The organism is Vibrio cionasavignyae, assembly GCF_050337155.1.
GTDB lineage: Bacteria > Pseudomonadota > Gammaproteobacteria > Enterobacterales > Vibrionaceae > Vibrio > Vibrio nomapromontoriensis.
This window is the reverse complement of the sequence record NZ_JAKJSR010000009.1, coordinates 519,043-571,872: the sequence shown is the minus strand read 5'-3', so window position 1 is coordinate 571,872 and position 52,830 is coordinate 519,043. Positions and strand designations below refer to the sequence as shown.

The 52,830-nt window shown below is 43.6% G+C and carries 50 protein-coding genes (1 of these 50 only partly in view); 31 read left to right on the top strand and 19 right to left on the bottom strand.

The window, feature by feature from the left end; genetic code table 11:
• On the top strand, positions 1 to 211 hold a 211-nt coding region (locus tag L4D74_RS03175), incomplete at its 5' end, for an ATP-binding protein (protein ID WP_428750662.1).
• 19 nt (positions 212 to 230) lie between these two features.
• Here L4D74_RS03175 and L4D74_RS03170 read toward each other — a convergent pair.
• Positions 231 to 1,391: a site-specific integrase gene (locus L4D74_RS03170; protein ID WP_428750660.1), complete on the bottom strand. Its 1,161-nt coding sequence runs from the start codon at positions 1,389 to 1,391 to the stop codon at positions 231 to 233.
• 355 nt (positions 1,392 to 1,746) lie between these two features.
• Positions 1,747 to 2,895, bottom strand: coding sequence for a hypothetical protein (locus L4D74_RS03165; RefSeq protein WP_428750658.1), 1,149 nt, complete (start codon positions 2,893 to 2,895; stop codon positions 1,747 to 1,749).
• A 245-nt stretch (positions 2,896 to 3,140) separates the two neighbouring features.
• Between L4D74_RS03165 and L4D74_RS03160 the strand changes: the two genes are divergently transcribed.
• The gene (locus L4D74_RS03160; protein ID WP_428750657.1) at positions 3,141 to 3,506 is read left to right on the top strand and encodes a hypothetical protein; all 366 of its coding nucleotides are present in this window, start codon (positions 3,141 to 3,143) and stop codon (positions 3,504 to 3,506) included.
• Positions 3,507 to 4,157: 651 nt separating this feature from the next.
• Complete coding sequence (ygjK, locus tag L4D74_RS03155; RefSeq protein WP_428750656.1) at positions 4,158 to 6,959, top strand: alpha-glucosidase; 2,802 nt, start codon at positions 4,158 to 4,160, stop codon at positions 6,957 to 6,959.
• A 192-nt stretch (positions 6,960 to 7,151) separates the two neighbouring features.
• Here ygjK and L4D74_RS03150 read toward each other — a convergent pair whose 3' ends face one another.
• The gene (locus tag L4D74_RS03150; RefSeq protein ID WP_428750655.1) at positions 7,152 to 8,300 is read right to left on the bottom strand and encodes an alkene reductase; all 1,149 of its coding nucleotides are present in this window, start codon (positions 8,298 to 8,300) and stop codon (positions 7,152 to 7,154) included.
• Positions 8,301 to 8,397: 97 nt separating this feature from the next.
• On the bottom strand, positions 8,398 to 9,570 hold the full coding sequence (locus L4D74_RS03145; protein WP_428750654.1) for an Ldh family oxidoreductase: 1,173 nt from the start codon (positions 9,568 to 9,570) through the stop codon (positions 8,398 to 8,400).
• A gap of 131 nt (positions 9,571 to 9,701) precedes the next feature.
• Between L4D74_RS03145 and L4D74_RS03140 the strand changes: the two genes are divergently transcribed.
• The 5 genes from L4D74_RS03140 (at position 9,702) to L4D74_RS03120 (ending at position 13,929) form a co-directional block, all read left to right on the top strand.
• Positions 9,702 to 10,715, top strand: coding sequence for a helix-turn-helix domain-containing protein (locus L4D74_RS03140; protein ID WP_428750653.1), 1,014 nt, complete (start codon positions 9,702 to 9,704; stop codon positions 10,713 to 10,715).
• A 529-nt stretch (positions 10,716 to 11,244) separates the two neighbouring features.
• Positions 11,245 to 11,715 (top strand): hypothetical protein, encoded by a 471-nt coding sequence (locus tag L4D74_RS03135; protein ID WP_428750682.1) that lies wholly within the window; start codon positions 11,245 to 11,247, stop codon positions 11,713 to 11,715.
• A gap of 233 nt (positions 11,716 to 11,948) precedes the next feature.
• Positions 11,949 to 12,218 (top strand): PTS sugar transporter subunit IIB, encoded by a 270-nt coding sequence (locus tag L4D74_RS03130; protein WP_428750652.1) that lies wholly within the window; start codon positions 11,949 to 11,951, stop codon positions 12,216 to 12,218.
• Positions 12,219 to 12,229: 11 nt separating this feature from the next.
• Positions 12,230 to 13,486 carry a PTS ascorbate transporter subunit IIC gene (gene ulaA, locus L4D74_RS03125; RefSeq protein ID WP_428750651.1) on the top strand — a complete coding sequence of 419 codons (1,257 nt, stop codon included), beginning with the start codon at positions 12,230 to 12,232 and terminating at the stop codon, positions 13,484 to 13,486.
• Complete coding sequence (locus L4D74_RS03120; protein ID WP_428750650.1) at positions 13,483 to 13,929, top strand: PTS sugar transporter subunit IIA; 447 nt, start codon at positions 13,483 to 13,485, stop codon at positions 13,927 to 13,929. The genes ulaA and L4D74_RS03120 overlap by 4 nt, the downstream gene beginning before the upstream one ends.
• 125 nt (positions 13,930 to 14,054) lie before the next feature.
• Here L4D74_RS03120 and L4D74_RS03115 read toward each other — a convergent pair whose 3' ends face one another.
• Together L4D74_RS03115 and L4D74_RS03110 are read right to left on the bottom strand one after the other, a co-directional pair.
• A complete protein-coding gene (locus L4D74_RS03115; RefSeq protein WP_428750649.1) occupies positions 14,055 to 15,734 on the bottom strand; it encodes an RluA family pseudouridine synthase in 1,680 nt (559 codons plus the stop codon).
• A gap of 439 nt (positions 15,735 to 16,173) precedes the next feature.
• Positions 16,174 to 16,635, bottom strand: coding sequence for a hypothetical protein (locus tag L4D74_RS03110; RefSeq protein WP_428750648.1), 462 nt, complete (start codon positions 16,633 to 16,635; stop codon positions 16,174 to 16,176).
• A 771-nt stretch (positions 16,636 to 17,406) separates the two neighbouring features.
• Here L4D74_RS03110 and L4D74_RS03105 point away from each other — a divergent pair.
• The 3 genes from L4D74_RS03105 to L4D74_RS03095 are packed head-to-tail and all read left to right on the top strand — an operon-like array spanning position 17,407 to position 20,006.
• Positions 17,407 to 17,877, top strand: coding sequence for a hypothetical protein (locus tag L4D74_RS03105; protein ID WP_265677810.1), 471 nt, complete (start codon positions 17,407 to 17,409; stop codon positions 17,875 to 17,877).
• 25 nt (positions 17,878 to 17,902) lie between these two features.
• Positions 17,903 to 19,273, top strand: a complete 1,371-nt coding sequence (gene mgtE, locus L4D74_RS03100) for a magnesium transporter (protein WP_428750647.1) — start codon at positions 17,903 to 17,905, stop codon at positions 19,271 to 19,273.
• Between the two features lie 19 nt (positions 19,274 to 19,292).
• A complete protein-coding gene (locus L4D74_RS03095) occupies positions 19,293 to 20,006 on the top strand; it encodes an MgtC/SapB family protein (protein ID WP_265677808.1) in 714 nt (237 codons plus the stop codon).
• Positions 20,007 to 20,102: 96 nt separating this feature from the next.
• On the opposite strand, the gene L4D74_RS03090 is transcribed toward L4D74_RS03095, so the two are convergent.
• Positions 20,103 to 20,480 (bottom strand): SirB2 family protein, encoded by a 378-nt coding sequence (locus tag L4D74_RS03090; protein ID WP_428750646.1) that lies wholly within the window; start codon positions 20,478 to 20,480, stop codon positions 20,103 to 20,105.
• A 443-nt stretch (positions 20,481 to 20,923) separates the two neighbouring features.
• On the opposite strand from L4D74_RS03090, the gene L4D74_RS03085 reads away from it, so the two are divergent.
• From L4D74_RS03085 to L4D74_RS03015, 15 genes are all read left to right on the top strand, one after another.
• On the top strand, positions 20,924 to 22,294 hold the full coding sequence (locus tag L4D74_RS03085; RefSeq protein ID WP_428750645.1) for an NAD-dependent succinate-semialdehyde dehydrogenase: 1,371 nt from the start codon (positions 20,924 to 20,926) through the stop codon (positions 22,292 to 22,294).
• A 150-nt stretch (positions 22,295 to 22,444) separates the two neighbouring features.
• Positions 22,445 to 23,548, top strand: coding sequence for a membrane-bound lytic murein transglycosylase MltC (gene mltC, locus L4D74_RS03080; RefSeq protein ID WP_428750644.1), 1,104 nt, complete (start codon positions 22,445 to 22,447; stop codon positions 23,546 to 23,548).
• 231 nt (positions 23,549 to 23,779) lie between these two features.
• On the top strand, positions 23,780 to 25,012 hold the full coding sequence (locus tag L4D74_RS03075; RefSeq protein ID WP_428750643.1) for an NAD(P)/FAD-dependent oxidoreductase: 1,233 nt from the start codon (positions 23,780 to 23,782) through the stop codon (positions 25,010 to 25,012).
• Positions 25,013 to 25,084: 72 nt separating this feature from the next.
• Positions 25,085 to 26,365, top strand: a complete 1,281-nt coding sequence (locus L4D74_RS03070; RefSeq protein ID WP_428750642.1) for a dicarboxylate/amino acid:cation symporter — start codon at positions 25,085 to 25,087, stop codon at positions 26,363 to 26,365.
• Positions 26,366 to 26,760: 395 nt separating this feature from the next.
• Positions 26,761 to 27,159, top strand: a complete 399-nt coding sequence (locus L4D74_RS03065; RefSeq protein WP_428750641.1) for a YgiW/YdeI family stress tolerance OB fold protein — start codon at positions 26,761 to 26,763, stop codon at positions 27,157 to 27,159.
• A gap of 309 nt (positions 27,160 to 27,468) precedes the next feature.
• Positions 27,469 to 28,872, top strand: coding sequence for a methyl-accepting chemotaxis protein (locus L4D74_RS03060; RefSeq protein ID WP_428750640.1), 1,404 nt, complete (start codon positions 27,469 to 27,471; stop codon positions 28,870 to 28,872).
• Between the two features lie 321 nt (positions 28,873 to 29,193).
• The gene (locus L4D74_RS03055) at positions 29,194 to 30,681 is read left to right on the top strand and encodes a helix-turn-helix domain-containing protein (protein WP_428750639.1); all 1,488 of its coding nucleotides are present in this window, start codon (positions 29,194 to 29,196) and stop codon (positions 30,679 to 30,681) included.
• A gap of 122 nt (positions 30,682 to 30,803) precedes the next feature.
• Positions 30,804 to 31,070 carry a RebB family R body protein gene (locus L4D74_RS03050; protein WP_428750638.1) on the top strand — a complete coding sequence of 89 codons (267 nt, stop codon included), beginning with the start codon at positions 30,804 to 30,806 and terminating at the stop codon, positions 31,068 to 31,070.
• Positions 31,071 to 31,103: 33 nt separating this feature from the next.
• On the top strand, positions 31,104 to 31,370 hold the full coding sequence (locus L4D74_RS03045) for a RebB family R body protein (protein ID WP_428750637.1): 267 nt from the start codon (positions 31,104 to 31,106) through the stop codon (positions 31,368 to 31,370).
• Positions 31,371 to 31,467: 97 nt separating this feature from the next.
• On the top strand, positions 31,468 to 31,734 hold the full coding sequence (locus L4D74_RS03040) for a RebB family R body protein (RefSeq protein ID WP_428750636.1): 267 nt from the start codon (positions 31,468 to 31,470) through the stop codon (positions 31,732 to 31,734).
• A gap of 52 nt (positions 31,735 to 31,786) precedes the next feature.
• Complete coding sequence (locus L4D74_RS03035; RefSeq protein WP_428750634.1) at positions 31,787 to 32,056, top strand: RebB family R body protein; 270 nt, start codon at positions 31,787 to 31,789, stop codon at positions 32,054 to 32,056.
• A 191-nt stretch (positions 32,057 to 32,247) separates the two neighbouring features.
• On the top strand, positions 32,248 to 32,514 hold the full coding sequence (locus tag L4D74_RS03030) for a RebB family R body protein (protein ID WP_428750633.1): 267 nt from the start codon (positions 32,248 to 32,250) through the stop codon (positions 32,512 to 32,514).
• Positions 32,515 to 32,704: 190 nt separating this feature from the next.
• The gene (locus L4D74_RS03025; protein WP_428750632.1) at positions 32,705 to 32,989 is read left to right on the top strand and encodes a hypothetical protein; all 285 of its coding nucleotides are present in this window, start codon (positions 32,705 to 32,707) and stop codon (positions 32,987 to 32,989) included.
• Between the two features lie 18 nt (positions 32,990 to 33,007).
• Positions 33,008 to 33,598: a RebB family R body protein gene (locus L4D74_RS03020; RefSeq protein WP_428750630.1), complete on the top strand. Its 591-nt coding sequence runs from the start codon at positions 33,008 to 33,010 to the stop codon at positions 33,596 to 33,598.
• A gap of 27 nt (positions 33,599 to 33,625) precedes the next feature.
• Positions 33,626 to 33,967 (top strand): hypothetical protein, encoded by a 342-nt coding sequence (locus tag L4D74_RS03015; RefSeq protein ID WP_428750629.1) that lies wholly within the window; start codon positions 33,626 to 33,628, stop codon positions 33,965 to 33,967.
• Between the two features lie 194 nt (positions 33,968 to 34,161).
• Here the strand turns inward: L4D74_RS03015 and L4D74_RS03010 are convergent, their stop codons facing one another.
• From L4D74_RS03010 to L4D74_RS02985, 6 genes are all read right to left on the bottom strand, one after another.
• The gene (locus L4D74_RS03010) at positions 34,162 to 35,718 is read right to left on the bottom strand and encodes an ATP-binding protein (protein WP_428750628.1); all 1,557 of its coding nucleotides are present in this window, start codon (positions 35,716 to 35,718) and stop codon (positions 34,162 to 34,164) included.
• Between the two features lie 129 nt (positions 35,719 to 35,847).
• On the bottom strand, positions 35,848 to 36,573 hold the full coding sequence (locus L4D74_RS03005) for a glycoside hydrolase family 25 protein (RefSeq protein WP_428750626.1): 726 nt from the start codon (positions 36,571 to 36,573) through the stop codon (positions 35,848 to 35,850).
• A gap of 80 nt (positions 36,574 to 36,653) precedes the next feature.
• Positions 36,654 to 37,121, bottom strand: a complete 468-nt coding sequence (locus L4D74_RS03000) for a hypothetical protein (RefSeq protein ID WP_428750625.1) — start codon at positions 37,119 to 37,121, stop codon at positions 36,654 to 36,656.
• A 117-nt stretch (positions 37,122 to 37,238) separates the two neighbouring features.
• Positions 37,239 to 37,700 carry a hypothetical protein gene (locus tag L4D74_RS02995; protein ID WP_428750624.1) on the bottom strand — a complete coding sequence of 154 codons (462 nt, stop codon included), beginning with the start codon at positions 37,698 to 37,700 and terminating at the stop codon, positions 37,239 to 37,241.
• A gap of 228 nt (positions 37,701 to 37,928) precedes the next feature.
• Positions 37,929 to 38,357, bottom strand: coding sequence for a hypothetical protein (locus L4D74_RS02990; protein WP_428750623.1), 429 nt, complete (start codon positions 38,355 to 38,357; stop codon positions 37,929 to 37,931).
• A gap of 160 nt (positions 38,358 to 38,517) precedes the next feature.
• A complete protein-coding gene (locus L4D74_RS02985; protein WP_428750621.1) occupies positions 38,518 to 38,934 on the bottom strand; it encodes an eCIS core domain-containing protein in 417 nt (138 codons plus the stop codon).
• A gap of 268 nt (positions 38,935 to 39,202) precedes the next feature.
• Between L4D74_RS02985 and L4D74_RS02980 the strand changes: the two genes are divergently transcribed.
• Together L4D74_RS02980 and L4D74_RS02975 are read left to right on the top strand one after the other, a co-directional pair.
• Entirely contained in the window at positions 39,203 to 40,252 is a 1,050-nt protein-coding gene (locus tag L4D74_RS02980; RefSeq protein ID WP_428750620.1) for a cyanobactin maturation protease PatG family protein, read from the top strand.
• 12 nt (positions 40,253 to 40,264) lie between these two features.
• Positions 40,265 to 41,194: a cyanobactin maturation protease PatG family protein gene (locus L4D74_RS02975; protein WP_428750619.1), complete on the top strand. Its 930-nt coding sequence runs from the start codon at positions 40,265 to 40,267 to the stop codon at positions 41,192 to 41,194.
• 148 nt (positions 41,195 to 41,342) lie between these two features.
• Here the strand turns inward: L4D74_RS02975 and L4D74_RS02970 are convergent, their stop codons facing one another.
• Positions 41,343 to 42,050 (bottom strand): phage tail protein, encoded by a 708-nt coding sequence (locus L4D74_RS02970; RefSeq protein WP_428750618.1) that lies wholly within the window; start codon positions 42,048 to 42,050, stop codon positions 41,343 to 41,345.
• The gene (locus L4D74_RS02965) at positions 42,040 to 44,709 is read right to left on the bottom strand and encodes a hypothetical protein (protein WP_428750617.1); all 2,670 of its coding nucleotides are present in this window, start codon (positions 44,707 to 44,709) and stop codon (positions 42,040 to 42,042) included. Before L4D74_RS02965 ends, L4D74_RS02970 begins: the two co-directional genes overlap by 11 nt.
• A gap of 239 nt (positions 44,710 to 44,948) precedes the next feature.
• Here L4D74_RS02965 and L4D74_RS02960 point away from each other — a divergent pair, with 239 nt between their 5' ends.
• Positions 44,949 to 45,683, top strand: coding sequence for an RNA methyltransferase (locus L4D74_RS02960; RefSeq protein WP_428750616.1), 735 nt, complete (start codon positions 44,949 to 44,951; stop codon positions 45,681 to 45,683).
• Positions 45,684 to 45,830: 147 nt separating this feature from the next.
• Here L4D74_RS02960 and fdxA read toward each other — a convergent pair whose 3' ends face one another.
• Entirely contained in the window at positions 45,831 to 46,154 is a 324-nt protein-coding gene (gene fdxA / locus L4D74_RS02955) for a ferredoxin FdxA (RefSeq protein ID WP_265675774.1), read from the bottom strand.
• A 269-nt stretch (positions 46,155 to 46,423) separates the two neighbouring features.
• Between fdxA and L4D74_RS02950 the strand changes: the two genes are divergently transcribed.
• Complete coding sequence (locus tag L4D74_RS02950; protein ID WP_428750615.1) at positions 46,424 to 48,040, top strand: NAD(P)/FAD-dependent oxidoreductase; 1,617 nt, start codon at positions 46,424 to 46,426, stop codon at positions 48,038 to 48,040.
• Between the two features lie 138 nt (positions 48,041 to 48,178).
• Here L4D74_RS02950 and L4D74_RS02945 read toward each other — a convergent pair whose 3' ends face one another.
• Both L4D74_RS02945 and L4D74_RS02940 read right to left on the bottom strand, forming a co-directional pair.
• Positions 48,179 to 48,580: a hypothetical protein gene (locus L4D74_RS02945; RefSeq protein WP_428750614.1), complete on the bottom strand. Its 402-nt coding sequence runs from the start codon at positions 48,578 to 48,580 to the stop codon at positions 48,179 to 48,181.
• 263 nt (positions 48,581 to 48,843) lie between these two features.
• The gene (locus L4D74_RS02940; protein WP_428750613.1) at positions 48,844 to 49,344 is read right to left on the bottom strand and encodes a DUF3332 family protein; all 501 of its coding nucleotides are present in this window, start codon (positions 49,342 to 49,344) and stop codon (positions 48,844 to 48,846) included.
• Positions 49,345 to 49,907: 563 nt separating this feature from the next.
• Here L4D74_RS02940 and L4D74_RS02935 point away from each other — a divergent pair.
• Positions 49,908 to 51,500, top strand: coding sequence for a BCCT family transporter (locus L4D74_RS02935; protein WP_428750612.1), 1,593 nt, complete (start codon positions 49,908 to 49,910; stop codon positions 51,498 to 51,500).
• Positions 51,501 to 52,066: 566 nt separating this feature from the next.
• Here the strand turns inward: L4D74_RS02935 and L4D74_RS02930 are convergent.
• Positions 52,067 to 52,830, bottom strand: the 3' portion of a protein-coding gene (locus L4D74_RS02930) for a DEAD/DEAH box helicase (protein WP_428750611.1). Its footprint extends 493 nt past the window's final position; only the last 764 of its 1,257 coding nucleotides appear in the window; the start codon falls outside the window, past its right edge; it ends in the stop codon at positions 52,067 to 52,069.

The window sequence follows — 52,830 nt, the reverse complement described above, 5'->3', positions numbered from 1 at the left end:
AGGCAGCATTATCGTAACCAGTAACTTGCCGTTCTCTCAATGGTCGAATGCGTTCGCTGACGATACAACACTAACGGCGGCATTACTGGATAGGCTTCTTCATCACTCACACATCGTACAAATCAGCGGAGAAAGCTATCGATTACGAGGAAAAAAGGCGGCTGGAACCATACCAACTGTACTAGAAAATCTATCTGAAAGTAGAAGTTAATTACGTGGGTGGGTCAGTTTTACTTCGGCGATAACGTCGATAAGTGGGTCAATTTTAAACTGGCGTTGACACTAGCAAAATGATGACGTAAATCATGAAAGCGAAAGTTCTGAATTTTGGCCTCTGCGAGTAGCTTCTCCCATGGCTTTTTTATATCCGTAACAGCGGTATCTTCGTCGTATTTACTTGAAATAAATACGACTCGAGTTTTTGGTGTCTGCGATCGCCACTGCTTAAGCGCATTAAAAGCTGTATCGTTTAAAGGAACATTTCGAGTCTTCTTTGATTTAGCGTTAGACGCTCTAACGACTAAATAACGCTCATCAAAAAACACATCACCCCAAGTGAGAGAAAGTAACTCACCTTTACGCAATCCTGTATTCATTGCGGTGACAATCAATGGCTCGAAGTAGTCAACAAACCTAACACCGTCAAAAGTTGGGTAAAGAGGATAACTGCGCTCTTTTCGAAATTTGTTTGCAGAGGTTCGTTCGTCCCGAATACGCTGATCCCGCTGCTGGATTGCTTCAAGTAGAGCACTTTCTTCAGCTCTAGATAAATAACGAACAACTGTATTGTCAACGTTAGGCACTTTTACTTTTCCGAGATCATGCCCATCGAGTAAGTCCCACTCAACAGCTCGATTGAAAGCAGCCTTGAGCCTACCAATCGAATAACGGATTGTCGCGGGGGCACGCTTTGCTTTTCGTTTCTCAGAGACCCATTTTTGCAAGTCCCAAGCCGTGATATCGGCCAAATTGCGGTCAAGGAGGTCTGCAAAGCTAGATTTAAGCGCTTTAAATGCACGGTCAGCCGTTTTTGGATTCAAACTTTCTAAGTAAGGATAATAGATTCGATCAAGGTACGTTCGCAGTTTGAGGTTGTCTCGCTTACCTTGTCTCTGGTTCTCTTTTTTAATGCTTTGTATATCGTTGCCACCAGCCACTTGACCAGCGGCTTCTTTCGCGAGATCTCTCGCTTGTATGGGGGTCAGTGCATTAGAAGAACCTATTAGGTAGTTTCGCTGCTTCCCTTCTAACCGGTAGTAGAAGTAGTACTTGATTACACCTTTTTTGGAAATGCGTGCATGAAAACCAGCTATTTCGGTATCGTTGATTCGCTCGTCTTCAATCCGCAAATTTTTGATTGAGCTAACGGTGATTTTCTTCCTTATTGCCATCGACCTTCCCTCTGCCCTCATTCCTTGTGTAGCAAATATGTAGCATACTCATTGTAAACCCGTAGCTAAGGAACAACAAGAATGAACAAACCACATCAACCTAAGTCACTGTATTTAAATGATTTATTGTTCAATCTCGTTCATGGAAGTATTTTAAGCGAACAATTATAATTTTGACTCCTAAGGGGCAGGTCACAGGTTCGAATCCTGTCGGGAGCGCCATATAAATCAACGCCTTAGCTTAAAATTGAGCTAGGACATTTACCGCTTAATACTCAGTATCCGCCCCATGCACCCACGGGGCGGATACGTTATAGTCTTGAAAGACACCCAAATTGATAGCAAGTGGATAAACTCAGAACAATGACTTCTGTTCATCGTCTGGCATAAGGGTTTCTTGCACATAGACCCCATTGTCTCTCAATTTTTGCTGTGGAACGCTGTGAGTCTTAAATGTTTCTATCAGAGATTTATCATCCATGTTTAAAAAACTTTCACCAAGATCACCGTGGGATTTGGTTATTTTCACATTAGGATGAGATTCTTTATCTTCTCTTCTGTTTTTGATGTTGGCGACCACTATTTTATGTAGTCTCCAATCCGCATTATTCTCATTTAAAGTAGCATTAAAACTTTTCATAGCATTAGCTATCGCCCCTTCATCGATTACAGAGTACCCCACAAGTATTTGTTTCAATGCTTTAGCAGCTTTATTTCTTAATTCAGTATAGCCATTATATGCAGTAATTAGGGAATCTTCCAAAGCAGTATGATTTAACCGCATTTGCTCTATCTCTCCGTCTTTTTCTGTTAATTCTTCTGCTATCGTTCGATAGCTTAGGAGCTGTTCCTGTTGGTTAGTCAGGGTGGATTTGAACTGTTCTTTTTCTTGCAATAGTAAATCTCTGTGAGCCTCTAATTGATTATTCTTATTTTTAGAATCTTGGAAATCACTCAGCACAGAGTCTTTCTCCTCTCTAAGTTCCCCCAAAGAAGCAGTTGCCTTTTCCAATTCAGAGGTCATGTTCGCTAGACGAGCCTCATATTCAGACCTTTGAGTTTCCCAATCCCCCAAGTCTCTATTAAGCTTTTCTCGCCAATACTCTAAACTTGAACTTGCTTGAGCTTTTGCAACGTCACCTTGGCATGTATACAGAGTCTGCAGGCGACCATAATGCGCTTGAGCTCTTTTCTCATCGATAAACTTATGCTTTCTACAGTCGAGGTGATGCTGCACCCATGGAAGACAAAATGTATAGGCAATAGCTAAAAGGGATGGGTAAGCAAGCTGCATTATGACAGGGGAGAGGTACCAGACGGGATCAGTAGTCCAAAAAGGTGCAGAATCCGATAGTTGAGAAATTTTCCCCGCAGAATCTGAAAAGATGAAGGTCAGAATCGCTTTATGATTCACTACTAGCCAAGCAAGTATGAACGATCCAAGTATTGGAGACTTGAGTCTATTCACTGTAGCCTGTGTTAGCGCACTTAAAAGTTCCTTCATCTAATAAATCCATTAGCTAATCAAAGATGAATATATGCTACTACAGGCTTAAAGGTTAGGGAAAGCGTATGTGAACCTATTAAAAAAATGTGTAATAAAGGCACACACACCAAAAGCGTACTTCAAAAGAGTAAGTTTCATATTTCCGTCAATCACTGCTACGCTGAAATCAGTCAATATAACTTAGCAACAAAAACGAATCGTTGTTTCTGCCGTTGGCTGTCACTTGGGTTGAGGAGGTGTGTTTGCCGAGCATTATTCAAGATTGCAATCGCGAGCTCAAAAAAGTGCTGCACTTCTACCCCGAAGATCAGCGAGCGAGCGTTGATTGTATGCTTGCTCAGCTAGTGTGCTGTGAGATTTTCCTCATTCAATACCCTATCCTCAATCATTTTCGCGGGAAAAGTTCTCCTTGGTATCATGTGCAGAATCTCCGGCACCAATTATTGTCTCGTCAAAAAGAACACGATGTGATTTGCTATGAACTGCCGATTTTTCAAGGCTGGTCTATGGCAAAAATTGATGATGCGCGAGTCTATGAAACGCCAATTCCAACAAACGTTCGTCGAGCCTATTTAGACTACCAATATTTTATTGAAAGCCCGTACTAAAGAATACTAAAGGGACACAGATCGCTTTGGCTTTGAACAAATCGGGTATCAAGCAATACGTCACCGTGCCATCACAAGCCACCTCTCATTCGTTCTCCTCCCGAAACGTAGTGACTTTGTATAAGCCTAAATACTAAATCGCTGACCGTCAGTTTTACGTCGGTGGTATGTTTAGTGTTGGTGATGTCAGAGCATCTGACCCATTTATTTGGGCAAGATATTAGTTCTTACTTCGCCTTTATAGCGACCGGTTTAACATTACAATTTCGTCACTTTCTAATCAGCCCGCATAATCATTATTCTCAATTTACATTCTGTTACTTATTTAGCATTCCAGATATTAAATTAAATCATTATTTAAATTTGTCATTACGATTAGTTTTATTTGTTTATCGAAATTACCATCATAATATTTCGGAAATATTGACACTTCCCATCTAGTTTTTATTAAAAAGCAAACGATTGTTCGATTAATTGTCAAGCACTCTAATGCAACAAAAGTAATCTTTACCCATAACCACAAAAAAACCAACGACATTCATTGAGTGAATGCCTCCAAACAGTACTATCAACAAACACCCCCTACACAGGAGTTTGCTCTGCAAACCCCTATATTAAATAGTTATAATTACTACAAAAGTGAAATAAAAGATGAAAAAAACTATCTTAGCTATTCTTGTGGGAACAACTATCGCCCTTTCCGGTTGCAATAGTTCTAACTCTGAGTCGACTGAAACGCCCCCTTCTACAGACGTGAGTCATTTTGTTGATGTATTAAATCGTGTCGGTAACCCGGAGCTCATGAAAGACCGTGATGCCCAAAGTAATTTACAATATAACGCTTTTACTGATTTTGGGGCATGGCATGGTCATTTATTACCAAGCACTGATAATGCAGTAGGTTCAGCTGGTGGTATTATGATCGTGGATCAGGAGTACTCTAGTTATATTACCAATGAGAACTTTGATAAGCTGACTCTAATAGATATTAATACGGCTCAAGAAATTAATTTAACCTCCGCTGAAGTAAACTCATATTCTACGCCAGATGCGTTACATCAAGTTATCGAAAATAGTGATTACAAAATTACGATGACGACACGATTCGGTAGCGATCGCACGTCACTGATCGAGACCACTATCACCAACAAGACCAATCAACCACAAAACCTAAAGCTTGTTTGGACTGGTGAGTTTTTACGTGATTTTGATACGCTCGGTGATGATTTAGCTGCAACGACCGTCTACAAAAACCTCTCGAGCCAAAACGGTGGCGTCGCACTAACCTTTAACAAAGCAGCATCTTGGTCTGGGCTAAAGAGTGAAGAAGACGCACAGTTCAGCATTGCTCGTTCTGTTGATAATGCCGTCACAACCATTACCGACTTCACTTATCGCTCGGAAGGGCAAATTGCCATCAATGCTAATGCAAACGCTTCGTTCTACAACGCCTATTCTTATGTCCACAATCCAACAGAAGCAGCGGATGAAACGCCGGTCGTAACCAACCTGCTCAATCAAGGCGCAACGGCGATGAACGATGCCAAAGCACGTTGGAACGAATACCTTAAACACGGGCTGGCAAACCGCTCAGCAAGCAAAGTAGAAAGTAACGTTGCGGTTAAAGCGATGATGACATTAAACGGCAACTGGCGTTCACCCGCCGGTGTCGTGCAACATAGCACCGTGACTCCATCCGTCACAGCGGTTTGGTTCTCCGGCAACAACACCTGGCCATGGGATACATGGAAACACGCTTACGCCATGGCGCATTTCAATCCTGATGTCGCTATGGATAACATTCGAACGGTATTTCAATTCCAAGTTCAAGGTGATGATCCTGTAAGACCACAGGATAAAGGCTACTTGCTTGATGTTATTAACTACTCGTTACCTCAAGACCGTATAGATTCGGGCTATTACGATGCTATTTATGATATTCCGTCAGCCGCGCAAAATGATGCGTCGATGAACTGGAACGAACGTAATACTAAACCATCGCTTGCCGCTTGGGCGGTCATGGAAGTTTATCATTCCCTTGTTAATGAGTTTGATCGCGCTGATGATGCTCAAGCATGGATTGATGAGATGTATCCTAAGTTAGTGGCCTATCATGACTGGTGGCTATCAAATCGTGACCATAATGCCAATGGTGTCCCGGAGTATGGTGCGGCTGTCGATCCATCGCACAATACTGACGATGGTCATATGTATATTCGCGTATGGACTGAGTTAACGGATGAGTTAACGGCTCTAGTCGGCGCAGAAAATCTAGAGCAAATAGACTCGGACGGCGCATCCATTCGCTATAAAGTCATTGGCGTCGATTCCTACAATAAAGTACTCGATAATTATGAAGAGCTTGCTATAACGGGTTATAGCAACGGTTCTCAAACGGCAACGTCTTGGGAATCGGGTATGGATGATGCCGCACGTTTTGGCTTTATCTATGACTTGGCAAGAACCAACTCTCGCCCCGAAGTGACAACCGTAGACGAAGCCACTGTGTATGATCAACTAGGTCGCTATGCAGCGGATAAGTATGAGTTTAATAATGCCATTCAAGGCTCGGCGAAAAACTGGATCTATAGCGACCCTTCCGAAAGCAATATGGCAAAATTACGTGATGCACGTAGAGATTGGCAGGTGCGTTTTGGTGAGAACCACAATAGCAATTCCGCTCTAGTTGGCTTCTCAATGCTGCAAGAATCCGTTGACCAAGCTTCTTATATGTACAGCGATAATAAGTACTTATCTGAAATGGCTAATCTAGTGACAGAAGGAGTAGAAGGTAAAGCTCGAGGTCAGGAGTTTGTGGAGCACGCGAACTTTATTAAAGACTACATCAACACGTGTATGTTCGATGCAAGTACATCGTTCTACTATGACATTAGATTGGTAGATAAAGACGGCAACCGCTATCTAGACAGTACTGGCAATCCGATTGATGGGGTAAGTCTTGAGCGCGTAGACACACCTTATCAAGGTAAGAACGTTTACTGTGCTGGTGTAGTTCTTAAAGAGCGCGGACAAGCGCCAGACGGCTGGTCACCATTATTTAATGGTGCCGCAAGTCAAGAGAATGCCAATAAAGTCATGGACGTTATGCTCGACGCTGACAAATTTGACAACTCAACGGCCTTCCAAGGTCAAGGGGTGTCATTTGGTACGGCGAGCCGTGATAACCCAGCCTATGGCAAAGACATATACTGGCGTGGTCGTGTCTGGCTAGACCAATTCTACTTTGGCTTGCAAGCTCTAGAGAAATACGGACGCCACGACGATGCAGTGCGTATTGCCGAAGACTTATTTAAAAATGGCGAAGGCTTTGGCAGCGATGGCGCTATTCGCGAGAACTACAACCCAGAAACCGGAGAAGTACAAGGCGCAGCTAACTTTAGTTGGTCAGCCGCACACACCTACATGATGTATCGAAACTTCTATGGTAAATAGTCCTGTACCAAGTAAAGAGCAATATGGCACATAGAGTGCAGCAACTATCTATAACGACATAACTTGCTCTATCGATAATAAAACGCCTGATGATTACATCAGGCGTTTTATTGATGATGAATATAGCTAAAATAGTAACAGCTCAAACAAGATTTTTAACAATGACGTCGACTAAGCCATGTTAAATTAAGGCTATTGAGTACAAGTGTTTAGTATATGCTTGGCTTGTTCAAACTCAGGATAGTCCGTGTAGCCATCTTCCCCGCCACCAAATATCCGTGCGGCATTTAACTCATTCATTGGTTGATTATTTCTCAGTCGACTTGGCAGATCAGGAGTGGCAATAAACGGCTTACCAAAGCCAAAGATATCACCATAACCCTTTTCTAACATTCTCAATGCTTTATCACCTGTGTATTTTCCCGCATACATGATGACACCCTTAAACGTTTCGCGTAATGCTTGGCAAAAAGGCTCTGGCATTTCAGGTGCGCTATTCCAATCAGCTTCTGCGATTGATAGATATGCAATACCAATATCATTCAGCATTTTGGCAGCACTAATGTACGTTGTAAAAGGGTCACTTTCCAATAAACCAAGATACAAACGCTCCTCTTCCGTCGATTCAAATAAAGGAGAAAATCTGACGCCCACTTTCTCTGCCCCAATTTCCTCAGCAACTTCCGTTGTGATCTCTTTTAGAAACCTCAATCGATTTTCTAAACAGCCACCATATTCGTCTTCACGTAGGTTGGTCACCTCCGAGATAAATTGATTAACGAGATAGCCATTTGCGCCGTGAATCTCAACACCATCAAAACCAGCATCCATTGCATTGCGTGCCGCCTGTCGATAAAAGGCCACAATTTCTTTGATTTCGTTTATTTCTAGAGCTCTAGGTTGACTTGGTTCAACCTGAGCTCCACCTTCGGCGGTTTCAATAAAGACCTTTACTGAATCGGCTTTTACTGCCGAAGGGGCAACGGGTGGCTCACCATTAGGTTGAAAGCTTACATGAGAGACTCGACCAACATGCCAAAGTTGAAGAAAGATCTTTCCCCCTTGGTCGTGCGTTGCTTTTGTAATCAATTTCCATGCTTCAAGTTGATCTTGGTTATGAATACCCGGTGTCCATGCATAGCCTTGCCCTCGCTGCTCAACTTGAGCAGCTTCCGTTATAACAAGTCCTGCACTAGCCCGCTGAGCATAATATTTCGCCATCATTTCATTGGGTAAATTTCCAGGTTGGCTTGCTCGAGAGCGAGTCATTGGCGGCAAAACCACACGGTTAGCAAGGATAATATCACCTAATCTAACAGGCTCGAATAATGAGTCATACATAATGCATACCTACTTCAGTTTTGGTTAGTTTGCTGATTAAGACAAAAATACGAACAGTAGTGGCATTGTCACGCCACTACTGTTTAAACAAGAATCGTTATAGTTGAATAGTCTCTTGCGCGCGCTCAGTCCCTACTTGTTCTACCCAACGTGCGTTAATTTCTTCAATACTAGTTCCATGGCGAGTCAAAAAGTCTTTAAATCCGCCCCAATGAGTATCCATAACCTCATGATTAGTTCGGCCTTCCTTCATCGCTTTAAGGCCCCACTCATCAGGAATGAATACCTCCTCAAATCCAGCTCTTGGGCGGCTGTTTTTTATGTTTCGTACTAAGCGGTCACTCTTACGCTTCACTTCATCAATCGACCCGAAGTGACTAGGATCGATCACTAGAATGTATGACCCACCAACTGGGCAGGGCGCGCCGGGTTTCAAGCAATCCGAAGGAAGTGATGGTAAGTCACTGCAAATAACACCTTTCGGATTAATCACCGCTGTCATCACTTCATTCCAAAGATTAAGCGCATATAGCCTAGGGTTTGAAAAAGTCCATGGTGCATGACAATCTGCGATTCTGCCGTAGCCTGGGATAAGCTCTCCCCACTTCCTTGCATCGGCTGTAAGTTCTCCGGTGTCAGGGTCGACCAAAAGTGGCCCTTGGAGGTCTCTATCGTTGAAGATCGCATCCGAAATGTCTGCATCATAACCCTCACATAGCTTAACTGAGGTGACGATAGGTAATTCTTCACCACCGACACAAGCAGCATCAAATGGCGGTACCGATATACCAAAATCCATTCCTCCATAAGGTGCTGACAATGGAACTGAATTATTGGATGTCATGGCGAACATCCCTCTTTCCATAGCCATTTGAGAGTAACAAGAAAATGAACCAGCATCACAATGGTTGTAACCAAAGACGATAGCCATACCCTGCTCTTTCGCTTTCTCGATCGCGGTATTGGCCATCATAGTTAATACATAGTGACCGGATGACTTTTTGCCATCGTACAGCGCCCAATTGTGCCCTTCGGACTCAACTTCAGGTTCTGATTTCGGATCAAGTACGCCAGCTTCCAAAGGGATCGTTATCGCTTCAATCACACCAAGCCCTTGGTAAATCTTACCTTGCATCCCCGCCTTAAGGAGATTTCTAGCAACTGCGTCTGCATGAGCCTGAGAGGCCCCTATGTGTTTCCATCCCTCAGAAACCACAAATGCAAAATAATCGTTATCGAAATATGTTGTTGGACTGATACTTTTAGTCATTGCTACGACCCCTTCTAAGATTATTTGTTTACCCGTTTCTATCGTTTATATTATTAAACTCCCTTCAAACCGCATTGTCATTTAAGCTCAAAGTGCTATCATTTAAGCTCAATTGATTGTTTATGATAGCTATGAATTTTATCCCGCCTCGCACATACCATGATTTAGCAATCTCCTCTCCATATCATAAGCACGCGTTTGAGCGCCTGTATCAGGTTGCCGATGAACAAGGTATATACAGCGAAATCCGTGACAAATACGTCATTAACTCTGCGCAATCTCCCGTACAGACCTTTGAAAAATATCTGGTGGCGGCAGATGAATTAAGAGAGCAAGGATGTGGTGAGATTGGATGCTTACTGGGGGAGAAGTTAGACGCTAGCTGTTACGGATTATTCCTCGTTGCTCTTTATAGTAGTCGTAGCCTCTCTCAAAGTTTGGACTTAGTCTGTAAGTTTAGCCCTAAGTTAGACTTCGGCCTAAAATACGATCTAACACTGACAAGCGAAGAAGGTGTACTGCGGTTTTTGCCCAGTTTAAATGGCAGTCGTTTTCCTTGGCTTGTAGAAGAATGGGTATTTGGAAGCTTAGGGCTTATTAATACTATTGCGAAAGAACCTATTTTTCCCACCAAGATAACGTTAATGATACCCGAGCCTCGTCATCTTTGGTTTTACCAAGAAAGGCTCATATGCCCCATTGAGTTCGCTAGCAATGAAAATGCTATCTATCTAACAAAAGAGGATTTGGGTCGCCAGATAAGTAGTTCCGACAACTATATCAATAAGTTGCTATCCCAACTTATTCTAGCCTCTGCCGACCCTGCCCCCGACAATCTACTCATTAAACTATATCAATATCTATTGATAAACATTGGACGCGGCCTGCCCACGCAAGTAGAAGTTGCTCTATATCTAGGCATGAGCACTGCTTCACTAAAGAGAAGACTAGCTCAACAGCAAAAGACTTATAGACAGATAGTGTTAGAGGTGCGAATGACTCTGGCTTATGAGTATTTACTTATGTCTAAAATGTCGGTTCATGAAGCCGCATACCTTCTGCACTACGAAAATCCCGCTAATTTCACCCGGGCATTCAAAACATGGTTTGGGAAAACACCTTCGCAATTTAGGACAATGAATTGAGCCCTGGTCAGTTAAGCAATTTCAAGAAGCTGACTAGACGCCAAATATACGATCTCTAAAACTCCGCGGCCCATGCATCAAAGTCATTGATATTATCTATTTGTTGCTACGTTTTGGGGCAGGATTATAAGGCAGTGCAAGTTAATTTTTAGAGGAGAGTAACGGCTAATCTAGCGTGATCTTCAAGCGTTTTCATCTGTACTCGTTTCGTAGATAAACATAGTACTCGCCAATGTGTGAGTTGGCATAACGCGCTATTGTCGCGAGCTCACCATGATAAAGCATCACTCAACCCGTCATTATCCTATCTGTATCATGGCTTATTTTATCAATGATGAAGCGCTTGAACACGAATGCGATTAGGTTGTTAGTACTAAGCTATTGTTTAAAGGCTTAAAGGCTTAAAGGCTTAATCATCACGTAATGTTCATTGACAATTTATAATGCAATGTAACCTCAGTCATGTATATAATTATATAGCGATATAAAATTACGTTGTACTAGGTAAGATAGAATGTTAATAAAAAAAATGGATGCACCAAAAGATATGCAGATTGGTGCGTCATTTGAAACAAAAAGGCATGGTTCCGTGATGATTGTTGAGTATTACAACACTCATACCGTTATAGTTGCCTTTAAAAACACAGGAAATATTCGTTCTACCACCGCAGCAAAGCTTCGTAGTGGTCAAATAACGGACCGTTCCGTTCCACCACAATCCTCAATGGTTGGCCGAAAATATGAATCGCTCAAGCACGGTTTATTAACCATTAAACAAGTTGAATCCGAAAACATCGTAGTTTTAGAGAACAGCAACGGCGAAGAAGTAAGGATGTTACTTCCTGCAGTACAAAAGATGAAAGAACATATAGAAGAGAGTGATGAGCATGATGAGGAATTAGAATTTCCGACATCGCTTAGTGCTTTAACAAAAAGAAATAAGAAAACTAAAGATGTTAACTCACTATTGAAAAAGATGATTACCGACTATGGTAAATAATACTAAACTTAGGACATAAGCAACCACACACAACCCTTTTTCTCACCCTATATCTCACCCGGCAATCATTATCCAAATCTATGCAAACCTCCACTTACTGTGATCAGCATCACAAGATCATTTTGACTTTGTGAGCCAAGTCGATATCAATTAACCTTGTTTTCGGTAATATCCTCTCCATCAACGACGTGAAACACTTATTCTTAGATCAACAAACCCTACAGAGATATATTATGAAAAAGATTATGGTTGTATGCGGAAATGGCCTCGGCACTTCATTAATGATGGAAATGGCGGTTAAAGAAGTGGTAAAGAAAATTGGGTTTGAAGCTGAAGTCGATCATGAAGATCTATCATCAGCAACATCAAGTAAAGCCGATATTTGGGTCGCAGCAACGGATGTTGCCAATCAGCTAAAAGATGCAGGAAAAACAAACGTAATCAGCTTAGCTAATATATTTGACAAAGTGTCAATTGAAGAACAATTAAAAGCTATCATCTAGGGTAATATATCATGGCTAATTTCTTTGAATTCATGCTAGGCTTGTTAAAAGAGCCAGCAATAATGGTTGGATTAATTGCTTTCATTGGCTTAGTTGCTCAGAAAGCAGATGTATCAACCATTTTAAAAGGCACAATTAAAACCGTAATGGGTTTCCTAATTTTAGGATTTGGTGCTGGCGCTCTTGTTGGCGCTCTAAACAACTTTTCCGTAGTATTTACTGAAGCATTTGGTGTAAGTGGTGTTATTCCAAATAACGAAGCGATTGTTGCCTTAGCACAAGAAGCATTTGGCTATGAAATGGCTTTAATCATGTTCTTTGCCTTCGTGGTTAATATTCTATTAGCTCGATTCACACCGCTTAAGTATATATTCTTAACGGGCCACCATACGATGTTTATGTCGATGTTGGTTGCTGTAATTCTTTCTACAGCGGGCATTACTGGTACTCTATTAGTCGCTATCGGTGCGGCGATCGTCGGCTCGCTCATGGTCATCATGCCAGCGCTGGCTCAGAAGTACACAGAGAAAGTAATGGGTACTGATCAACTGGCAATGGGTCACTTCTCAACCCTGTCTTACTTGGTTTCTGGTTATATCGGCAGCAAGTTTGGTGACACATCTACCACTACTGAAGATATGAACGTACCAAAGAGCTTAATGTTCTTACGTGATACGCCAGTAGCCGTAGCAGTAACCATGGCAATCTTCTTCCTATTTGCCTCCATTTTTGCTGGTGGTGAGTTTGTTGAAACTGTCTCTGACGGCCAAAACTGGGTTGTCTTCACTCTCCTTCAATCACTAATCTTTGCTGGTGGTGTCTACATCGTACTGCAAGGTGTAAAAATGCTGATTGCAGAAATTGTCCCAGCGTTTAAAGGCATATCTGACAAACTTGTTCCGGGAGCAAAACCAGCGCTAGATTGCCCAATGGTATTCCCTGTTGCACCAAACGCAGTCCTTATTGGCTTCTTGTCTTCATTCTCGGCAGGTCTTGTTGCGATGGGCATTCAAGGCATGTTTGATTGGACGATTATTGTTGCTGGTGTGGTTCCCCACTTCTTCGTTGGTGGTGCATCTGGTGTATACGGTAATGCGACGGGTGGTCTACGTGGTGCGATTTTAGGCTCATTCACTCAAGGCCTATGTATCTCGTTCTTACCAATGCTTCTACTTCCTGTACTAGGTAATATTGGCCTTGAAGCGACAACATTTGCAGACTTTGACTTTGGTGTTGTTGGTCTTATTCTAGGGTGGATTGTGTCATGAGCATTATGACGTTGATTGGCGATAACATTGTTATCTCGACTGAAGAGAACTTAACTGTTGATGCGGCTCTAGAGATCACTTGTTCAAAACTTCTTGAACATGGAAAAGTGCAAGCAACATACTTGGAAGCGATTAAGCAAAAACATCAAGAGATTGGCGCGTACTATGTGCTGGCACCAAAAATTGCCATGCCACATGCTCGCCCAGAAGATGGGGTCAATGAAGCAGCCCTTCAAATCACGGTGTTTAAAAACGGCGTTGACCTTGAGTCAGAAGACAACGGTGATGTGTACTTCTCTGTGACATTAGCGGCCATGGATTCAGACAGCCACATCCAAACGATAATGGCACTATCAGAGCTGTTCCAAAATGACGACGATGTCGATGCCATCATCGCTTCGCAGACGAAAGAAGAGATAATTAGAATTTTAGAAAGATACTGATCATTCGCTTCTTTACCCCAAACCGATCCAACGCCCTTTGTTCATAAAGGGCGTTTATTTTTTCCCCATCATGTTCAAGACTTCGCGACCAGTGACGCACTCATTCAATAGGCAAGAAAGGTGATTTAGAATTCAGCGTCAACCTGAAATGTCATGCGCTCGTGCGTAATGGGATGATCAAGAACCAATAGTTCAGCATGTAAATGCAAACGGTTTGCCGTCGTGCCATAAAGATCATCGCCCACGATGGGCATTTGTAGCCCCAATGCGTGGGCACAATGTACCCTCAGTTGATGTGTACGCCCAGTTTTGGGCGAAAGGTAAAGCTTAGTTCGATTACCTTTACGCTCTATCACCTGCCACGTTGTTTCGGCAGGCTTGCCGTGCTCAAAGCAAATCAGCTGTCGTGGCCTATCATCAAGGTCACCACGCATTGGTAATGAAATACAACCTTCGTTTCGTTCAAGTAACCCCTCAATCAAAGCGACATAACGCTTTTCCACGGTACGCTGAATAAATTGTTTTTGTAGACTCTTGTTTGCCCGTTTACTAATAGCAATAACCATCAACCCCGATGTCGACATATCTAAACGATGCACGATCAATGGCCCAGTTGCCTCAGGAAAAGCCTTTTTCATTCGAAGGTAAACTGAATCTTCGATAGTTTTTCCTGGAACGGACAAAAAATCAGCGGGTTTATGCACGACAGCCATATCATCGTCTTGATAGAGGATATCCACTTCCTTACCTTCGGCTGGATTTCTTAGTAGTGGATTTTCGTCCACCTCAAGCCCTTCAAGCATATGAGTTAAAATTGGGTGGCACTTTCCCTGGCACGCTGGATAATAATTCTTATGTTGTCTAATCGACGACTTCGGTGGTACGCCCCACCAGAATTCAGCTAAAGCTAACGGCTTCATTCCCCATTTATACGCATACTGCAACAGCTTAGGGGCTGCGCACTCTCCAGCCGCCGCTGGCGGTACACCTTGAGTAGTCTTAGCAAAAAGTTCACCAAGGTTTTTCTCTTGGCCAAGTGCATTCAAAAATGTGTATTGCTCAAACAACTTTTTTTGTAGCTGTGACGAACGCTGCTTACGTTTGTTTCTTAACGGTATGATTTCAGCCATCATAGAGTCTAGTTCGCATTGAACTTCCGCAATACGGGCATCCCAATGTAGCTTTAAATCGCGAAGTTGCAGCTTTTCAATGACACTGGCTTGGCTTAGTTGCTGCTTAAGTAGGTGACGTTCATCTTCAGGTAATTCACTAGAAGCTGCACGTTTAGCCTTTCTGATCTTACGAGCTTCAACCATGTTGCTTCGATGCACTTTCAGTGCCTCATCCGCATATTGTTTTTCTTGTGCTAACAAAACTTGCAGACGCGTCAATCTTGGCGTTGATTCCAGCTCACCAATCTGAATAGACATCTGGTTAATTTCAGCTTGCCCTGACAAAAAGAAGCTGTCTTGAGCTAACATATCAAAAACAGGTGGCACAAAGTGTGGTATCAAATTTTGGTCGGCGATTTTTCCGGAAAACGCAGACAAATAACCGACTTCGCCTACACTGTTTTCAACCAATAACACCCCAAACATTTTGCCGATCGCATTTTCTAGCTCATCCTGCAAACCAAAATTATGTTGCCACTCGGTTTGCGTATTCAGATGCTGTTGAAGTTCTTCCGCCGCCAATAGACAAAGTGGATGAGGGGTATAATAGAACGGATAAGTAAACCGCTCAGGCAATGTGTACTCATCAATAGAGCTATTAAATGGAGTAAAACAATGTTCTGGTGTGTGCATATGTCAATCTATATAAAACGTTGAACCCTAAGAGCACAACGCTTCATAGGCATGAAAGGCTGGCAATTCTAACTGTTAACGGCCGTAAGATCACTACTCAAAAAGACGAAGTTAATAAGTCGCTGATTTGTCATTTCCACAAAGCGTAAGTGACCCGCTACATTGCAACACGTTTAACGACCCGAGATTACAGATAGAAAAGTAATCACGTACTCCTTCAAGCAGTGTGATGACCCAAAATGACCTAGACCAACCATTTAACGAAGTAGGCATAATTCTCATGCCTTATCTATCCCTATTATCACCACTTATTCTGGGTAATAAAACGCCAATAGATTTTTGAAATTTTACATGGCGATACGTGTATCAATAGGTTGATTTAGTGTACCCGGTGTCGACACATCTAAACCAACCTATACCCCATTCTGGATGGTGATAATTAAATAGTCTGTACTGGAATGTTTTCCATTTGAACCGGTGTGTGGTCTTCGGTGTAATAGGTATAGGTCGCGACAATACCATCGTACTTGCTATTCACGAGTAATCGAAGTTCAACATTTGGTAATAATACGGGGCCTGGGCCAAAGCGTGGATCCCAAGAACCCGGCATAACAGGATACCCTGTTGCTACAATGAGGTTATTGCATTCAGATTCACCCATCACACACAACGGTGTTGCATCACCGTTTAACTTGGTAAAGTGCGGCTTATCAAGGTGAACAGATGGATGACTCACCTCACCAAAACCGCTTACCGTTCCGGTTTTAGGATGAATAGAGAGAGTCAGATTAAACTCAACACCACCCAAAACCCCCGGTGTGGCAATACGGTACTCACGATGCTCAACTTTGTGACTTGTTGATGATTGACCTAGCTCATTAACTTCGCTTGTTTCTGACATGTTATGTTCCTTTTATTTTCTACGACTTCCTAAGTAAGCACGTAAATTTTAATTCAACGAACGATAGAAACCATTACACGACATTACACGTTTACGGGGTAGTTAATTGAGGTATCTATCATTAGATTACTCGCTTGGTCATTTGTAAGTGAATATTTCATTGACGGTAAGTTAGTTTGACAATCAATTAAATATTCCCTACGATGCACTCGATTTTACAGAACAGTAATTTCACTCTAATTTTTAAATACAGGAATAATAGGAACCTATGGACTCTTCGAGTAGTCGAATAATAAAGTTTGGTGTTTTCGGTGGAACGAATATGCCCATAGTTTCTTGTCTGACAATAGTCTAATGACTATGCCAAGGGAAACCCTTGGCATAGGTGAACGCTCACTCCCCTCCCTGTTAACTCCAAACATTTTAAAGTCATATCAATCACATACACGTTGATTTAAATAGTCAACATGATAACTATTGGTTGTGGCTATTATCAAAAAGATTATTAATTTATCATTATAATGAAGCATCCGATCATATTATGAATGTGATCGCGACTATTGAATTCGCCACAACCCTGCTGTGGATCTAATTATAATAACACTTCATCTTAATATTAAATTCCACTTATTTGGTATAGTCAAACTCATCAATTATTGTCAATGTCGACGCTTGGCTTACACTTATTTATTTGGCTGATATTTATATCATTTTGGTATGATATCACCTGTTTGGTTTCTTTGTTCTTATCCTATTTTAGGAGATACAAAGATGATAAAAACATTGCTTTCGATAGCAGGAATTAAGCAAGCTAAATCAGCGCGACTTGTTCCTGTGGAGCACTTCGTTAACACTGGTATTTTATGTGTTGGCGAAGACCTCTCACTCCAAGATGTGCGAGTAATAGCACGCTCAGCCTCAGACTTTCATGCCGTCGCGGCCATCTCTAAAAGCGGCTACTACCTTGGTCTATTGCCGCTAATTCATTTGCTCACCGCTAACCCAAAGCAATTGGTTTCCGAGTTTATTTTTGCACGCAATCATTACATATTTTCGTCTGAAAATACTGACCAAGCATCATGGCAATTAACCCATAGCCGATGGAATATCCTACCTGTACTGAATAGTGAACATCGAGTCATTGGCGTATTCGAACACAATAATGCTCGTGCATTAAACAATCACAACCAACACCTAAACACGCCAATCAAGCACTCACTACGTCTATCAACTTGCGCCTAAGCCCAATAGTTTCAAGGAAAATTCTATGACTTTTTACAACATATCCCAAGAGCTAATGTCGCTTCACATTAGTCAAAATCAATCAGCAGTGCAGCGTTTCCTTGCGTCACACCCATTAGCAGATTGCGCAGAGGCTTTTGTAGCACTTATCGATGACCAACAACTGAATGTACTGGAAGTACGAGATTTATTTCGCTTAATGACCCCTGAATCCCAAATTACATTATTGGAATACCTGCCACTTACTTTACAGACCAACCTTGCGGAATACCTAGACATCACTGAGCTCGTTCAATTAACACAAAACATGGCTCACGATGAACGAGCAGACCTCATCGCAACCTTGTCTATTCCATTACAACAACAAGTTCTCAGTACTATCGAGCACGAGCATCGCGTCGATATCGAGCAACTGACCTCTTACCCGCAAAGCAGTGTTGGCGCCATCATGACATCAGACTTTGCCACCTTAGCGATGAATAGTACCGTTGAAGATGCCATCAAGCAGCTTAAGCATATCGCACGTGACAGCGAAACCATTTATCAAGCGTACGTGGTTGATGCTCAAGAATGCCTACAAGGCACTGTTTCATTACGAGATTTGATTCTCGCCAAACCACTGCAAACCATTTCTGAGATCATGACCCGGGTATGTATTTTTGTGCGTGTCGAAGAAGCTCAACATATCGCATCTCAAGCGATACGAAAATACGACCTACTGGCACTTCCGGTACTAGACATTAACAACCGCTTAATTGGCATTGTCACTTATGACGACGCCATGGACGTTGCCGAAGAACATGTTGACCGTCATATCCACAAAACAGCCGCCGTCAATTACTCAGGAAACTTAAAGGACGCTTCCATTACCCTGATGTACCGAAAAAGAGTGTTTTGGTTGGTACTCTTAGTTTTTGGCAATATTTTTTCAGGAGCAGGTATCGCTCACTTTGAGGACATGATCGAAAGCTATATTGCCTTGGTTTTCTTTTTACCATTACTCATTGATAGCGGCGGTAACGCTGGCTCTCAGTCAGCGACATTAATGGTGCGCGCACTCGCCACTGGTGACATTATCGCTAAAGACTGGGCAAAAATGCTAGGCAAAGAACTGATGATTGCCGCCTTACTAGGGATCACGATGGCCTTAGCGGTTTCTTTTTTAGGGTTTTGGCGCGGTGGGTATGATATCGCGCTCGTCGTTGCGGTAACGATGCAAATCGTCGTACTTGTCGGCTCCGTCGTCGGGATGTCATTACCATTTTTGCTCAACAAAATGAAACTCGATCCCGCTTCCGCCAGTGCGCCTTTGGTCACATCCATTGCTGATGCGTTAGGGGTTCTTATTTACTTTTCCGTCGCATCGTTAATTCTTGATATGCCCGTCAGTATTTAGCCATAATGAAGAGAATATTATGATCATATCTGAATTAACCACTTTTCTTTTGCCGCTTATGGTTGCCTCAGTACTTGGCGCAACTGTTGGTGTCGAACGACAGTGGCATCAACGAATGGCTGGTTTGAGAACCAATGCGCTGGTGTCACTGGGTGCTGCCAGTTTCACTTTGATGTCAACGCTCGAAGTCAATGACGCCAGTCCTACACGTATCGCGGCTCAAGTCGTTTCAGGGATAGGTTTTCTTGGTGCAGGGGTCATCATGAAAGAAGGAGCCAATATCCGCGGGCTCAATACTGCCGCTACGTTATGGTGCTCGGCAGCCATTGGGGTAATGGCTGGTGTGGGGCAAAACACGGGTGCTTTCACAGTTGCACTCATGGTGCTTGCCACCAATACGCTGCTACGCCCACTTGTCTCTGCGATAAACCAACGCCCTAATCTTCATACGCAGCAAGATGAAAGCTGGTGGCGGTATCACGTGGAAGTCATGTGTCATCATCAAGAGGAGCCCTATGTTAGGGCGTTATTATTGCAAGGCGCGTCGGATGGTATTTTACAACTTCAAAAACTCGACAGCGAAAGCATTCAAGGTGAAGAAGTGTCTCAGGTACGTGTGTACTCATCCATTCTTGTTAATAAGAGAACGGATCACAACATCGAAAAGATCGTTGGGCGCTTGAGTTTAGAACCCTCGGTTTCATCGGCTTGTTGGCAGGTATCGGAAGCTTAATTTATTAATATTACACGCTAGGGCATCCCAACTAAAATAGGAGAGTAAACGCAGTGATTCGTTCACTCTCCTATTTACCTCAAATTAAGCCCATTATTAGCCAAGTACAACCGGAGCATGGAGCTTACCGATAACAAATATCAACGTAAAAATGATGCAAGTTAGTGACGTTAAGATAGCGCGAGATTGTCGACTTTGGTGAGGTCTGAAGACCAACATTGCACTGCCCACGTAAGCGATAAAAAGTATGAATTTTTCGGTCAACCAAGGATCAACAAATGGGTATTGTTTAATCGTCAGACACAATAACAAGGCACTGATAAGCATCATAAACGTTAATAGCTGATGCATCGCAAGTGCAAACTTGTTTTCAATGAGGGCCGACGCATTAAAGCCCCACATCGCCCTTAATAAAAAACTAATGAAGCTAAGTAAAACAAGTGCAACATGTGCCTTTAAGATCAGAGAGTACATAACTATCCTTAACACTATCTTTACATTCAAACGTGCGTTTAAGGTATGCAATAGGGGTAAAGAGTTCTTTGATGTAAATCAAATGTTTCTCTTTTGTTTCTCTTCCGGATATTGGTTGCTGTTTTTTTGTTTCACCCACGCACTCAGACAATCGCTATTCGCACTCCGTTCTCTTTTTCTATAACTATACATCGAGCAAATGGCATCACGTTGATACGTTATTTTGCGCAATATTATCCATTCGAATATCAGATATTAAAGTCGCTCACTCTCCCACATCACTCGCATAGGCGAACAGGAAAAGACGATTACTGGAGGCTTTGTCACATTTCTACCAATATAAACTATTCAAAAATCGGGCAAGAAAATAGCGTAGGCACATTGCCGAGAAGAGCAAGTATCCCCTTACCATAAGCATTAGTTTTGCCCCCCGGAGAAACGAAATGACAATTAGAACATTGAATCCCTACACCAACCAAATCGAAAAGTCTTTCCCAATTATCGATAACACACAGGTCGAGCAAACACTTGGTCATGCGCATCATGCTCACCTGCAGTGGCAAGGCACATCGTATGCCGAACGAGCGGCGCTACTCATGAAAGTCGCTGATATTCTGGAAGCGAAAAGTGACGAATATGCCAAGCTAATGACGACAGAAATGGGCAAGCTTCATCGTGAAGGCGTTGCGCTTGAGCTTCCTCTCTGCGCACAAATCTGTCGATACTACGCGACGAATGCGGAACGATTTCTTGCGCCTGAGCCTATCGAAGGTGTGAGCGCTGGCTCCGCGTTTATCGAAAGCCGCCCTTTAGGGGTGATCTATGGTGTGATGCCTTGGAACTTCCCTTTTTATCAGGTGATTCGTTTTATCGCCCCTAACATAATGGCGGGCAACAGTGTGGTGTTTAAACACGCCTCCAACGTTCCTCAGTGTGCGCTAGCAATCACGGAATTGTTTGAACGAGCAGGCTTTCCTAAACACTTAGTCAACCACCTATTCATAGCGTCTAGCCAATCAGAGCTAATCATTGCAGACAAACGGGTACAAGGTGTTTCCCTTACAGGCAGTGAAAAAGCCGGTGCTAATGTCGCAGCTCTAGCGGGTAAACACCTGAAAAAAGTCGTGATGGAGCTAGGCGGCAATGATCCATTTATTGTCCTAGCTGATGCCGATATAGATAAAGCGGTAGAACTGGCTGCCATTGCCAAAATGTTCAATTCAGGGCAAGTGTGCATTAGCGCCAAACGCTTTATCGTAGACGATAGTGTCTATGATATTTTCATCGACAAATTCGCTTCCGCACTGGCAAGCTTAAAAGCGGGCGATCCGATGTTGGATGAAACAGGGTATGCGCCATTGGTGAATATTTCTGAACGAGACCAGTTGCTTTTACAAATACAAACCGCCGTGTCGCAAGGCGCCCAACTCATCGTAGGCGGAGAAGCAGAAGCTTTAGAAGGTGCATGGCTAAAACCAACCATTTTGGCTGGTATCACACCAGAAATGGATGTCTTTGACCAAGAGCTCTTTGGTCCGATTGCCGTGGTGTACCGAGTCAACTCAGAGCAAGAAGCCATTGAACTGGCAAATAATAGCTCTTACGGGCTCAGCTCTGCCGTAATATCACAAGACGCTGCACGAGCGCATCACGTCGCTAATCAATTGCATTGCGGCGCATCATTCATTAATACCTTCTCTATGTCAGAGGCTTGTTTGCCATTTGGCGGGATTAAAAATTCTGGCTTCGGTCGAGAGCTAGGGCGTCTTGGCATAGACGAATTCGTCAATAAAAAGCTTGTTCGAACATTATAAGAGATTCATCATCGCCCCTTTCGATTACGGTATATAGCGGTGAAGGGGCGATTTTTCTTAAATACTCACTCATTGCGAAAAATAATTCCCTCAACAAGGAAACAATTAGATACTTGCTCATGTATCGTTTATCTCATTGAGTACCAACCCTTGAAGAAAGCACTTTGCCTATCTTTACTGCTGCTAATTACTGGTTGCACGCCTTCTGGCTCATCACAAACTAATCCGTCCCAGCCCACGACCAATCCGGTTATTTCTCCCACAGAGAAGCAGGTTATTACTCAGTTGCTCAGCTATGTCGTCAAGCAAGGAAAAGCAAAATGGGGTGAAGATGACTTTGTGCAAGCGGGAAAGCACCGCTACGTAAAGTATCTAGATGGTTACCAAACTCGGGCTCATATTGATTTCGATAAAGGCAAGATATACGTCTCGACCATCGCTCAGAGTGACTCGCACAGCAAACTCAAGAAAGCCATCGTACAAACCTTACTTATGCCTGCAGACCCAAAAGATGCCGAGCTATTTAGCGACAAAGCCGCCGCTTTAAAAGGTAAACCGTTTTTACTTAATCAAGTTCTCGATCAAGATGGCAAAGCGATTGAGTGGCAATGGCGAGCAAACCGCTACGCTGATCATTTAATGACGCATCAGCTTAAACGCAAAAGCATAAAACGTGGCACTGCCTATTATGTTGAAATTACCATGGTTAAGAATCATCTAGAGCAGAGGGAATACCAATACGCCTCACTCATTCAAGCTGCGGCAAAACGTTATGGGTTAACTGAAGATCTGATTTACTCCATCATCAAAACAGAGAGTAGTTTTAACCCTTATGCGGTCAGCCATGCTGGCGCGTATGGGTTGATGCAGGTCATCCCTAAAACCGCTGGTGCTGATGTATTTAATTTGGTGAAAAAGAAACCAGGTATTCCAACCAAAGCGTACCTCTTTGATCCTGCCAACAACATCGATACTGGCGCGGCGTATTTTTACATATTGAAAAACCGTTACCTGCGTGAGGTCAAGCACCCAACGTCTCTGCACTTTAGTATGATTTCGGCCTACAACAGCGGTACCGGAGGTGTGCTCGCAACTTTTCATCGCGATAGAAAACAAGCGATGAACAAACTAAATAACCTCGCGCCAAAACAAGTTTATACCGCTTTGACTACGCAACATCCAAAAGATGAAGCGCGGCGATACCTGCAAAAAGTGCTGTATTTTCAAAAAGAATTCAACGAAACCACCCTATAGAACGGTCTCCTCATGACCCAAAACAGGAAAAGATCCGTGTAATGATCCTTTTCCTTTCTCTTTCAACCACTATTACAACTGTGTAATAGTCATTTTTAAATTAGCGGGATTATCAATATAAACCGTTCCAATACAATAGCGCCATTCCGTTTGTACTGAAGACTTAACCTTTAACGCAAACCCTATTTTTAGCAACGTCTATCACGATTGCTTGGGCTATTGGAGCACATCATGTCAAAAATCGTAGTCGTCGGCGGCGGTGCAGCCGGCCTTGAATTAGTGACCCGCCTTGGAAGAAGTTTTGGCCGTCGTGGGCAGCATGACATCGTTCTGATCGAACCTGCAAGCCATCACTATTGGAAACCTCGTCTGCACGAAATTGCGGCTGGCACTTTTGATTCCGAGCTCGATGCGGTTAGCTATTTACAACATGGCTATTGTAATCAATATCAAACCATCCAAGCATCAATGAGCCGTCTTGATCGCCAACGAAAAGAAATTGAAGTTCGTGACGCTCAAGGGCAAACCTCAATGGTCAATTACGACTATTTAGTGATTGCGGTCGGTGCCGTCAGTAATGACTTTAAAACCGAAGGCGTGAGTGAGCACTGCTTATTTCTCGACTCTGCGCAGCAAGCACAACAAGCATGGGAACAAATTAATCCTCTGCTGCGTGCTCAGGGTGAACACCACATCTCTATTGTGGGTGCTGGCGCAACAGGCGTAGAGCTTGCTGCAGAGCTTGCTAAGGTCAATGAAAAGCTTAATCGCTACCGCAACGACGCCAACTTAAAGGTAACGCTTATTGAAGCCTCTGAGCGAATTCTCCCAGCGGGCCCGGCTTGCATGTCTGAGAAAGTTCATAACGCTCTGGTAAAAAACGGTGTAGAAATCAAAACCAACACCCGAGTAAAACGAGCGGAGAGTGGCAAGTTGATCACAGCGAACGGAGAAGTCATTAATGCAAACTTGCAGTTATGGGCAGCAGGTATTAAGTGCGCACCGTGGCTGGCTCAGCTTGATGGACTAGAAACCAATCGCCTCAATCAGTTAAAAGTGAATGCGACCTTAACGACAACAGTAGACGACAGCATTTTTGTCATTGGCGACAGTGCTGAATGTCCACAACCCGACGGTAGCGTTGTACCGCCAAGAGCGCAAGCAGCAAATCAAGCCGCTGGGCACTTAGCGACACAGATAAAACGCAGGCTAAAAGGAAAAGAGATGAAACCGTTTGTATTTAATGACGGTGGCATGGTGATTGCGGTTGGGCACAACTATGCCGTGGGTAGCTTGATGAATAACAAACTCATTTTGCGCGGTCGCTTAGTTCGCAACCTATACGACACCATCTTCCGACTTCATCAACGTATTCTCTTTGGTTGGGGTCGAGTCACCGCTCTGGTTGTGCTAAAGCGATTGAAAGGCACACTCAACCCTTTTTACAAAAATAATATTTCATAATTTATTACTCATGAACTAACGAAGAGAAGACACCCACTTCTCTTCTTTCCTTGCTATGTTGGAACAACCATTATGTGGATGACGCTTCGCCAATCTTTACCTCTGCAGCTACTACTCTCTGCTGCGGCCGCTTGGGCTCTCGCAAGCTTACTGCCCTTGCCTAATGAAATTGCTCAGCAAAGTTGGTATCAACTGATTATGCTCGGTAAAACCACCTACCTTGGATTATTAAAAATGGTCGTTGGTATCGTTGTTATGCTGTCCTTATTGCAAGGTATTACCAGCATTGGCTCAACCATGCGCCTAAAGAAAATTGGCCGTTCCACGCTACTGTTCTATAGCTTCACATCGTTCATTGCCGTTAGCTTAGGTCTTGGTGCATCACTCATGCTGCCTGCTTGGCAGCCATTAGCAACCCCCGTTCCACTTAATGACAGTGTGCAACTGATCAATTCAGAAGCCACGACTGGCGGCGCTATTGCAGCAAAGCTAGTAAGCATGGCATTAGTAAACCCTGTCGCGGCGCTTGCTCAAGGGAACTTGCTGGCTATTGTCGTTTTTTCATTTATGTTGGGCGTGGCGCTGCTGGCCTCTTTACCTGAAAAGCACTCACTATTTGAAACGCTTTCTGGATTGAACAAAGGCATTACTACCATTGTAAGTGCGATTATTCGTTTAGCGCCCGTCGCCGTATTTTCAATCGTGTTTGAATTCACGGTTAATGGCAATAATGCTCTATTTCATCAGCTGGCTTTGTTTGCTTTACTCGTTTTTACCTTAACTGTCGTTCATGGCGCGATCGTACTGCCAAGCATTGCCAAATTCATCACTGGTATTCGCTACCGTCGTTTGTTCCGTGCGATATCCGCACCTATGGCTATGGCGTTTGCCACATCATCAAGCTCAGCGACGCTGCCTCTATCCATGCAAACGGCAGAACAGGAGCTGGGTGTTTCTCAAAGTACCAGCAGCATGGTATTGCCTCTCGGTGCGGTAATGAATATGGATGGAACCGCTCTATTTGAAGGGGTGGCGGCTATTTTCTTAGCGCAACTGTTTGGCGTTGATTTAACCACGACGGGCCTAGTGATGATTTTCATTATGGCGATGGTTTCCTCCATTGGTGCGCCGGGTATGCCATCAGGGTCCATGTCTGGTATGCAGATGGTATTGCTTGCGGCAGGCATCCCGTTGGAGGCCATTGCGATACTGCTTATCATTGAACGTCCGCTTGACACCTTTAGAACCGCAGTAAACGTTGAGGGCGATTTGATTGCATCACTTGTCATCGACAAATGGCAGCAAGAGCAACCAGCCTCTATCAAAGTCGCAGGTAAACAGTGCCTAAATTAGTCACGTTAATACGTGCTATTTCTTATAAGTATATTGCTAATATCGGGTTGTAGGCTTCGGCCTACACCCGTGCTTTGATAACAGACAAGATGGATACCAATACTAAGGGAAGCCTTGTCCCTACTAGCATCACAACAGCATAAAGATAGATTGGAGGTTGACGAATAAGCCCAAAAACTTCTGTTTTTGCATGCTAGTTTCAATCTGCCTTTTTAGCAGCTTATTTTGCAAATATAGACGTTGTGTATGAAAGGAGATATTTGCAAAATGAGCCGATATGTTTCAACTATCAGTGCATGGCATTTTCAGTACACTGATCTATATTAGAATCTGTGATAGCTCACATTTAATTATGAAGTCGTGATTGACTCACTTTTAGTTCATGGGGAAAAACAATGAAAAAAACATCTCTCATTCTACTTTCATCAATACTTCTTTCTACTTCTGTCCTTGCTTCTGAAGGGGCTATCAACAAAGAAGCCATGCAAACAACCGCAGGCGGATTTCAAGGCCCATCTGAAAATGACACATTAAGTAGTGTCGAAGAAGTCATGAATGCCGGATGGTTAACTGATGGCAACAAAGTGACCCTAGTCGGCCATATCGTTAAATCGATGGGAAATGACGTCTATACCTTCCAAGACAGTACCGGTCAGATGCCGATTGAAATAGAAGCGGATGAATGGGGCGGCCAAACCGTTACACCAAAAGACAAGGTAAAAATCTATGGTGAAATCGAGAAAAATGACAGCGATGTGGCAGTTGAAGCAGATTCGGTGCACATCCTAAAATAACCAACCCATCATCCTAATACGCTCTACATGCCATGCTTAGTGTACTATCGCCAAAGCATGGCATCATTTCATGCTCACTGCTCACTGCTCACTGCTCACTGCTCACTGCTCACCACTGCTTAGTAATGCGATTCTCTACTCTCTACCAGCGTAACCGCCGACAAAACAAACAGACTTTGTGAACATCAATCATCCCATCACACACAACGTGACAACGATCACACAAAGACTCTAAAACCAATACGCTTTACATGGATAATGTGCCCCAAGCACCTCCTGCTATTCATACAAGACCTAAAGAGTAACGTCATGAAAGAAATCGCATTCCGCTGGATTGATAAGTATTTGATCAACGTAACGATCAGAGAGAACTTTCTCATTCTTTTTTTTGCACCAGTCCTTACCATTCTTATCATCAGTTCAACGCTAATCAGTGCATCAGACAGTCAGCTGCAACGCTTACAGCAGCAAAACATGAACACCGTCGCGAGCCTCATCGTAGAATCTGAACTGTCGGAAAATGACGTCCGTCGTATACTTTCAGGCAGTCACATACAAATTGGTCACTACAGTACTGAGAGTATCTCAGTACCCGGCGCTACATACAGCCTGACAAGTGCTGAACAACCAAGCTTGCTTTCATCACTCACCATCACACATATCAGCGTCATTTTAGTTTCGTGCCTCTTTATTGCGCTATGCCTCTACTACATCATGACCTTTATGGGTGGCGCGCTCTACAATATTTACGACGCTGTTTTGCGCCTTGCTGATGGCGATTTGTCCTATCGAATTGGTCATGCGCCTGCACGTAATGATTTCAACTTAATCGCAAGAACCGTGGATCGCGTCTCTACTCGTGAGCAGCAGCTAGTCAAAGCGACGCAAGAAGCCATTGCTCTAGTTCAACAGATTAGCTCCGACCTACGCCAGCGTAGCCAAGCGAACCAACAACTCACTCACGACCAACAAGAAAGAATTGACTCATTGGCCAGTGCTACCGAACAGATGGCCGGCTCCATTCGTGAAGTGGCTAGTCATGCACAAGGCACCTCCAGCCAAACGAACCAAGCAACCAAAGCGACCGCTCAGGGGCTGGATAACGTCAGCCAAACATTACATGCAATTAACCAATTAGGCTCAGAAATTAACAGCGCAGCTGAAGCCGTAGCCGAGTTAGACAGTAACACCACGCAAATTGATGATGTTGTCACCACCATCAATGCTATTTCTGAACAAACCAATTTACTGGCATTAAACGCGGCTATTGAAGCGGCACGCGCAGGCGAGCAAGGCCGAGGTTTTGCGGTAGTTGCCGATGAAGTCCGCACCCTAGCTGGCAGAACGCAAACCGCGACCGTCGAAATTAAGAAGATGATTGAGGCGCTGCAAACCAACAGCCAAGGTTTAATGACCGTCATGCACCAAACGGTGAACAACGCAGAGTCCAGCGAGCAACTCATGAACTCGGTTAACAATGATATCAACCACATCGCAGAGCAAAACCAATACATCTCCGATCGAAGCATTGAAATTGCCGCCGCTGCCGAAGAGCAAGGTGTTGTCGCTGACAATATTGCCTCAGATGTCGAGCAAGTTCGCGCCCAGTCACAACGAGTCGCCGACATGGTGACGTACTCAAACAACGAAATACAACGCTTAAATCAGCAAGCCGACGCGCTTGAAGCGCTTATGGTGGGGCTTAAAGTCTAGCGAGTCAACGGCATACCCACCCTAAACGAGGGTGTGCCGTTTTACTATTAACCGCTATCTTGATTATAACTTCCGTGCTCTTGCTATCAGTACTTCATGTGACATGATTTACAACCTCTTCATTCTTTCCTGAACACACCCCACTCCAATTTCGAGTCAGATCACAGCCCATCCCATTCCCGCCTAAACGGATCAGCCTATCTTCTGCAATATCGTGAGATCTAACCTAATAATCGTAAAATCCGCCAATATTCATCAGCAAAAGCAATGTTAAATTAAATGCATATATAAATCATAAAACGTCATTTATGAGGCAAACGGATGAACATGTATGAAAGGATTTCTAAGCGTAACAATTATAATAATTCTGTTCTCGCTGACATAATAAATAGCTCTGAGTTAGGTCGACACATCAAACATATTCAATTTGATTTTGATAATCGTAACATACCTAATCTACCTAAAAAATCAAAACACAATAACCACATAGAATATAATGACTCAAAAAACCCAAATAGCCACCAACCCAATGTTGGCAATTACACCATATACAGTTCAACACCACTATCAAGCGAAGAAAAAAACAAAGTAAATAAAAAAATAAAATCGTTGGCAGAGCAATATTTTGTACAATCAAAATATAACGATAACTTCAAGCACCCTCCTTCTTTGATCGGTGTTAGTCACATATCGCAAAACATACACGAATTAATTATAAAATCATCAACATCAGACGCACCGGTATTTATTCATGGCGCTACTGGTACGGAAAAGCTATCTGTCGCCAGCAATATCCACTTTTCCAGTAAGCGGCAACACCTTCCTTTTATCGAGGTCAACTGCTTAACGATAAAAGATAAATTTGATGATGAAATTTCCTATCTCGCTCGTACGGTTAAAGACGGAACGATATACCTTAGTGAAATAGACTACTTAACACCTTCTCAACAGAATAAACTCCTTTCTCTTTTGTTACAACAAACCAATGGCATTTGGAAGGACACGAGATTAAGTCATAACATTAGAATTATATCTTCCTCTTCCACAGCTTTAATCGACCTTATTCAAACCTCTGATTTCAACCCGTTTTTGGCAAAGAGGCTCGATTTTCTCACGATAGACTTGCCCCGCCTGAATGAAAGGCGTGAAGATATCCCAACGATCATTCAATCTATCCTCCTTAACGGCAGCTTAACCGACGGGAAAAACGTCACAATCACACCTTGCGGTATGAGCTATCTTCGTAGCTTTGATTGGGAGGGTGATAATGACCAACTTCACAAATCCATTATTAAAATTGTGACATTCAGGAAAAGTAATACCATCGATATTGAAGACATCAAAGCTGTCTTGAAACGAACTGAGACCTACCATTTTTCCAATCAAACCATCATAAATAAATGCTCGATAATACATTACATCTTCAATAAAGAGTTTGACCGTTTTAAACACCTACACCCAAGTGTACAGAATGCAATTCTATATTTATCCGATAATTTCAATAGCGATATCACTCTCCATGAGCTAGCCAGCCATTCATATGTTAGCGCATCTCACCTTTCGTATTTGTTACGAGACAGCCTAAATAGGACTTTCAAACAAATTCTAATCGAATTAAGAATAGAATCAGCCAAAAAGTTATTTAGTGATAATCCACAACTCAATGTAACGCAAGTATGCCTAGACTCCGGATTTAATGACTTAAGTAACTTCGAAAAAACATTCAAAAAATACACATTATTAACACCCAGGCAATACAGAAAAGAATGTAGAGAAAAAACCAATTACAAACTACGAATGGTTATTTAGTCCGAAAAACGAATACATTGCTCCAAGAATAAAATAAACGGAGAGACAACAATATCAGCATGAATGAACAAACCTATTTATTTAGTAACACAAGAAAACTTACAACAACGAAAGGGAAAACAATGCCAAATACTGTCAACTCTGCGATCACCGACTCAGTCACACAAGTTAATACGCTTGTTGTTGGGGAAGCTCCAGCCACTGCAACGGGAAACCTGATGATGGCAACAAGCCAAGCGATTGCAACGTCAGGTCAAAACTTAGTGACCGGGCAACAACAAGCGAACGTCATGTGGCAATCCGCCACCGTTCAAGGCGTTAACGCATTACTCAATACTGGCGAGGCCGTCACTGGCACCGTTAGTGGACAAATTATCAACCGAGGTTAACCCCTCATCAATCACACCTAAAAAGGAAACATCATGCCTCAATATGTTAACTCACAAATCACTGACTCGGTGACACAAGTCAACACTAAAGTCATAGGCGATGCGCCAGCAACTGCAATGGGAAATCTAATGTTGGCAACTAGTCAAGCCCTAGCAGTTAGTGGCCAAAACTTAACGACAGGTCAACAACAAGCCAATGTCATGTGGCAAGCCGCGACAGTGCAAGGGGTCAATGCTTTACTCAATACTGGCGAAGCAGTAACTGGTGCAGTAACAGGCCAAATTATTAGCCGCGGGTAAACGTTAAATACAATCGATATTCATCTAAATAACCAAAATGGTCGTAAACGACACATATTCGTCAACAAAAATCGACCCACTTAAAAAGGAAATAGCTATGCCAGATCAAGTTAACGGTGCCATCACGGATTCAGTCACTCAAGTGAACACAAAAGTACTAGGGGATACTCCTGCAACGGCAATGGGCAATTTAATGCTGTCAACAAGCCAAGCGCTTGCAGTTAGCGCTCAAAACCTAACCACAGGTCAACAACAAGCAAACGTTATGTGGCAAGCCGCCACGGTACAAGGTGTCAACGCATTACTAAATACAGGTGAAGCGGTTACGGGTACGGTCACTGGTCAGATCATTAGCCGCGGCTAGTTTCAGTACGTAACATTATTAACTCAACAACCATAAGTAAGAGGGAACTCATATGTCAATTGATACCGTAAATGGTGCAATCACGGATTCTGTTACACAGGTCAACACTAAAGTGTTAGGCGACACGCCAGCAACCGCTATGGGCAACTTGATGATGTCCACAAGCCAAGCCCTCGCAGTCAGTGGCCAAAACCTTACAACAGGCCAACAACAAGCGAATGTGATGTGGCAAGCGGCTACCGTTCAAGGGGTGAACGCCCTATTAAACACAGGTGAAGCTGTGACAGGCAAAGTGTCAGAGAACATCATCGCAACAAGATAGAACAAGAGCGATGGCATGGCTGTTTTCAGCACGCTTATCGCACACTAACCAATTGAAACAACCCATCAACGGCGCGCAAGTGCGGTGAAGCCGAGGTTCATTATAAACGCGAAACCACGTGATTATACCGACCAATGTTCAGCCCACTTCAGCGTGTCATTGAAAACATAAAACACAAAGAGGACACCACTATGGTAGCAACCGTCGATCCTGCAATTACGGACTCTGTAACACAAGTCAACACAAAAGTACTAGGCGACACTCCAGCAACGGCAATGGGCAACCTGATGATGGCCACAAGCCAAGCGTTGGCAGTCGGTGGACAAAATCTAGTCACAGGCCAACAACAAGCAAATGTGATGTGGCAAGCCGCCACGGTTCAAGGGGTAAATGCACTCCTCAATACGGGTGAAGCCGTGACGGGTGTGGTATCAGAGAACATTATTGCGCGCCGATAAGCACCGGCTATGAACAAAAATAACCTTAGCTAACCACTAGCTAAGCATTACAGCACGGAACGTTGAGCTCTGTGCTGTAACTTCTCAACTCACACATTGTCACCACAACGGTATGTTCAGCGCACATGGGTCACGAGAAGTAGGTTCACAAGACTGGAAATTTACGGCGAATTAGTTAAGGAGCGACAACATGAATTCACTCATTGCAAAAAAATCGAAGAATAAAACACAAGATATCGCAGACAAATCCATAGCCCAATCAGGGGCACTCGCAGTGCAAGATGCAGCCAATAACATGCGGGATATGAACACCTTACTGTCTACTGCCTCTGGGGTCGCATTGGCAAATTACATTGAAACGGGTGACCCAAGCTATCTCGATGCTCTCAAACAATTAAATGAGCAAGCAAAAGCGGCGAAAGGCAACTTTATCGACTTGTACAGCAGCGTAACTAAAACAGAGAAAAAACTGTAACGTATAGGAGTAATACCCATGTTTAATGAAGAAAAACTGGCAGCAAAGGCCATAGAAGGCGGCCTTCATGCGGTGACAGGCGGAGGTGAAAGCAGCAAAGAAAACACATCATCAAAGCTGGAAAACTCAGAAGAGTATTCCGAGGCCATGGTAGACACGATATTCGCCGATACGCTATCGCGAGGCATGCAGAATGCCATTACTTCCCAGCAAAATGCCCAAATGGCGTCTTCGACTTCCATCACAAGCGCTTGTGGTCGAATCTTAAATGCGCAAGCAGCATCTAAAAAAAAGCCCACACCAATCAAAAAATCAACAGCTGAAAATGTTGGTACTACCGCAAGCAACGCACCACGCAAAGAGTCAGGACCAATAAAAGCAAACGTCACCCCTATCAATTCAGCACCTTCTGAAAAACTAGCAACACAATTATCGAATACAGACGATACTGGTATTACCGCAAATCCAAACGATCGTCCAGTCTCTAAACATCATGCTGCGAATGGCAAAAATACAAAAATAGACAAAGCCAAACTCGCCACCGGTCTTATGTTTGCCACGTCCCTAGGGCTGATGACAGCCACTGGGGTACTTTATTTTTTCAGCTAACACACCTTCAACCATCAAGGATTTGTCATGACTCAAGCATCGAACCAGCCATCAAACCCAGAATCAAGCCAACCATTATCGATCCAACAACACGAAACGGGGCCCCTTCCCCCTTCCCAATCAGAAAGTGAACGCCACGCGCAACGAATTCATAGCGCCCAAGGTCTGCAGTCAACGCAGAACGACCATCCCCAAAGTGATGGCGGGTGGCTTCAGTTGCAAACCCAATTGTCACAAGTCACGGACGACATTCAAGAAGAGCTCGATAGCGTCACTCAAACGTTAAACCAACAGCTTCAATCTACTATGACTGAACTTAATAAAGTGCACGCCACGTTGTCTAAAGTGAATGCCAATCTTAAAGACTAATCATATCTTTGCCCTTTAAAAGCCCCCTGGTTGCCCACTTTGCAATCAGGTTTTTTTCCTCTCTAAGATTCGTTTCTACATATTTTGTTCGTTCCTCCGCACCGAAGCTAACACCTTACAGGGATAACAAAGACCCGAATAAGTTTCAGGCCGAGTTACAAACACGATATTTTATTAACTGGGTTAACAAGCTATTATTTAAACAAATCACTGTGTGGGTCGTCTGATACTACATGACCCGATGCGAACGCTTCTAGCTCGCGCGTTATTCCATATTCCAAGTCCTGCAGATGGATATCGTAACGCACCTTCGCGCCAACCACTCCAGAATCGGCTTGATGAACACGACGTATGGACTGCATGGAAGCATACCGAATCACATTCATAATATTTGCTCCTGACAACGTGTACTTATTTGCCAGTGTCGGCAAATCAATGCTCTCCTCTAATTGGGCGAAATCGGAGAATCCATTGCGCCACAATGCCAGTCGTTCCGGTTCGTCAGGAAGTGGGAAGTAAACCATAGATTCGAAACGGCGATAAAAGGCGTCATCTAAATTATCTTTTAAATTAGACGCTAAAATAGCGACACCATTAAACGCTTCGATACGTTGAAGTAAATAAGCGACATTTTGATTGGCAAATTGGTCATTCGCCGTATTGGCTTGGTTTCGCTTTCCAAACAAGGCATCGGCTTCATCAAACAACAAAATCCACTGCTTGTTTTCTGCCATGGAGAATACTTTTTCCAAGTTCTTCTCTGTCTCACCAATGTATTTTGACACCACCAGCGAGATATCAACACGATATACATCGCGCCCCGTTACGTGGCCAAGCAAACACGCCGTCAGTGTTTTGCCTGTACCGGGAGGGCCAAAAAATAATGCGCGATAACCTGGACGGATTTTTCCTTTAAAGCCCCATTGCGACGCAAGCCTGTCTCCATACGCAATATAGTCTTGAATTTCCTCAACCTGCTTCAATACTTTAGTCGGTAGGACGAGTTGGTCCCAATCGACATCAACATCGATATACCTTGCAGGAAACGAATCACTACACTCTGGGCGAAATGGCGTGGCAGTGGTAAATCGTTGCAGGGCTTCATCTGACAAACGTAAAGGAGCTTGCATCACACCAAGTGAGGATTCGACATTGAGTTCAATGACACCACGTAACGCTTGCAAATCAGGCGTGGTTGAGCGATTGTCATTTTGCAGCCCTTCCAAAAACAGCTGTATTTGAAAACGGCCAATGAGATCGCTACCCCCTAGCAAAAAGGCTAGTGTCTCTCCTGTTGGGTAGGCTCGTTCATGGTGCATGACCACACCAAATTCACTGAACGGCAAACCAGTATTATCATTTCTTAGCAACAACATCTCTAGCAAAGCAGGACGAATCTCACTCGCGACCGATAACGCCAATGCCATTCGAGCCAACGTGGATAGCCGGCTTTTCGCAATAAAGTCACTGTACGCACCCTTTTGCTGGGATTGATTAAATGCAGGCATGGCAGGTAAACAAACTGAATTGGCCGCACCATCGCGATACGCAGGATCGGCACTAAAAGACGTAGACCCTTGGCGGTTATCCACTGCCTCAAAATAAGCATGAAGGCGGGTATGAATGATCGATTCGCAACACGCCATTTCTTGCGTTAAATCCAACGCGTTTCCAAGTAATAACGGCGGTCCTAACACTTGTGTTTGGTCAAGAGAGTCGTTAGAAGAATAATCAAAAGAATAGTTTCGCATGTCAGTCCTTTTATTTCGTACTTACGATAGAGCAACATCGACGTAAATAGTCCACGCAATAAAAAAGGCCAGATGACAACGATCACCTAGCCTTTCGTATGCAAAATCACTATCGAAATCATGGGCTCATTAATGGGTTAGGTGGGTACTTTTAATGAAGGCTTTTAGCTCTTTTTTACTGCCCTTAAACTGGTCTAAATCCACATCACCGTCTATACCAGCCACCTCACCGGTTTGTGAGTATTGCCAAATCGTCCAACCTTGAGATTGCCACGGCTTGGGTAAAGTCTTGACTACGTCACTGTACTCTGCGATCCATAATGGGTAGTCCCTCAAGCGCGGGTCGGATAAATATTGCTGAGCAAAATCCAAGTCTGAGTAAATCATTGGGCGACGCTTCGTCGCCTTTTCAACGGTGGTTAACCATTGTAGTAACCCTGTTACTATCGCATCGGTGTCCTTTTCTCCAGTTACCTCCACATCCACAATAGGGGGCAAGTCTTTGGGTTGGAACGTCCCCACTACTTTTAAATAATTGTTAGCCTGTTTAACAGGATCATCTTGTGGGTAAAAAAAATGATACGCTCCTCTTATTAAGCTTTGCTCCTTCATTCCATTCCAATTAACGTTAAAGTCAGGGTCGATATAACTGACACCACCCGATGCTTTCGCTATCGAGAACTTGATGTCGTCTGTATCAACGGATTTCCAGATGATTTTCCCTTGATAATGGGAAACATCAATTCCCTTAATGATTCCAGAATGAGTGTTAACTCCGTGGGGAACAACCTTAAAAATCACCCCACTTATAATTAAAATAAAAACCGACAGTATTAATTTATAATCTATTTTCATTCGTAACTCTCTAATTAATGACGATACACTTGCATTAATTTACGAATAAAAACCAAGCTAAACTTGTTTAAACAAACGATTTATCCTGTCTTTTTTATGACTTTTAATTCGTCGATAGTTAAAACGATGACTAGTTCCTTCTCTCGAAGCTCAATAATTCTACGATCATATTCATCCATCATAATATTAACGACCCATAACGCTATCGCCCCTGCCCCTATATGCGCAAATTTTAGTTGTTTAATATCCGGAAACTGAGCTTGCAACCATTCAACGGCAATCGCGATAACCAAACCGGCTAATGTACCCAGTACACTGGCGTAGTTATTGTAAAAGGCTCGTGCCCGCTCCATGGTTTCACGGGCGTCTTGGGCGTTCACCAGTTCTACGTCATCAACGCCATTCTCAAGTAAGTCATAGGCGTCGATCACATCTTTTCTATTGGGTTGGGAGAAGCCGGGTAAATAAGAAAACACAATGGCTACCCACACGGGCAGTTTTAAGTGCGAGGTATTTTTATTTATCGATAACCCGTGTTTTCCATCCATATTATCTCCTTGACTTCTTAGGGGGTGTTAAAAAATTAAATTTCAGGATAACCGTATAAATAAACTCCCAAAAATCGGAAGATATATAGAAATTCATGCGTTGAAGCTGATATCATGTTATACAACAAACTCTTTTTTAAAATCTGACCAAGCAGCTTCTAACCAATCTTTCACAAACTCATTTCCGTCATCAAAAATATACTTATCTTGGTATGGAAATAAATATGATTTGCTTCCATTTCTATGCTCATACGTAACATGTGACGCTGACTCATCCGCTACGTTCCAACTCACATGAATATATGGATAATCTTCGTTGTCGTAGAAAGTCATATCTCGCGTTCTGCGGTTTTTCCACCACCCCCACTTCAGCTGAAGGACCCTATGCGAAGTTTGGTCCTGCTGTGTTTGTGTCGCTACTCTAGGCCCAGTATTGACCGAATCGTTCAACTTCCTTTGAGTAATAGCTATTGCGCTACTATCAATATAACTAAACCCATACGTTTTTTTGTTTTTTCTCATTGCAACTGAATTAACGATGCTTTTATTACCTTCGGTTCTCTCCATTTTCCAATACATATTTAAATATTCCTTATGCTATGCATTTTACTTATTGTTATATTTTTAGACTTATATAACAACAAGACTTAAAAGACGTATCAATGACTTTAGAGTTTATTATGGACTTAATAATCAATAATCTGAATATTTTCCATTACAACCATCATATTCACTCCATTAACAATATGAGTTTTATTGGCATTAATGAACTTGTAGCATTTTCTAGGGATTAAATCTCTCTACCTATCAATTAAATACAGTAGGTTCTTCCAAAATATTTGCCATGAGAGCCAATGTATATTCTGATTGAGGCCCCATATCTATACCCTGCCCAATTAATATTGCTCTTGCTCGGTCAAGTACATGTCCACGCGAAGCGTTATGTGAACGCCATGTTTCTCTATATGCCCTTCGCTGTGCATTCGGAGCCGCATCTATATATTCTCGTGCTGACTGAGCAATCGCACCATCAAGTATTCCATTATTCACGACACACTGAACGATATTATTCTTAGGATTACTGTTGATTGCTCTACTTTCTAATACTCCTGATACTTTATTTTTTGAACAGTCACTTTTAATTCCATTTCCTTGCGTTAAAGCTATCATTTTTACTTTTTGTGATTTGTCTGCCACTTTACTTCTGTCGTTTTTTCTCTCGATTTGTATATACATACCTATTTTCCTTTTAATTGACTTTTACTCATTGCCATAGGCTACTTCAATGCTTATGACAAAGTGTTAAAAATAATAGTCCTTAATCCAACTATCTCTTTACTTACAGTTGGTCTTTCATCTGCTCTATAGGTGTTATTGCGCGCCATGACCTTAAGCCTCAACCAACTCTGATGGCCGCATTACCCAACTCAGTCGCATGCCGCTCCAACTCTTCATCATCATTCACCGCCACGCCATTCACTTCCGTAGTCGGCTGCACCATGCCTAATCGCTGCTGTACCACATGGCCGAGCTCATGGGGTAAATGTTGCTCTTGCCCTTGGGCTAGGTAAATATCGTCTCCCTGCGCATAACCATGAGCATGCACTCTGGCGGGCATAGGTGAGTTGTAGTGCACTTTTACCTTACTCAAATCCAAGCCTGTTAAGCGCTCCATTCCTCTTCTTAGCCCAGTCGGTAGCCGTATTCCTAAGGAGCGGCCTGGGTACGCTTGTGGCCAGTTGTCACAGCTAGCGTAAGTTGGCCAAGGTGTGGAGTACTTATCCGTATTGAAACCTAAGTGTCTCACTGTCATGTTATGCCCTTTATACTTGTTGCCTTGTTAGTGATAGCAACGTGAACATGTTTATGTACTCATAATCTAGTCATGAACACAGATTAATACTGAGCATAAACGCGGCAGTTTACGGAGGAACTGATGACAGGGAAGAATCCATCATTTTCACTGTGCAATTAATAAGATTTACCGCTCAGGTTGGAGCGCAACTCATTACCCTCAAGGTTGTTGATTTATTCACGTGTGGATGAACTCGTGATGATCTAGGTATACCGGAGGAAACCCAATGAACCAGCAGTCAACCAATCATGATTTACCATCAAACAACAAGGTAGATGCTTTACTTACAACCCCACCGACACACACTCAAGAAACGAATGCAGAGCATGGGGCAGTAACACAATGTGAAAAAACGTCTTCTGCGACACCAACTTTATCCGATGCTGCGCCAGTGCAATGTGCAGAAGAGATCGTTGAAACCATCCACACTCCAGCAGCAGTTGCCATGGAACATGCCATACCGGCGCCAAGCTATGTGTATGTCGCTGGTAAGTTGCGTGTGCACTTTCCAACGCGAGGTCTAGAAAAAGAATACGAGGCTGCTACTCAGACACTTGGACTAAATCCGCGAAATTACAATCTGGTCTTTACCCACAAGGACAACAACGGCAACTTGACCTACCGCTATATTGCTGAGCAGGTAAGTTGGATACTGAGCGTAGAAGGGCAAGATGCCTATGTACTTCTGCCTAACAGCAGCGATGAACTGGATGAGTTTATTGACGCGCTGACGTTCGACTCAGCCAGTAACTTAGCGGATGAAACTTACTCGGTGGCGATTGGTGTTAAAGGCCCTATCGCTCCTGATAAAATGAGTGACGACAAACCCTTACCTATGGTGCGCTGCCATCATCTTTTCCATTTCACCACGGAACAATTGCAAAAAGAACTGAGCGGTGAAAATACCACGACTATTGCCATCAGCAATGTCCTCGATGCGCTAACAAAAAAGCCAAACATCGGTGTGTCTGAATTCGATCGTGCTAAAAACTTTATTGCCTACCGATATCCCACTATCTACGCGGCCAGTCACGAAGGTAACCACTTCGCTAGTCACGCTCCCAATCATTCAACCGCTAATGATGCTCAGTATTTAGAAAGCCTTGAGGTGCAATACTCTAACGTTGCTCCAGGACGAACCATTGTCGACATTATTCTGACCTATCAAAAAAACGTTAGCGGTCGTCAACTCAGTTATTTCGCCAGTGTCGATGTTACCGACCAATTCCCGTTTTTACACAGTAATTTAACCGATTACATTCCAACCAATCAGTAAGGGGAGCCTGAAATGAATTTAATCTCTACGTCACCTAGCTCCGTCATCAACGTGGCGCAACGCTCTGCTGCCTTACTCCCGTACAGCTCGTCATTCTCTGATGATGGCGCTATTGATTACGTCTATGTTAACGGGTTTATTAAAGCTGAGTTTGACAACCTAGGGCTAGAAAAAGAGTTTGAGCGCAATATCACATCATGCAATAGTGACGGTCAGCACACCTTGTACATGCCTGAAGATACCGAGAGCGTGCTCAAAGATACAAAATGGTATCAAGACCGCGAACGCTGTTTATTTACTTACCTTTCTCAGCCAAAGAATCGCTACATTGCTAGGCTAATGAAGTGGTCTATCATCAATAGCTACAGTGATGATATCTATCGACTAAAGCCGGCTCCGCAACATCTAGACTCTTTGATTGCCGCCCTGAAACTCAACGATAACGATGTTCCTAAAACGATTAATGTGATTGGCACTCATCAAGTAATAGGACAAGAACCATTACCATGCATTGATATAAAAAAAATCGAGTGCATCTCTCCTTCCAATTTGGTCCAGCAAGTTCAAGCTCAACATGCTGGATTCAATAGCGTTAAGCTTAAGAAAGTCATTGGTGATATTTTGTCTCTGGCAGAAAACCATGGTGATACCGACCACGACCGCGCACTCAATTACGCGCTCTACCATAATTTAGAACTGTATATGGGCTCGTATGAAATTATTTATAACCATGCTGGCGGCAATACCGAGCGAGAAGTCGCACAACTGAACAACGTCACGGTACTTAGCGAAATATGTGGCGAACGAAAAGTCGCAAAAGTGGTATTTGATTTTCAAAACGTTCAAAGCAGCGTCGGTCAACATTGGTATTGTGCAATTGATGTAACTGATGACTACCCGTTTTTATTAACTAAGTTCAAACGGTATCTACCTCGTTATTAACAGCGGTTGTCCCCCTTGTTGCTGACTCTCATTACGAGTCACTGTGCACAAAATAGTTACCACAAAAAATAGTTACCACGAACAAAAAAGCGCCTTCCGTTTTAGGGTTGGCGCTTTTTGTATCGGTACGTTACCCCCCAACTACACACTAACTTTGCACACCTCGGCATTTAATCAACCAATGAATAAACACATTCGGAGGGCGGCTTTCAAAGCGGCTCACGTTCTTTGCGTCAACATCAAGGATATCCACGGTGTCTTTGGTTTCACTTACTATTGCCAAGCCTTCACCTAAGGGGGGATCTGCGGGAACCAGTATACCCTGAGCGTGCTTTTGATAATGATGTTGATGTGTCCGCAGCGCTGTTTCTTGAAAAGACCCTACCGTGGCATTCTCCACTCCATCAACCGTTTTTCGATTCTCCTTACTTCCGCTGGCTTCCACACTGGTTCTCTCATCCACACCGCGAAGAAACTGACCTCGGAAATCCGGCAATGAAAAGTGAGCACTGGTAGCCTTACCGTACAAATCCCCTAGCGCATGGTACAGCTCGGGATAAGAAGCTATCGCTACTTTGCTGCCGTCACATATAAGCCAAGGAAACATAGCTAAGTTTAGCTGATGACCTTCGGTGGTATTCGTGGTTCTAATTTGACCAGCGTACGCAACAATGGAACCAACAGGCATACCCTGATACTGACTTCCCATGATATTGCCAGGATTCAAATTCGGCTGAGTCGGTCGCGTTTCTCCCCCTGTGCCAGAAACGCGAGTGCTGACACCTGTTTGTTTGTTACTGTTTATGCCATCGTTATAACTATTACCATTGCTACTGCTACTGCTACTATCGTTCATTTAAATAATCCTCAAGATCTGAAATATCTCGGTTGCTCGATAAAATCGACATTGTGGTGGGCATCACCACGCTCCATGAATTCTGTTGTTCATCGTCATCAGACGACGGAGGGGGAAGTTGCTTAAAGTCATTCACTATGGCTAGCGATCTAAAGTTCACGGGGGCGAGGCTCTCTTCACCATGCCAAATTCGTCCTGTTTCTAAATAGTAGAGAAAGGCAATCTCACAACCACGTGTAATTGGAACCAGCAACTTCGCCTTAGTTGCTCGTAAATACCGGCTCAAAAATAAAGTAGGATCGAGTTGCTCCAATATTGATGTCGTCGCGATGCTTTGACTTCTGCCCATTTGCTGGGCGGCGTTATTCTGATCCGGCACTATGTGTTGTTCCAGCTTGCAATAAAGATGTGCCCAATCTAATGAGCTGTCAGCATAACCATCAAAAGGCAATGGGTCTTGAGGTGAGTTAGTGTCGCTTCCCACTAACGCTTTCGCTTGCGCGAAGAGCACTGCTTTGCTCGCTTTCAATAAATTCTGATGGATCAGTGCTTGTATCACTGGGTTGCTTTCTTGTGCCAAAATTTGCTTGCGCGTTGCTACCTGCTGTTCGTACGCTTGCTCTTGTTTAATATAAGCATGCTTCAGTTGTGTATAGAGTTTGTATTGCCAAGCTAATTTTGCCTCCGGGGATAAGGATGTAACCACAATGATGTCCGCTAGGGCCCCTTTGGCGTGATCTTGTCGTACTTGTTTTTGAGCCCCGAAGGTATTTAGCTCTAAACTGGCTGGACCGCTGTCTTTAGAAGGCTCGGTTGGCTCGATGCCTTTCGGCTCTTGCAATGCGAGCGAAATGGGAAGTGTAAATAACTGGCTTATCGACTCATCCGAACTGCCGGATTGAGGCGTTTTATTTGCATATTGATATTGCCCGCCGTCATTGGGGGTTTTGATGACTTGGCCTGCAATCATGACCGATTCAACCGGCGTCATCGGCTCCGTTTGCACTGTGACAACGGCGCTGTCTACTCGATATCCCACTGGGATAGATATCTGAGTTTGACCTTGGGTTGATTCTAACTTTAACCCTCCTGTGATCACCTTCTTATCAATCGGTGGGCTTTCCGGTGCCTCAACAGCAAATTGCTCACATAGATCGAGATAATAGTGTGATGGCTGGGTATCAGCAGGTTGATGGTTAGACGACGGAGTTGCTGGCGAGGTGCTTGGCGATGTGGCTGGCGCCGTTTTCTTCTCTAACTCAATTTGACTAAAATGCGTGATCCCTAATTCAGTAAGAGATATCGGCTTTTGAACATCCAGCTCAGGCATCTGGCTGAGTAATTGCCGCACCGATAAATCAGGCAGATCTACGTCTATCGAGACCATGATTCTTTTAGCTGAATGGTGCTCTTGCACACTAAACACTTTATTCAACCAAAAATACACCCCATTAATGTTGTTGGTTTCACGGTTGGAAAAAATATGGCTTTGGGTATTTTCATGTTCAATGGTACCGATGACTTGACGCGCTTTGCTTACTTCATCAAAAGCACGATTCACGGCGTTATCAATGAGCGATTTAGCAAAACTTTGTTTGGTCGTTTCCTCATCACCTTGAGGTGACTCGACAATCGACCAACTGCCATTAGTCACAGCCATTGGTGATGTAGGGGCATAGTCTGTTTGATATTGGTCGACCGTATTTTCAATCAATCTTCCCTGCCGTGCCTTTTCAACCCATGAGCTAAGATCGTCTGTGGTCAAGTTGTGCGTGTTTGTTTGTTCGGTGTGGTCTTTGCTTTCCGTCACCTCCATTGTGGTATCAAGCCGACGAGTGCGAGACTGTGATTTTCGTGTTTCACCCGACAATATGGTTTCTATTTTCTGAATTTCACCAATTTTGTATCCCGTTAGCTTGTAGTTCATACGCTTCAAAGTGCCTACAGCGTATGGAACAGCGGGCAATAGGGCGGGCTTTACCACATTAGAAGGCAACGGAAATAAGGCCTCTGGTAGCGCTAAACTAGCGGCCTGCCAGACCTTAGTTTTATCCAGTATTTCCAGTGACCCGTTGGACGCATAAATTTGAGGGGAGTTTAGTGAACCCGTATTTGTGTTCGTCATTGGCATGGTGTCAGCAATTTTTGCCAATACAAAAATCGCCTTCAATATTTGTATTAATTTATTAAGCCAATAAGTGTCGTAATCTAGCTCTATAATCAGTGCGATCGTACTTAACCAGAGCCTTTTTATGAACGCGGCGCCAGAGGTAGTCACGTAATTTTTAAACGCTTCCACACTGCCGAACTGGTCGACGAGTAAATTCTGCCATTGATCGCCTCGAGGGTCTTGATTTTGTAATTTCGCCAATAAGCCCTGTAGTTTGTCATCAAATAAATTAGGCGAAGAAATGAAGTCTGAGCTTTTAATATACGTCACCGCCAACGTTTCTATTTTTGCTCTATCGTCACTTTTTGCCGCGTCGACATAACTGCTGAACTCAGGACTTTGCAATACGCTCTGAGGAGGCGAAATAAAACGATTATCAACATCGTAGCTAGAAATAATCGGTGTATCATCAAACAACAGATAGGGAAATAAATTCCGATAGTCGTTTTCTTGGGTGTACTGAAATTGGCTTGCGTAATCGTTCGACATTCTGAGTTTCCTTTGGGATCGTGAACCTCTGAGCCCTCCTAGAAAGTTTACTCTCGTAAAGAGTCTGCCCTCATAGAGAGTGGTTAGTTCAGCATATCCAAAGCGATGCTCGGCATGATTGGGGAATCTGTTGAAAAATAGAGTGTAAACAACGAAAGGGATAACAACACCGCGAAGTGACCTCGCATCTCAGCAGTACTTGAGGTTATAATGCCCGCGCTTTCATCTGGGACATAACTATGATTTCTAAAAACCAATTAAAACTACTTCGTGCATTAGGCCAAAAGAAACAGCGCAAGGCGCATGGCTTGTTTTTAGTCGAGGGCGAGAAAAACGTTCTTGAGTTGGTTGGCGCACCGCTTACCGTCAAGCAAGTCTTTGCCACCAGCGACTTTCTTAACGCTAATGAGCAAGCGCTCAGCCGTTTTGATTGTATTGAAGCGTCTTTGGATGAATTGACGAAAGCAAGCAGCTTAGTGAGTAACAATGCCGCTGTCGCAATTGTCGAAATACCGAGCCACGACATTCCTGAAGCAAAAGGATTGATGATTGCCTTAGATGGTGTCTCTGATCCGGGTAACCTTGGCACCATTATTCGCATTGCCGATTGGTATGGCATCAAGCACATTGTTGCCAGCACTGATTGCGCTGACCCATACAACCCGAAAACCATCCGCGCGACGATGGGCAGCTTTGGTCGTGTTCAGGTTAGCCTAACCGACTTGCCGAGTTACTTAGAACAAGCAAGTATCCCTGTTTATGGGGCGTTTCTTGAAGGTGAAAGTGTCCACAGTACCCAATTTTCTGCGCAAGGCATCTTACTGATGGGCAGTGAATCTCATGGGGTACGCTCGGAAGCTGAAAAACACGTAACAGACAAAATTACCATCCCGGCCTTTGGCGGAGCAGAGTCACTCAATGTCGCCATGGCAACAGGCATTATTTTGGATAACCTTCGCCGCCAGCACAGCTAAATAGACCTTATGTAGATGTCATTGAATGTAGATGTCATTAAATCAAAATATATAGGTGTCGCTTGAATACGAAAAAACGCAGCCACTGACTCAGTGGCTGCGTTTTTTCTGTCTAGTAATGTGTCCTAGAAGGTAAAAAGAGCGCGGTTATTTTTCTAACATACCTAATTTGTTTGGTACGCCATTCCACTTATCCGCTTCGTCCATCGCGGGCTTCACTTCGGTAATGTTTGGCCACACTTCCGCGAGTTCTTCATTCAATGCAATAAACACTTGCTGATCTTCAGATAGCTCATCTTCTTGAAAAATCGCCTGAGCATCACATTCTGGAACACAGAGACCACAGTCGATGCAGTCTATTGGGCTGATCACCATAAAGTTCGGGCCTTCATAAAATGCATCGGCCGGGCAAACCGCCACACAGTCTGTAAATTTACATTGAATACAATTATCAGTTACGACAAATGCCATGGTCATCAGCTCTTGGTTAGTCAGTCAATCAATAGACAATGCGTAGAAAAATCGCTCGAGCCTATTATGGAGGGGCGATGATACGGATTCACGGGTAAAATTCAATATCATGCCAAGCATAAATTTATCGCGTTGGGTATCCTCAGTCAGCTCCTGTAGCTTGAATTAAGTATGACAGACAAAGCAACTTCACGTAAAATGCGCGCCATTGTGAGCGTAGTATCGAATGAGGTACTACGCTAAGACACCTACTAACACGAGACATCACCATGATACGTTTAACCGAAATTAAACTTCCTCTTGATCACGAAGAAGACGCCCTTCTTGCTGCCATTGCGAAAAAACTCAACATTCCGGCTGAGCAAGTTCTGTCATTCAATATGTTTAAGCGTGGCTATGATGCTCGTAAAAAAAGTAAGATTCTGCTGATCTATACGCTCGATGTTGTCGTCGATAATGAAGCACAACTGCTTGAACAATTTGCCAATGATCCGCACGTTAAAGTGACCCCGGACATGGAATACAAGTTTGTTACTCAAGCGCCGGCAAACTTAACTGAGCGCCCTGTAGTGATTGGCTTTGGTCCTTGTGGCTTGTTTGCAGGCCTTGTACTTGCTCAAATGGGCTTTAACCCAATTATTGTTGAGCGCGGCAAAGAAGTACGCGAGCGCACCAAAGACACCTTTGGTTTTTGGCGTAAACGTACACTTAACCCTGAATCCAACGTGCAATTTGGTGAAGGTGGCGCAGGTACATTCTCTGACGGCAAACTGTATAGCCAAGTGAAAGATCCTAAGCACTATGGCCGCAAGGTGATCGAAGAGTTTGTTGCCTCTGGCGCACCAGAAGAAATCCGTTACGTCAGCAAGCCGCACATCGGGACCTTTAAACTGGTCACTATGATTGAAAAAATGCGCGCGAAAATCATTGAACTGGGCGGTGAAATTCGCTTCAGCACCCGCGTTGATGATATCCATATGGAAGATGGTCAAATCACAGGTTTGACGCTTTCTGACGGTGAAACACTTCACACCCGTCACGTTGTCTTAGCGGTGGGTCACAGCGCTCGTGACACCTTCGAAATGCTGCACGAACGTGGTGTTTACATGGAAGCAAAACCGTTCTCGGTAGGTTTCCGTATTGAGCACAAACAGTCCGTCATTGATGAAGCTCGTTTCGGCAAGAACGCTGGCAACCCAATTTTAGGGGCTGCTGACTACAAACTGGTTCACCACTGTAAAAATGGTCGTACTGTTTATAGCTTCTGTATGTGTCCAGGTGGAACCGTGGTTGCGGCGACATCTGAAGAAGGTCGCGTAGTAACAAACGGTATGAGCCAATACTCTCGTGCAGAGCGTAACGCAAACAGCGCGATTGTAGTGGGTATTTCACCAGAAGAGGACTTCCCTGGTAATCCATTGGCAGGTATTCAATTCCAGCGTGAACTAGAAACTGGCGCGTTCAAGCTAGGTGGCGAGAACTACGATGCTCCAGCACAAAAAATTGGCGACTTCTTGAAAGGTCGCGATCCAAGTGCTCTTGGTGATGTGACTCCATCGTTCACTCCTGGTATTAAGCTCACCGATATCTCTAAAGCACTACCTGCTTTTGCTATTGAAGCTATTCGTGAAGCCATCCCTGCCTTTGACAAAAAGATCAAAGGTTTTGCTGGCGCAGATGGCCTACTAACAGGTGTGGAAACACGTACGTCTTCTCCAGTTTGCATTAAACGCGGCAAAGACTACCAAAGTGTTAATCTAAAAGGCTTCTACCCAGCGGGTGAAGGCGCGGGTTACGCGGGCGGTATTCTATCCGCTGGCATCGATGGTATTAAGGCAGCTGAAGCGCTAGCACTATCGATGGTTGAGCAAGCAAATAACGCGTAAATTCAAATACGCGCAGTAACTCACTTCGACGACCTTGTAAAACCCAAAAGCGATGGTTCAATACCATCGCTTTTGTTCGTTTACACGGCTATATTTTTTACTCGTTGCTTGACGAGACTGCCAGGATTCAACTTTACGTTAAAACTTCCAAGACACACCAAGGTCAACGCCAACGCCCAAGTCGGCACCGTTATTAAACTTCACTTCTGGAGTAGCAAATAGATCCACATCTAGGTTTTTCACTGGCTCCCAGCGAAGACCAACAGGTGCGTGAACATCAATCGCTTCACTATGCCAGTTGTAACCTACGCCACCTTCCACAAACCAGCTAATGTTGTGCTCTTGGGAAATGGGTTTTTGCAACAGTGCCATACCGCCATTCACATAATTGTCTTTGACACCAATAATAAGATTATTGAACTGAAATGTGACGCCTCGTTTGCTGTCGGCACCTAACTCAAAAGCATGAGCGGTGGTTGCTGTCATTGCAATAAAACCAGTAGCGGCAAGTAAAAGTGATTTCGTCAGTGTGTTTTTCAATGTGTTTTCCTCAATTGAAACATCCTGTTTGTTTTTATCCTGCAATAATGAATGCACTTGCCCGCTTAGGCGTTCGTTTTCGTGTGTGCATTTGATGAAGCAGAGTCTAGAGGAATAGACAAATAGAACTTACCACTTTACGCCATGCAGGCATGACAACTCGGGCAACGTAATGGAGAAGGCTATCATTAGCAGCGATGAATACATAAAAGCCTGCCCTATCTCATGTAGGCAGGCTTTTATAGGTGTATTTGAGAAATACGCTACGATAGAGAAGAGTATGCTTTCAACTCATCGTGTGATGCCGTAGTGACATACTCACCGTCAAGATAGAAATCAACGCTGTCTTTACTACTCACACCTAGCAACACACGTGATTGACCGTTGTCATCAACAAAGTTCATTTGAGTCGTATTGCCGTCAAGCATAGAGATCTTAACTGGTGCGCTTGTTAGTTTCTTGTCTATCTTATGGTTCACTTTAATATAAGAGTTAGCCGGCATATCAGCCAAAGCTTTCTTCTTACTTAATGGGTTAGTACCGGTCCAAAACTCAATTGAGTTGACGACAAATAAGTCTGCCATTGATGTTATTGCGTAAACCGGAGACATCAGCGTATAGAGACCTGCACGAGCATAACGGTTATCAACACCTTTTATGTTCACTTCGTGCATAACAAAGCCTGTTGTCGCCATTTGACCTATACAACCAGAAAGCATGGAAGCCATCACAGCGCTGGCCATCAGCGTCTTAATTTGTTTCATGGTACGTTTTCCTTCTTACCTCCTACCATTAAGGTATGATGGGTAAGTTGTATTAAATATCATCACTAAAGAAATAATGTGCTCATTATTTTCTCATCACCCCCAACTATGGATCGGCGCCGGATTATATTCACAACTTTACAAATGGCAAGTAATTCAACTTGGAGAGATTAGCCAAGCCACCCCATTACACATCGACTCAGCGCAGCCTTAGGTCCCACAAAAACACACCCCAACATTAACTTCTTTTAATTCAGCTAATTAAATCCACACTTGTCCTTTCTTTCTTCACCCCGGCGACTCTAAAAATCAGGTCTATTAATCGCAGTTTTTCACGGCACGCAGGGCGAATCCTACAATACGAATCTTCTTTCTTATCAAATAAATTTCTGGTGAATATTTGAACAGCGTCAAATTTCCCTCCTCGGTAAAAAGTCCTGTTTCGATGCAAACAATGTGTTAGGATGTCCGGCTTTTATGATTCAGCTCACACTTTGCTTGTCGAATAGTGAGAAAACACACATTGCTGGCTATCACAGCGGCACATGAATAGTGAACTTTTAATGCCAAATTCTAATACTGTCGTAGACTCTTCGACAGCTTCTCGCTCAGCGTATGACGCCATTCATCCGCCCGAACGACTGAAACAGCTAGCTGATAAACTGGAAATGAACAATCCAGTATTTTGGATCAGTGGCTCTTTCCTAACGTTATTTGTTTTACTTGCTCTAACCCACCCTGTCGCACTTTCCTCTGTTGTCGATTCTGGCTTTCAACTGGCCACGAAATACTTTGGTGCCTTCTGGCAAATACTCCTTCTCGCTAACTTTGTCATTGGCCTAGCACTATGCTTTGGTAAAACGGGTGACGTAAGGCTCGGCGCGCTTGCAGCACCAAATGTAGAAAACTTCAAGTGGATCTCAATCATCCTCTGCACCTTACTTGCAGGTGGCGGCGTATTTTGGGCCGCAGCAGAGCCGATTGCGCACTATGTTTCTGCGCCACCTTTATTTGGCTCGGCAGATCCGTACACCAACGCGATTAATGCGCTGTCGCAATCTTTTGTTCACTGGGGCTTTCTTGCTTGGGCGGTACTAGGCTGCTTATCTTCCGTTGTTCTCATGCACCTGCATTACGACAAAGGCTTGCCTCTTAAGCCACGTACATTGCTTTATCCGTTATTTGGTCAACGTGTTATCACTGGCTGGCTTGGCAACACCATTGATGCGCTTAGCATTATTGCTGTAGCGGCAGGCACCATTGGACCTATCGGTTTCCTTGGCTTGCAAATCAGCTACGCACTGCAAGAACTGTTTGGCATTCCAGATACTTTTGCAACTCAAGCAACGGTAGTGGTGTTTGCGATGGTGTTCTATACCTTATCAGCATTAAGTGGCGTTAATCGCGGCATTCAAATCATCAGCCGCTACAACATTATCCTTGCTGCAGCGCTTATTGGCTTTATTCTGATTGCCGGACCAACAAGCTTTATTGTTGATAGTTATGTTCAGGGCCTAGGACAAATGATTGATCAATTTGTTCCTATGGCACTTTATCGTGGCGACCCAGAGTGGCTTGGTTGGTGGACGGTATTCTTTTGGGGCTGGTTTATTGGCTATGGACCAATGATGGCGATCTTTATCGCTCGTATTTCTCGCGGACGTACTATTCGTCAATTGATCTTGTCTATTAGTATTGCAGCTCCGTTAGTCACTTGTTTCTGGTTCACCATTGTCGGTGGCTCTGGGCTAGCGTTCGAACTGGCGACACCTGGTATCATCAAAGCAGGTTTTGAAGGCTTTAACATGCCGGGCGCACTATTGGCGATTACGCAACAATTGCCATTCCCAACGCTAATTTCAGTCTTGTTCCTAGTGCTGACCACGACATTTATCGTGACAACGGGTGATTCCATGACATACACCATCACTATGGTTATCAGTGGTGATGAAGAACCTAATGCGGTCATTCGTGCCTTTTGGGGTGTGCTGATGGGGGCGGTCGCGATCGTTCTTATCTCAATGGGAAGTGGCGGCATCTCGGCACTGCAATCATTTATTGTGATCACGGCAGTTCCAGCCTCGCTAATCATTGCACCAAGTCTATGGTACGCACCGAAAATAGCCAATCAAATGGCAAAAGCACAACATCTGTAATTCTGCCCAGAACCTCAACACCCGGTGTTGAGGTTCTATAATCCTTCATTAACAGCTATATCTCGCTTTCTCATTGTATTACCTCGTTTTACTCATTCTGAGTGTTGCTGTTCTCCATGACTAAATAGCTTCGAAAACCACAACTACAATCACCCTATCAATCTTACCACCCGAGATATTGGCACTGCGAATGCCTTGCTATATAACACTATAGTATTAGTAAATAACACGCATATTGACTATTCACACAAGTGAATATGAATGACATAATTTTCTAGGAAAAATAAGAGTGGAACAAAGATCACGACCTCTTTATCAGTAAGAGCAAAGTGACAAAAATTACTATTTCTCAGGATGATTTACATGTGTGAACACAATGAATACTTGGTCAGGGTACGTCGGACAACGTGGCAGCGACGAATAAAGCGAATTAAGGAGTTATATCGCTGCAGGGTTTGTAGGAGAGCTTTAATCATTAAATAGTATTTACATTGTTCCCTCTACGCAGCCTATGCGTAGAGGGAACAATGTTACATGCCTAGCTTAGATAGCGATTGTGGTCTTACCTAACGCTTAGTCTTAAACTGCTTCGCGCTGCCTTTTTTATTGGTGCGGCGGTTGGCTTGTTTGTCTCTTTTTGGACGTTTACTTTCTGTAGAAGCTGGCTTATCTGTCACTGGAAATTCGGCAAGTTGTTGCAAAGGTAATGAGCGCTCTGTCAGTGTTCTAATGGCGTCCAAGTAACCTGTTTCACCATGGCAAACCAGAGAAATTGCCAAGCCAGATTGGCCGGCACGCGCAGTTCTACCGACACGATGAACATACACTGACGCATCTGCAGGTAGCTCATAGTTGATGACGACTGGCAGCTGTTCAACATGTACGCCACGAGCGAGTAAATCGGTGGCAATAAGCACTTGCACCTTGCGCTCTTTAAACGCCTGTAAAGTCTGCTCTCTCTCTACTTGATCTTTATTGCCATGTAACGCGGCTGTCTTAAAACCAGCCTTAGATAGCTTTTTACATAAAGCGTCGGCATTATCTCGTGCACCGATAAACACTAAAACTTGCTGCCACTGATTGTCTTTAATTTGTTGAATCAAGACATTGGCTTTGCTGCCTTTATTTACTAGGTATAAGGATTCTTGAACGTCAGTGACTACGCTGTTGGTCACATGGCTTTGTACGCGAGCTGGCTCATTGAGTAGCAACGCCACTTTTTTTTCCAATGCATCGGGCAACGTCGCCGAGAACATCATCGTTTGGCGCTGACTTGGCAAAGCAAGCAAAATGCTCTGTACATCCGGCCAAAATCCCATATCAAGCAAAC

Coding starts and splice junctions, on each gene's coding strand:
- ygjK (WP_428750656.1), top strand. CDS start 4,158: ATGAAAAAAACTATCTTAGCTATTCTTGTGGGAACAACTATCGCCCTT.
- L4D74_RS03075 (WP_428750643.1), top strand. CDS start 23,780: ATGTCAAAAATCGTAGTCGTCGGCGGCGGTGCAGCCGGCCTTGAATTA.
- L4D74_RS03035 (WP_428750634.1), top strand. CDS start 31,787: ATGTCAATTGATACCGTAAATGGTGCAATCACGGATTCTGTTACACAG.
- L4D74_RS03130 (WP_428750652.1), top strand. CDS start 11,949: ATGAAAAAGATTATGGTTGTATGCGGAAATGGCCTCGGCACTTCATTA.
- L4D74_RS03020 (WP_428750630.1), top strand. CDS start 33,008: ATGTTTAATGAAGAAAAACTGGCAGCAAAGGCCATAGAAGGCGGCCTT.
- L4D74_RS03045 (WP_428750637.1), top strand. CDS start 31,104: ATGCCTCAATATGTTAACTCACAAATCACTGACTCGGTGACACAAGTC.
- L4D74_RS02980 (WP_428750620.1), top strand. CDS start 39,203: ATGAACCAGCAGTCAACCAATCATGATTTACCATCAAACAACAAGGTA.
- L4D74_RS03055 (WP_428750639.1), top strand. CDS start 29,194: ATGAACATGTATGAAAGGATTTCTAAGCGTAACAATTATAATAATTCT.
- L4D74_RS03030 (WP_428750633.1), top strand. CDS start 32,248: ATGGTAGCAACCGTCGATCCTGCAATTACGGACTCTGTAACACAAGTC.
- L4D74_RS03025 (WP_428750632.1), top strand. CDS start 32,705: ATGAATTCACTCATTGCAAAAAAATCGAAGAATAAAACACAAGATATC.
- L4D74_RS03170 (WP_428750660.1), bottom strand. CDS start 1,391: ATGGCAATAAGGAAGAAAATCACCGTTAGCTCAATCAAAAATTTGCGG.
- L4D74_RS03005 (WP_428750626.1), bottom strand. CDS start 36,573: ATGAAAATAGATTATAAATTAATACTGTCGGTTTTTATTTTAATTATA.
- L4D74_RS03050 (WP_428750638.1), top strand. CDS start 30,804: ATGCCAAATACTGTCAACTCTGCGATCACCGACTCAGTCACACAAGTT.
- L4D74_RS03145 (WP_428750654.1), bottom strand. CDS start 9,570: ATGACTAAAAGTATCAGTCCAACAACATATTTCGATAACGATTATTTT.
- L4D74_RS03115 (WP_428750649.1), bottom strand. CDS start 15,734: ATGCACACACCAGAACATTGTTTTACTCCATTTAATAGCTCTATTGAT.
- L4D74_RS02960 (WP_428750616.1), top strand. CDS start 44,949: ATGATTTCTAAAAACCAATTAAAACTACTTCGTGCATTAGGCCAAAAG.
- L4D74_RS03070 (WP_428750642.1), top strand. CDS start 25,085: ATGTGGATGACGCTTCGCCAATCTTTACCTCTGCAGCTACTACTCTCT.
- L4D74_RS03090 (WP_428750646.1), bottom strand. CDS start 20,480: ATGTACTCTCTGATCTTAAAGGCACATGTTGCACTTGTTTTACTTAGC.
- L4D74_RS03165 (WP_428750658.1), bottom strand. CDS start 2,895: ATGAAGGAACTTTTAAGTGCGCTAACACAGGCTACAGTGAATAGACTC.
- L4D74_RS02985 (WP_428750621.1), bottom strand. CDS start 38,934: ATGACAGTGAGACACTTAGGTTTCAATACGGATAAGTACTCCACACCT.
- L4D74_RS02965 (WP_428750617.1), bottom strand. CDS start 44,709: ATGTCGAACGATTACGCAAGCCAATTTCAGTACACCCAAGAAAACGAC.
- L4D74_RS03065 (WP_428750641.1), top strand. CDS start 26,761: ATGAAAAAAACATCTCTCATTCTACTTTCATCAATACTTCTTTCTACT.
- L4D74_RS03015 (WP_428750629.1), top strand. CDS start 33,626: ATGACTCAAGCATCGAACCAGCCATCAAACCCAGAATCAAGCCAACCA.
- L4D74_RS03000 (WP_428750625.1), bottom strand. CDS start 37,121: ATGGATGGAAAACACGGGTTATCGATAAATAAAAATACCTCGCACTTA.
- fdxA (WP_265675774.1), bottom strand. CDS start 46,154: ATGGCATTTGTCGTAACTGATAATTGTATTCAATGTAAATTTACAGAC.
- L4D74_RS02935 (WP_428750612.1), top strand. CDS start 49,908: ATGCCAAATTCTAATACTGTCGTAGACTCTTCGACAGCTTCTCGCTCA.
- L4D74_RS02990 (WP_428750623.1), bottom strand. CDS start 38,357: ATGTATATACAAATCGAGAGAAAAAACGACAGAAGTAAAGTGGCAGAC.
- L4D74_RS02970 (WP_428750618.1), bottom strand. CDS start 42,050: ATGAACGATAGTAGCAGTAGCAGTAGCAATGGTAATAGTTATAACGAT.
- ulaA (WP_428750651.1), top strand. CDS start 12,230: ATGGCTAATTTCTTTGAATTCATGCTAGGCTTGTTAAAAGAGCCAGCA.
- L4D74_RS03040 (WP_428750636.1), top strand. CDS start 31,468: ATGCCAGATCAAGTTAACGGTGCCATCACGGATTCAGTCACTCAAGTG.
- L4D74_RS03110 (WP_428750648.1), bottom strand. CDS start 16,635: ATGTCAGAAACAAGCGAAGTTAATGAGCTAGGTCAATCATCAACAAGT.
- L4D74_RS03060 (WP_428750640.1), top strand. CDS start 27,469: ATGAAAGAAATCGCATTCCGCTGGATTGATAAGTATTTGATCAACGTA.
- L4D74_RS02940 (WP_428750613.1), bottom strand. CDS start 49,344: ATGAAACAAATTAAGACGCTGATGGCCAGCGCTGTGATGGCTTCCATG.
- L4D74_RS03150 (WP_428750655.1), bottom strand. CDS start 8,300: ATGTATGACTCATTATTCGAGCCTGTTAGATTAGGTGATATTATCCTT.
- L4D74_RS03120 (WP_428750650.1), top strand. CDS start 13,483: ATGAGCATTATGACGTTGATTGGCGATAACATTGTTATCTCGACTGAA.
- L4D74_RS03140 (WP_428750653.1), top strand. CDS start 9,702: ATGAATTTTATCCCGCCTCGCACATACCATGATTTAGCAATCTCCTCT.
- L4D74_RS03135 (WP_428750682.1), top strand. CDS start 11,245: ATGGATGCACCAAAAGATATGCAGATTGGTGCGTCATTTGAAACAAAA.
- L4D74_RS03095 (WP_265677808.1), top strand. CDS start 19,293: ATGATCATATCTGAATTAACCACTTTTCTTTTGCCGCTTATGGTTGCC.
- L4D74_RS02975 (WP_428750619.1), top strand. CDS start 40,265: ATGAATTTAATCTCTACGTCACCTAGCTCCGTCATCAACGTGGCGCAA.
- mgtE (WP_428750647.1), top strand. CDS start 17,903: ATGACTTTTTACAACATATCCCAAGAGCTAATGTCGCTTCACATTAGT.
- L4D74_RS02995 (WP_428750624.1), bottom strand. CDS start 37,700: ATGTATTGGAAAATGGAGAGAACCGAAGGTAATAAAAGCATCGTTAAT.
- L4D74_RS03105 (WP_265677810.1), top strand. CDS start 17,407: ATGATAAAAACATTGCTTTCGATAGCAGGAATTAAGCAAGCTAAATCA.
- L4D74_RS03085 (WP_428750645.1), top strand. CDS start 20,924: ATGACAATTAGAACATTGAATCCCTACACCAACCAAATCGAAAAGTCT.
- L4D74_RS03010 (WP_428750628.1), bottom strand. CDS start 35,718: ATGCGAAACTATTCTTTTGATTATTCTTCTAACGACTCTCTTGACCAA.
- L4D74_RS02950 (WP_428750615.1), top strand. CDS start 46,424: ATGATACGTTTAACCGAAATTAAACTTCCTCTTGATCACGAAGAAGAC.